50 protein-coding genes and 1 pseudogene are annotated in these 56,890 nt (G+C 72.8%); 37 read left to right on the top strand and 14 right to left on the bottom strand.

Annotation, left to right across the window (positions count from 1 at the left end; translation table 11 throughout):
• Positions 1-87: 87 nt before the first annotated feature.
• The 17 genes and pseudogenes from mpaB to AQJ64_RS52020 form a co-directional block, all read left to right on the top strand.
• A complete protein-coding gene (mpaB, locus tag AQJ64_RS14900) occupies positions 88-1,149 on the top strand; it encodes a daptide biosynthesis RiPP recognition protein (protein ID WP_063788685.1) in 1,062 nt (353 codons plus the stop codon).
• Between the two features lie 7 nt (positions 1,150-1,156).
• A complete protein-coding gene (mpaM, locus tag AQJ64_RS14895; RefSeq protein ID WP_055632899.1) occupies positions 1,157-1,972 on the top strand; it encodes a daptide-type RiPP biosynthesis methyltransferase in 816 nt (271 codons plus the stop codon).
• Positions 1,969-3,282: a daptide-type RiPP biosynthesis aminotransferase gene (gene mpaD, locus AQJ64_RS14890; RefSeq protein ID WP_055632898.1), complete on the top strand. Its 1,314-nt coding sequence runs from the start codon at positions 1,969-1,971 to the stop codon at positions 3,280-3,282. Before mpaM ends, mpaD begins: the two co-directional genes overlap by 4 nt.
• The gene (gene mpaC, locus AQJ64_RS14885) at positions 3,279-4,532 is read left to right on the top strand and encodes a daptide-type RiPP biosynthesis dehydogenase (RefSeq protein ID WP_055632897.1); all 1,254 of its coding nucleotides are present in this window, start codon (positions 3,279-3,281) and stop codon (positions 4,530-4,532) included. The genes mpaD and mpaC overlap by 4 nt, the downstream gene beginning before the upstream one ends.
• 78 nt (positions 4,533-4,610) lie before the next feature.
• A complete protein-coding gene (locus AQJ64_RS49635) occupies positions 4,611-4,778 on the top strand; it encodes a daptide-type RiPP (RefSeq protein WP_167738971.1) in 168 nt (55 codons plus the stop codon).
• A gap of 153 nt (positions 4,779-4,931) precedes the next feature.
• Positions 4,932-5,096 carry a daptide-type RiPP gene (locus tag AQJ64_RS49630; protein WP_167738970.1) on the top strand — a complete coding sequence of 55 codons (165 nt, stop codon included), beginning with the start codon at positions 4,932-4,934 and terminating at the stop codon, positions 5,094-5,096.
• 104 nt (positions 5,097-5,200) lie between these two features.
• The gene (locus tag AQJ64_RS49040) at positions 5,201-5,395 is read left to right on the top strand and encodes a hypothetical protein (RefSeq protein WP_055632896.1); all 195 of its coding nucleotides are present in this window, start codon (positions 5,201-5,203) and stop codon (positions 5,393-5,395) included.
• A complete protein-coding gene (locus AQJ64_RS14875) occupies positions 5,388-6,122 on the top strand; it encodes an ATP-binding cassette domain-containing protein (protein ID WP_055632895.1) in 735 nt (244 codons plus the stop codon). Before AQJ64_RS49040 ends, AQJ64_RS14875 begins: the two co-directional genes overlap by 8 nt.
• Positions 6,115-6,855 (top strand): ABC transporter permease, encoded by a 741-nt coding sequence (locus tag AQJ64_RS14870; RefSeq protein WP_055632894.1) that lies wholly within the window; start codon positions 6,115-6,117, stop codon positions 6,853-6,855. The genes AQJ64_RS14875 and AQJ64_RS14870 overlap by 8 nt, the downstream gene beginning before the upstream one ends.
• A gap of 14 nt (positions 6,856-6,869) precedes the next feature.
• The gene (mpaP, locus tag AQJ64_RS14865) at positions 6,870-8,513 is read left to right on the top strand and encodes a daptide biosynthesis intramembrane metalloprotease (protein ID WP_055632893.1); all 1,644 of its coding nucleotides are present in this window, start codon (positions 6,870-6,872) and stop codon (positions 8,511-8,513) included.
• A 73-nt stretch (positions 8,514-8,586) separates the two neighbouring features.
• Entirely contained in the window at positions 8,587-11,283 is a 2,697-nt protein-coding gene (lanKC, locus tag AQJ64_RS14860) for a class III lanthionine synthetase LanKC (protein WP_055632892.1), read from the top strand.
• A complete protein-coding gene (locus AQJ64_RS14855; RefSeq protein ID WP_055632891.1) occupies positions 11,280-12,347 on the top strand; it encodes a glycosyltransferase family 2 protein in 1,068 nt (355 codons plus the stop codon). The genes lanKC and AQJ64_RS14855 overlap by 4 nt, the downstream gene beginning before the upstream one ends.
• 88 nt (positions 12,348-12,435) lie before the next feature.
• Positions 12,436-13,095 carry a dTDP-4-dehydrorhamnose 3,5-epimerase gene (gene rfbC / locus AQJ64_RS14850; protein ID WP_079061663.1) on the top strand — a complete coding sequence of 220 codons (660 nt, stop codon included), beginning with the start codon at positions 12,436-12,438 and terminating at the stop codon, positions 13,093-13,095.
• Positions 13,096-13,206: 111 nt separating this feature from the next.
• Positions 13,207-14,274 (top strand): glucose-1-phosphate thymidylyltransferase, encoded by a 1,068-nt coding sequence (locus tag AQJ64_RS14845; protein WP_055632890.1) that lies wholly within the window; start codon positions 13,207-13,209, stop codon positions 14,272-14,274.
• Positions 14,271-15,290 carry a dTDP-glucose 4,6-dehydratase gene (rfbB, locus tag AQJ64_RS14840; protein ID WP_055632889.1) on the top strand — a complete coding sequence of 340 codons (1,020 nt, stop codon included), beginning with the start codon at positions 14,271-14,273 and terminating at the stop codon, positions 15,288-15,290. Before AQJ64_RS14845 ends, rfbB begins: the two co-directional genes overlap by 4 nt.
• Positions 15,287-16,183 carry a dTDP-4-dehydrorhamnose reductase gene (gene rfbD / locus AQJ64_RS14835; protein WP_055632888.1) on the top strand — a complete coding sequence of 299 codons (897 nt, stop codon included), beginning with the start codon at positions 15,287-15,289 and terminating at the stop codon, positions 16,181-16,183. The genes rfbB and rfbD overlap by 4 nt, the downstream gene beginning before the upstream one ends.
• A gap of 22 nt (positions 16,184-16,205) precedes the next feature.
• Positions 16,206-16,508, top strand: a pseudogene (locus AQJ64_RS52020) (transposase family protein); the annotation flags it as partial.
• Between the two features lie 438 nt (positions 16,509-16,946).
• Here AQJ64_RS52020 and AQJ64_RS14825 read toward each other — a convergent pair.
• Complete coding sequence (locus tag AQJ64_RS14825) at positions 16,947-18,497, bottom strand: M23 family metallopeptidase (RefSeq protein WP_055632887.1); 1,551 nt, start codon at positions 18,495-18,497, stop codon at positions 16,947-16,949.
• A gap of 230 nt (positions 18,498-18,727) precedes the next feature.
• Positions 18,728-19,642 (bottom strand): esterase/lipase family protein, encoded by a 915-nt coding sequence (locus AQJ64_RS14820; protein ID WP_055632886.1) that lies wholly within the window; start codon positions 19,640-19,642, stop codon positions 18,728-18,730.
• 362 nt (positions 19,643-20,004) lie between these two features.
• On the opposite strand from AQJ64_RS14820, the gene icmB reads away from it, so the two are divergent.
• Positions 20,005-20,421: a coenzyme B12-dependent isobutyryl CoA mutase small subunit gene (icmB, locus tag AQJ64_RS14815; protein ID WP_055632885.1), complete on the top strand. Its 417-nt coding sequence runs from the start codon at positions 20,005-20,007 to the stop codon at positions 20,419-20,421.
• A 35-nt stretch (positions 20,422-20,456) separates the two neighbouring features.
• On the opposite strand, the gene AQJ64_RS14810 is transcribed toward icmB, so the two are convergent.
• Positions 20,457-22,106, bottom strand: a complete 1,650-nt coding sequence (locus AQJ64_RS14810; protein WP_397800649.1) for a DUF5691 domain-containing protein — start codon at positions 22,104-22,106, stop codon at positions 20,457-20,459.
• A gap of 17 nt (positions 22,107-22,123) precedes the next feature.
• Complete coding sequence (locus AQJ64_RS14805; RefSeq protein ID WP_055639029.1) at positions 22,124-23,485, bottom strand: hypothetical protein; 1,362 nt, start codon at positions 23,483-23,485, stop codon at positions 22,124-22,126.
• A gap of 157 nt (positions 23,486-23,642) precedes the next feature.
• Here AQJ64_RS14805 and AQJ64_RS14800 point away from each other — a divergent pair, with 157 nt between their 5' ends.
• The 7 genes from AQJ64_RS14800 to sucD all read left to right on the top strand — a co-directional run bounded on the left by AQJ64_RS14800 (position 23,643) and on the right by sucD (position 32,825).
• Positions 23,643-24,773 carry an ATP-binding protein gene (locus tag AQJ64_RS14800; RefSeq protein WP_055639028.1) on the top strand — a complete coding sequence of 377 codons (1,131 nt, stop codon included), beginning with the start codon at positions 23,643-23,645 and terminating at the stop codon, positions 24,771-24,773.
• A gap of 209 nt (positions 24,774-24,982) precedes the next feature.
• Positions 24,983-27,529 (top strand): DUF5682 family protein, encoded by a 2,547-nt coding sequence (locus AQJ64_RS14795; RefSeq protein ID WP_079061660.1) that lies wholly within the window; start codon positions 24,983-24,985, stop codon positions 27,527-27,529.
• Positions 27,526-28,698, top strand: a complete 1,173-nt coding sequence (locus AQJ64_RS14790; RefSeq protein WP_055636547.1) for a VWA domain-containing protein — start codon at positions 27,526-27,528, stop codon at positions 28,696-28,698. Before AQJ64_RS14795 ends, AQJ64_RS14790 begins: the two co-directional genes overlap by 4 nt.
• A gap of 125 nt (positions 28,699-28,823) precedes the next feature.
• Positions 28,824-29,690, top strand: coding sequence for a hypothetical protein (locus tag AQJ64_RS14785; protein WP_055636546.1), 867 nt, complete (start codon positions 28,824-28,826; stop codon positions 29,688-29,690).
• 143 nt (positions 29,691-29,833) lie between these two features.
• Complete coding sequence (locus tag AQJ64_RS49035) at positions 29,834-30,274, top strand: hypothetical protein (protein ID WP_055636545.1); 441 nt, start codon at positions 29,834-29,836, stop codon at positions 30,272-30,274.
• Between the two features lie 465 nt (positions 30,275-30,739).
• Positions 30,740-31,918 carry an ADP-forming succinate--CoA ligase subunit beta gene (gene sucC, locus AQJ64_RS14775; RefSeq protein WP_055636544.1) on the top strand — a complete coding sequence of 393 codons (1,179 nt, stop codon included), beginning with the start codon at positions 30,740-30,742 and terminating at the stop codon, positions 31,916-31,918.
• A gap of 22 nt (positions 31,919-31,940) precedes the next feature.
• Positions 31,941-32,825 carry a succinate--CoA ligase subunit alpha gene (sucD, locus tag AQJ64_RS14770; protein ID WP_055636543.1) on the top strand — a complete coding sequence of 295 codons (885 nt, stop codon included), beginning with the start codon at positions 31,941-31,943 and terminating at the stop codon, positions 32,823-32,825.
• A 174-nt stretch (positions 32,826-32,999) separates the two neighbouring features.
• Here the strand turns inward: sucD and AQJ64_RS14765 are convergent, their stop codons facing one another.
• On the bottom strand, positions 33,000-33,878 hold the full coding sequence (locus AQJ64_RS14765; RefSeq protein ID WP_397801301.1) for a SigE family RNA polymerase sigma factor: 879 nt from the start codon (positions 33,876-33,878) through the stop codon (positions 33,000-33,002).
• 57 nt (positions 33,879-33,935) lie between these two features.
• On the opposite strand from AQJ64_RS14765, the gene AQJ64_RS14760 reads away from it, so the two are divergent.
• Complete coding sequence (locus AQJ64_RS14760) at positions 33,936-35,480, top strand: cell division protein PerM (RefSeq protein ID WP_059202686.1); 1,545 nt, start codon at positions 33,936-33,938, stop codon at positions 35,478-35,480.
• A gap of 108 nt (positions 35,481-35,588) precedes the next feature.
• Here the strand turns inward: AQJ64_RS14760 and AQJ64_RS14755 are convergent, their stop codons facing one another.
• A complete protein-coding gene (locus tag AQJ64_RS14755; protein WP_059202685.1) occupies positions 35,589-36,392 on the bottom strand; it encodes a hypothetical protein in 804 nt (267 codons plus the stop codon).
• Between the two features lie 300 nt (positions 36,393-36,692).
• Between AQJ64_RS14755 and purN the strand changes: the two genes are divergently transcribed.
• Positions 36,693-37,325, top strand: a complete 633-nt coding sequence (gene purN, locus AQJ64_RS14750) for a phosphoribosylglycinamide formyltransferase (protein WP_055634915.1) — start codon at positions 36,693-36,695, stop codon at positions 37,323-37,325.
• Positions 37,322-38,899: a bifunctional phosphoribosylaminoimidazolecarboxamide formyltransferase/IMP cyclohydrolase gene (purH, locus tag AQJ64_RS14745; RefSeq protein ID WP_055634914.1), complete on the top strand. Its 1,578-nt coding sequence runs from the start codon at positions 37,322-37,324 to the stop codon at positions 38,897-38,899. The genes purN and purH overlap by 4 nt, the downstream gene beginning before the upstream one ends.
• Positions 38,900-38,969: 70 nt before the next feature.
• On the opposite strand, the gene AQJ64_RS14740 is transcribed toward purH, so the two are convergent.
• On the bottom strand, positions 38,970-39,614 hold the full coding sequence (locus AQJ64_RS14740) for a YML083C domain-containing protein (protein WP_055634913.1): 645 nt from the start codon (positions 39,612-39,614) through the stop codon (positions 38,970-38,972).
• Between the two features lie 224 nt (positions 39,615-39,838).
• Between AQJ64_RS14740 and AQJ64_RS14735 the strand changes: the two genes are divergently transcribed.
• The 6 genes from AQJ64_RS14735 to AQJ64_RS14710 all read left to right on the top strand — a co-directional run bounded on the left by AQJ64_RS14735 (position 39,839) and on the right by AQJ64_RS14710 (position 44,811).
• Positions 39,839-40,693 (top strand): bifunctional methylenetetrahydrofolate dehydrogenase/methenyltetrahydrofolate cyclohydrolase, encoded by an 855-nt coding sequence (locus tag AQJ64_RS14735; RefSeq protein WP_055634912.1) that lies wholly within the window; start codon positions 39,839-39,841, stop codon positions 40,691-40,693.
• Complete coding sequence (locus tag AQJ64_RS14730) at positions 40,683-41,156, top strand: DUF3017 domain-containing protein (RefSeq protein ID WP_055634911.1); 474 nt, start codon at positions 40,683-40,685, stop codon at positions 41,154-41,156. The genes AQJ64_RS14735 and AQJ64_RS14730 overlap by 11 nt, the downstream gene beginning before the upstream one ends.
• A 251-nt stretch (positions 41,157-41,407) precedes the next feature.
• The gene (locus tag AQJ64_RS14725) at positions 41,408-41,857 is read left to right on the top strand and encodes a helix-turn-helix domain-containing protein (RefSeq protein WP_055634910.1); all 450 of its coding nucleotides are present in this window, start codon (positions 41,408-41,410) and stop codon (positions 41,855-41,857) included.
• Positions 41,858-41,974: 117 nt separating this feature from the next.
• Positions 41,975-42,844 (top strand): helix-turn-helix domain-containing protein, encoded by an 870-nt coding sequence (locus AQJ64_RS14720; RefSeq protein WP_055634909.1) that lies wholly within the window; start codon positions 41,975-41,977, stop codon positions 42,842-42,844.
• Between the two features lie 321 nt (positions 42,845-43,165).
• The gene (locus AQJ64_RS14715; RefSeq protein WP_055634908.1) at positions 43,166-44,155 is read left to right on the top strand and encodes a malate dehydrogenase; all 990 of its coding nucleotides are present in this window, start codon (positions 43,166-43,168) and stop codon (positions 44,153-44,155) included.
• A gap of 170 nt (positions 44,156-44,325) precedes the next feature.
• Positions 44,326-44,811, top strand: coding sequence for a carboxymuconolactone decarboxylase family protein (locus AQJ64_RS14710; RefSeq protein WP_055634907.1), 486 nt, complete (start codon positions 44,326-44,328; stop codon positions 44,809-44,811).
• 67 nt (positions 44,812-44,878) lie between these two features.
• Here the strand turns inward: AQJ64_RS14710 and AQJ64_RS14705 are convergent, their stop codons facing one another.
• The 6 genes from AQJ64_RS14705 to AQJ64_RS14680 are packed head-to-tail and all read right to left on the bottom strand — an operon-like array spanning position 44,879 to position 52,995.
• Positions 44,879-45,661, bottom strand: coding sequence for an aminotransferase class IV (locus tag AQJ64_RS14705; RefSeq protein ID WP_059202684.1), 783 nt, complete (start codon positions 45,659-45,661; stop codon positions 44,879-44,881).
• 10 nt (positions 45,662-45,671) lie between these two features.
• Positions 45,672-46,850, bottom strand: a complete 1,179-nt coding sequence (locus AQJ64_RS14700; protein WP_055639080.1) for an FAD-dependent oxidoreductase — start codon at positions 46,848-46,850, stop codon at positions 45,672-45,674.
• A 5-nt stretch (positions 46,851-46,855) separates the two neighbouring features.
• Positions 46,856-48,430: a class I adenylate-forming enzyme family protein gene (locus AQJ64_RS14695; RefSeq protein ID WP_055639079.1), complete on the bottom strand. Its 1,575-nt coding sequence runs from the start codon at positions 48,428-48,430 to the stop codon at positions 46,856-46,858.
• Positions 48,431-48,462: 32 nt separating this feature from the next.
• Entirely contained in the window at positions 48,463-50,223 is a 1,761-nt protein-coding gene (locus AQJ64_RS14690) for a benzoate-CoA ligase family protein (protein WP_244902652.1), read from the bottom strand.
• Complete coding sequence (gene pabB, locus AQJ64_RS14685) at positions 50,220-52,370, bottom strand: aminodeoxychorismate synthase component I (RefSeq protein ID WP_059202683.1); 2,151 nt, start codon at positions 52,368-52,370, stop codon at positions 50,220-50,222. The genes AQJ64_RS14690 and pabB overlap by 4 nt, the downstream gene beginning before the upstream one ends.
• A gap of 28 nt (positions 52,371-52,398) precedes the next feature.
• Positions 52,399-52,995, bottom strand: coding sequence for a putative antibiotic biosynthesis monooxygenase (locus AQJ64_RS14680; RefSeq protein WP_055638699.1), 597 nt, complete (start codon positions 52,993-52,995; stop codon positions 52,399-52,401).
• A gap of 222 nt (positions 52,996-53,217) precedes the next feature.
• On the opposite strand from AQJ64_RS14680, the gene AQJ64_RS14675 reads away from it, so the two are divergent.
• Positions 53,218-54,129, top strand: a complete 912-nt coding sequence (locus AQJ64_RS14675; protein ID WP_079061659.1) for a DUF3050 domain-containing protein — start codon at positions 53,218-53,220, stop codon at positions 54,127-54,129.
• 190 nt (positions 54,130-54,319) lie between these two features.
• Here AQJ64_RS14675 and AQJ64_RS14670 read toward each other — a convergent pair whose 3' ends face one another.
• Complete coding sequence (locus AQJ64_RS14670; protein ID WP_059202682.1) at positions 54,320-55,162, bottom strand: DMT family transporter; 843 nt, start codon at positions 55,160-55,162, stop codon at positions 54,320-54,322.
• 137 nt (positions 55,163-55,299) lie between these two features.
• On the opposite strand from AQJ64_RS14670, the gene AQJ64_RS14665 reads away from it, so the two are divergent.
• Entirely contained in the window at positions 55,300-55,674 is a 375-nt protein-coding gene (locus AQJ64_RS14665) for a hypothetical protein (RefSeq protein WP_059202681.1), read from the top strand.
• Between the two features lie 13 nt (positions 55,675-55,687).
• The gene (locus tag AQJ64_RS14660; protein ID WP_055638750.1) at positions 55,688-56,875 is read left to right on the top strand and encodes a glutathionylspermidine synthase family protein; all 1,188 of its coding nucleotides are present in this window, start codon (positions 55,688-55,690) and stop codon (positions 56,873-56,875) included.
• The last annotated feature ends 15 nt before the right edge of the window (positions 56,876-56,890 follow it).

The raw sequence follows: 56,890 nt of genomic DNA, 5'->3' as shown, positions 1-56,890 counted from the left end.
GACCTTTCTTCAGGTGGGTCTCTTCGTGCTGCGTGTGGCCGGTGTACGTATATGGGAAATCAATCGGGGGATGAAAAAGGGGATGCGATGTCTGTGCTGAAAGAGCGCCTCATGAGCTGGGCGACCGGGCGCACGACGGTGTCCCAGGACGCGGGATACGTCGCCCGCACCGTCGTTCTGGAGGACGCCGCGCACCTGGCGGCCCTGCTGGCATCCGACGCGGTGGACGCCGACACCATGATCTTCGTGCCGGGCGTGGACGGCTCCGCGGGCCCCGCCGGCAGCCCCACCGTCATCGGCTACGAGGGCTCACTCGCCGAACCGGGCACCGAGTTCACCCACGACCCCGGCTTCTACCTCCAGATCCAGGCGTACGGCATCAGCGAGTACATGTCGGTCGTCGGGCCCACCCTCGTACGGGTGGCGGACGCGACGGACTTCGAGTCCTACCTCCTCGACGCCGATCGCGCGCACGACCAGGGCACGTTCGCCGACTTTCTCACCAACCCGGCCATCCAGCTCGCGGACCTGCCCGCGCTCGGGGCCGGCCAGGACGGGGACGGGCCAGGACTGCGGCTGTACGTGGGGCCCTCGGGACAGGTATCGACCTCCCCTGGCGGCAGCCCCCTCGGCAAGGCGGGTGATGGCTTCGGCGGACTCGTCAGGGCATGGGAGCGGAGCAACGCGGAGAGCGGGCGGCCCTGCGGGGTCTGCCTGGGCGCCGTCGTACCGGAGGAGACCCGCGTTGCCGCGCTCGCCGAGCGGCCGTGGCTCGGCCGCTACCTCGCCGCCGTGCACGCCCTGCGGGATCTGCGGGCCCGCGGCATCCTCGGCACCGGCGTCTCCGGCTTCGGTGAGCGCCTCGTGACGGGCCTCGCGGAACACCCCGAGCCCGCCGACGCCCGCGACCCGGACCTCCTTCTGCTGCTCCGCGCGGGCGAGGACGTGTACGCGCACGCCCCACGCCAAGGGCGCACCTTCCGGCTGAGCCGGACGGTCGCCGAGACGGCCGAGTCACTGCTCGTCTGCGGCTCCGTGGACGCGGCGGCGCGGTACGCCGAGCGCGCGCGGCTGGAAGCCGTGCTGCGGCAGTTCGCCGACACCGGGCTCGCGCTCCTGGCGAAGCCGTTCGTGGACGCGGGGAGGTGAGTCGACCATGAAGACGGACGGGACAGCGCTGCCCGGGACCGTGATCCCGGGGCGGGCGGGCGAACTGCTCGCCGAACTCGGCGACCGTGCCGAGGTGTGCAGCCTCTACGACGCGGACGGCTCGTCGATCTACCACGAGCTCTCCCAGCAGGACCACCACGAGGTACGGGAGCTGATCGCCCTGGTGCGGCGCTTCCCCGGCCCCGTGCTGGACCTCGCCGCGGGCTCCGGGCGGCTCACGATGCCCCTGCTCGCGCTCGGCCGTGAGGTCAGCGCGCTCGAACTCTCCGCGAGCATGCTGGACCTGCTGCGCGAGCGGTTGGACAGGGCACCGGCCGCGCTGCGCGAGCGGAGCACGCTCGTGCGGGGCGACATGACCGACTTCGCGCTGGAGCGGGAGTTCGCCTGTGTCGTCCTGGCCACGACGTCCATCTCGCTGCTCGACGAGGCGGGCCGCAAAGGCCTCTACGCCTCGGTGCGCACGCACTTGGCGCTCGGCGGGCGCTTCCTGTTGACGACCGTCGATCTCAACGCATCCCAGAACGCCGAGCTCGAACTCGAGTTCAGCACCGCCGAGGGGAACGACTACCGGATGTTCGAGTACTGGAAGCCCGGCATGGAGGCGCGTACCGTCACCATCTTCCCCGCCCGGTACGGCGCCGGACCGGTCCGCGTGGGGCTGACCAGCATCCGTGTCCTTCCCGCGGACCGACTGGAGGCGGAGCTGAGCACGAGCGGGTTCCGTGTCACCGCCCGCCACGCGCTGCCCTCCGTCGGCGCGCGCCACCACAGCACCCTCCTCGAAGTGGCGGCCGAAGGATGACCACGACAGACTCATGGACGGCAGACGCACGCGCCGGCGCCCTCTGGCCCTCCCTCCTTCCCCCCGAGCAGCACGGCAAGGACGAGCTATGCGCGGTCTCCGCCGAAGGCGTCCGCGTCCGCTTCGCCGACGGCCGTGAACTCCTCTGCGCCTCCAGTGGCTTGTGGAACACCAACCTGGGGTACGGCAACGAGGCCGTGGCCGAAGCGGCCGCCGAGGCGCTGCGCTCCGCCTCGTACCTCAGCACCTTCCGCTACGAGAACGTGTACGCGCGACGAGCCGCCGAGGCCCTCGTACAGGTCGCGGGAGCAGAGCACTACGGGCGGGTCCTCTTCTCGACCTCGGGCGGTGCCGCCAACGACCTCGCGATGAAGGTGGCCAGGCACTGCCTGGCCCTGCGCGGCGAGGCCCGTCGCAAGGTCGTCGTGGGACTGCGCGGCAGCTACCACGGGCTGACCTTCGGGGGGTTCGCCCTCACCGGCGAGGATCTGGGCCAGCAGTTGTACGGCGTCGACCAGCGGCTCGTACGACACGTGCCGCCGAACGACCCGGAGGAGCTGCGCACCCTCCTCGCGCGGCAGGGCGGGCAGATCGCGGCCGTCGTGGTCGAGCCCGTGCTCGGCTCGGGCGCGGTCCCGCTCGACGAGGAGTACGTCGCCACGCTGCTACGGCTGCGCGAGGAGCACGGCTTCCTGCTCATCGCGGACGAAGTGGCGACCGGTTTCGGCCGTACTGGAGACTTCTTCGCCTCGCAGCGCTGGCCCGCGCCGCCCGACCTGCTGATCGCTTCCAAGGGGCTCACCAACGGCGCGAGCGCCGCAGCCGTCGTCCTCACGTCCCGTGCCGTCGCGGACGTCTTCCACGAGGCCGGCGCGGTCCTGAGCCACGGCGAGACGCAGGCCGGGACCCCGGTCACCTGCGCCGCCATCCTCGCGACGCTCGCCGAGATGAGCCGGCTCGACGCGGTGACGCGGGCACGTCGGCTCGGCGACCTGCTCACCCGGGAGCTCGACGCGCTGGCCGCCGGCCATCCCCTCGTCACGGGGAGCACCGGGGTCGGCTGCTTCCGCTCGATCCGCCTGGCGGCGGCCGACGGCAGCGGCGCGCCGTTCCCCCAGAGCGAGGTGCCCGCGCTCGTCGCCGCCGTCCGGCGGGCCGGCGCCATCGTGCACCCCGGCCTGCACGGGGTCCAGCTCGTTCCCGCGCTGACCTACACCGACGCCGAGGTGGCCGAACTCCTCGCCTGTGTGCGGGCCGGGCTCGACCTGCACCTGGCCGCCACCACCGAGCGGGCGGGGGTGGGCGGATGACGGAGCACAGGGAGCAGGCCGCGTCCGCCAATGCAGAAGGCCATGCCACGCTCACCGGTACCGACGAGCTGGCCCGCCGCCTGCGCGAGACCCCCGAGCTCGGCGCCGCCCGGACCGTGCTCCTCGTCGACAGCGGAGTCCACCACACGGAGATCCACCGGCGGGTGACGGACGCGCTCGGCTCGCGCCCGTACGAGTCCCTGACGCTGAGCGGGGCCGGCGATCTGGCCGGCGTGCTCGCGCTGGGGACCCGGCTCGACGGGGCGGGGCTGGTGCTCGCGCTGGGCGGCGGCTCGCTGCTCGACCGGGCCAAGCTCGCGAGCCTGGTCGCTGCGGGGCCTGAGGTGGCGCGCCGCCTGACGGTGCCGCAGCGCACCGGACTCATCGTGCTCACGCGGATACCGCGGCGGCCCATGCCGCTGATCGCCGTACCCACCACCATCGGCACGGGCTCGGAGGCCAGCGCGGTCGCCTGCCTCGCATACGAGCACGCCAAGCGCCTCGTCATGGGGGCGCGGCTGCGGCCCGAGCTGTCGGTACTCGATCCGCTCGCCACCGCGACCCTGCCCCGGCACCTGCTCGTCGAGGGCGTCCTGGAGACGTTCTTCCGTCTTGTCAGCCCGTACATCGGCGACCACGCGGAGCTGCCGGAGCCGGACGCCCGCGTCGAAGCCACCGCCGTACGCCTGTTGCGCCTCGGGTACGAGATCGTGGAGGCGACCCGTGCGGGCGGGCGGGCCACAGACGAGCAGCGTGCGCGGAGCGCGCGGCTCAGCGCCGAGAGCCACACCCAGCACTTCCACGACGGCCGTGACCCGTACGCCGTCAAGGGCTGGCTCATCGCCAACGAGCTCTCCACGGTGCTCGGCCTGCGCAAGATGACGGCCGTCGCCGCACTGCTCCCGCCGCTGTGGCGGGCCATCGACCAGGGTGATGCACGCCTGGGCTCGGGGCGGCGTCTGCGTCGGCTGTGGGCCGTGATCCGTACGGGACTCGGACGGCCACTGCCCGCCGAGCCGGCGACCGGCGTGGCCGCGCTCGTCGACGCGTGGGGAATCGGGCGGCACGTCGTAGCGGACCCCGAGGCGACAGGGGCGATCGCGCACCGCATCGTCCGGGCCTGGGGAGCGGGGCTGCCGATGCTCGGCGGCCTCGGGCACACCGATGTGCTGCGGCTGTTGCGCCGGACCGTGGCGGCGCCGGACCGCCCCGTGCGCCTTGCCGAGGAGTACTTCGCCCCGGCCACCTAGGACTTCCACTACGGCTCGCCCCCAAGGGAGCCGAAGCGGGGGGAAATGAACAATTCCGTTGTTGAAGAAGGAGGGGACATGCAGGGCACGGAGACTCCCAAGCCGCTGCTGGAACTCGGTATGCAGGAGCTGGAGGCCATGGACGCGCCGGGCTGGTGGACCGCCATCGGCGTCAGCGCCGGCGTGGTCGTCAGCGCCTCCGCCGCCTACGGCAGCGCCGCCGCCTCGGTCTCGCTGCTCACCTGAGCCGGCGTCAGGCCGCGTACGTCGGGGAGCCTCACCGAAGCCCCCTGGCCCGCGCCGAGCGGTTTCACCCGAGCCCGTGACGGGCGGGCACCCACACGGAGTGCCCCACCGCACGTGTACATGATCGACTCACGACGAGAGGAGGTGTGACACATGGAGCAGACCAAGGAGATCGCTCCGCTGCTCGAGCTGGGTATGCAGGAGCTGGAGGCCATGGAGGCCCCGGGTTTCTGGACCGGGTTCTCGGTCGGCGTCGCGATCAGCGGCGTGGCCTCGGCGAGCGCCGCGGTCAGCGTGGCCGTCAGCATCGCCACCTGATGACGAGCGGTAACTGAGCCCGGTGCCGTGGCGACGGCCATCATCCGCCACCACGGCACCGGGCCAGTCCGTCAGAACCTAGCACCACGAGGTGGAGGAAGAACATGAACCGCAGGAGCACCGCGGGCATCGCCCTGTCCGTCGCCGGTCTCTGCGCGCTGATCGCGCTGGCCGCCGTGTCGACCGCGTTCGAACTGTCGGGGGCGGTGCGCGTCGGAGTCGTCGTCGTGCTGGTCTGCGCCATCGCCGGGGCGGCGGCCGTGCTCGGGGCCTCGGTGGTCAGGAGCAACCGTGAGTGAGGCGCCCGTCATCGAGTTCCACTGTGTGACCAAGAAGTTCGGCGGCGTCACCGCCGTGGAGGACCTCACCTTCGCCGTCCGGCCCGGCCGGATCGTGGGGCTCCTTGGCCGCAACGGCGCGGGCAAGAGCACCGCACTGCGTGTCCTCCTCGGCCTGGTCCAGCCGACGGCCGGACACGCGAACCTCTTCGGGCACGCGTACCAGGACCTGCCGGACGCCCCCCGACGGATCGGGGTCAGCATGGACACGATCGGCCCGACCCCGGGCACGACGGGCCGCCGCGACCTGCGGATCTGGGCGCGAAGCCTCGGCCTGCCCGACAGCCGCGTCGAAGCGGTGCTCGACCAGGTCGGCCTCACCGACAGCGCGGACCGCAAGGTCAAGGGCTACTCCACCGGCATGCGGCAGCGGCTCGCGCTCGCCACCGCGCTGCTCCCCGACCCCGAACTCCTGGTCCTCGACGAGCCGGTGAACGGTCTCGACCCGGACGGCATCCGCTGGCTGCGCGAACTGCTGCGCACCCTCGCGGCGGAAGGAAGGACCGTCCTGCTCTCCAGCCACCTGCTCGCCGAGGTCGAGCAGACCGTCGACGACGTCGTCATCCTCCAGCGCACCCTGCGATACTCGGGCCCGCTGGCACGGCTCACCACCGACGGCGCCGACCGCCTGGAGGACCGGTTCTTCGAACTGGCGGGCGCGAGCGCTCCGGGCGGTTCCCGTGACTGACGCACTGCGCGGTGAATGGCTCAAGGCATGGAGCGGCAAGGCGTGGATCGTCCTCCTCGTCTGCGGCACGTACATGTCGCTCATGACGAGCTTCGGCTACGGCTCCGAGGGCGACAAGGCGCTCGACCAGGGCAGCGGCGATCTCGCCGCCGTGACCGACGACGTCGTGCGCGCCTGGATGATGACCTTCCTCTTCGCTTCTCTGTACGGCGCCATCGTCGTCACGCGCGAGTACGGCTCGGGCTCGATCAGCCGCTCCGTCCTCGTGATGGGACGCGCGCGCCTGTTCGGCGCCAAGCTCGCCGTCGGCGCGCTCATGGGTGCGCTGTCCGGAGTGGTCGCGGTGGTCTTCTCGGTGCTCTCCGCATGGGGCGTACTCACCGTCTACGGACGGGACTTCGCCTGGACGAAGGAGACGACCCTGATCGCGGTGGGCCTCTTCGCATGCAACGTCCTGGCCGCTCCCTGGGGCGTCTTCATCGGCTGGATCATCCGCCATCAGATCGCCTCGGTCGTCACGGTCATGGCGCTGACCCTGCTGGTGGACCCCGGCCTCCAGCGGCTCGCCCCGAAGGCCGCGAGCTATCTGTTCACGATCGCGCTGAGCTCGGTCTACCGGGACGTGGGCCACACACTGCTGTCCCCGCAGACCGCCCTCCTGGTCATCGCGGGCTGGCTCGCCGCCGCCGGCTGCGCCGCATACCGGCTCCTCCGCGTCCGCGACCTCACGTAAGGCAGGCAGACCGCATGTCCTCCAAGACCGAGACGCCCCCCGTACCCCCCGAGCTCCTGGCCCGTCCCCGGCTCGCCGCGGACGTGTCGGTGCACGAACCGGCCGAGGAGGGGGCGCCGTGGCTGATCCAGCAGGGCCAGGCCCGCTACTTCCGGGTCCAGCCGGACCTGGCGCGCCTCGCCCTGGCCCTGAACGGGACCCGCGACCACGCGCTGCTCGCGGAGATCCTCGGGGCACCGTGGACGGTCGACGCGGTCGCGGGGGCTGTGGAGAAGCTCGCCGCCGGGAGACTGCTCGACAACGGGGAGGCCGTCCGCAGGAGCGCCCGCCGCTTCAAGTTCGTCCCGCCCATGACGCTCCAGTTCACGCTCGTACGGCCCGAGCGCATGCTGCGCCGGATCTCACCGCTCGTACGGGCGCTGACGGGGCGGGCCGCAACGGTGGCCGCCGTCGTACTCACGCTGACCGGGCTGCTCGTGCTCGCGGCACAGTCGGCTCGGGTCGGTGCCGTCCTGGGACAGCCGCTCGGGCTCGGCACGTACCTGGCCGTCTTCGCGGGCGTCCTGGCCACGACCGCCGTGCACGAGTTCGGGCACGGCGCCGTCCTCACCCATCACGGAGGACGCCCCGGCCGGATGGGGGTGATGCTCTTCTACCTGTCGCCCGCCTTCTTCTGCGACGTCACCGACGGGTGGCGGCTGCCGCGCAAGGGCCAGCGGGTCGCGGTGGCCCTCGCCGGGATCGCCACGCAGGTGGTCATCGCCGGGGGCGCTGCCGTGGCCTCGCTCTTCTTCTCCGGCGCGGCACGGGACGGGCTGCTCGTCTTCGCCTTCGTCACGTACATCGCGGGCCTGCTCAACCTGATGCCGTTCGTCAAACTCGACGGCTACATCGCGTTGATGAGCCACCTCGACGTCCCGCACCTGCGGGACCGGGCCCTGACCGACGCGCGCCGCGCGGTCGCCGGTGTGCTCTTCGGCGGTCGCCACAGCCGCGAGCTGCCCGAACTCGGCCGCTGGGCCGTGCCGTTCGGCCTCGCGTCCATGGTCTTCCCGCTCTACATGATCGCCACGGCCGTCGGCCTGTGGGGCGACACCCTCCAGCGGGTCGGCGTCGTCGGCGCCTGGCTCATGCTGTGCGGGGTCGGCTTTCTCGGCTACCACCTCGTCCGCGGATTCGCGCGGGTCGTACGGGAAGCGCGTGCCGGGGGCGCGGGCGCGGCCCGTATCGGCGCCGTCGCCGTCCTGCTCACCGGGGCGCTCACCGCCGGGCTCGCGCTCGTCGACGTCCCGTACACGGTGAGCGCGGGGTATGCCGTACGGGACGGAGGGAAGGTCGAACTCCTGCTTCCGCCGTCCGCCGACCGTCTAGTGATCGAAAAGGGTGCGGAGGTACGGCTCTACCGCGTGGGCGTGGCCGCGAAGAGCGAGACCGGGCGCGGTGTGATCGCCGATGACCGGGCCACCGCGACGACGGCTCCGCTCTCCGCCTTCCTGCCGGTGCGGGCCGACATGCTGCCGACCCCCGCCGACGGGTACCTGCTGCGGCTCACGAAGAGCCCCGAGTCCGACCTGGGCGGGGCCGTCGTGGACGGGGGAAGGATGCCCGCCGGGCAGTGGATCTTCACCAAGTACGTGCTGCCGGCCTTCCGCTGGTAACGGGGCCCCGCCCCAGTCGATCGAGTGACAACTCCGCCCCGGCCGTGGCCGGGGCGGCCGCTAGGAGACCCTTATGGACTTCCGGTACCTGACCTTCTGCCGGCCCGGCGAGGTCTTCTACGACGTGCAGGCCCCCGCCGGTGCCGAGGACGACTTCCCCGCCGCGCGCACCCCGCCCCCCGAGGGCTGGACCCGCAGCGCCAACGAGGACTGGGTGATCTTCCGCCCGCCAGGTGTCGAGCTTCCCGAGCAGGGCTGGAAGATCCATGTGACGGCCACCCCGGAGAACGCCGAACGGATCAGCCGCCTCGTGCGCGACTACTGCCTCGAGCACGGCGTGTACTTCAAGTTCATCCGCAGCGCCGCCGTGCTCGTGCGCCGCAACAGCAAGTACGGCGACCGGGGCAGCAGCGGCAAGTTCGTCACGCTCTACCCACTCGACGAAGAGATGCTCGCGCGGCTCCTCGACGCGCTCGACGCCCTTCTCACCGGTGAGACAGGACCGTACATACTGAGTGACCTGCGCTGGCGCTCAGGACCTCTCTACGTGCGCTACGGCGGCTTCGTGGCGCATCTCGCGCGCGACGCGTCCGGCGAACTCGTCCACTGCGTCAAGGACCCGTCCGGCAACTGGGTGCCCGATGTGCGTGGCCCCGGCTTCCGCCCACCCGCCTGGGTGACCCTGCCCGAGTGCCTTAGGGAAGCGCTCGCGGAGCGCAACAGCGGAACACTCACCGACTTTCCGTACCGCCCGGTCAAGGCCCTGCACTTCTCCAACGGCGGCGGCGTCTACCTCGCCACCGACACCCGTACCGGCGCCACCGTTCTGCTCAAGGAGGCCCGTCCGCTCGCCGGTCTCGACGCCGAGGGCGCCGACGCCGTGGCCCGCCTGCGCAACGAGCACTGGGCGCTCCGGCGGCTCGCCGGGCTCGACTGCATGCCCGCGCACGCCGAGTTCCGCAAGGGCCACGAGCACTACTACCTCGCCCGCGAGTACGTCGAGGGCAAGGCGCTCGGCCAGGAGATGCAGGAGCGCAACCCGCTCCTCGCAGCCGAACCCGCCACGCCGGAGGACTTCGCCGCCTACGCCCGCTGGGCACTGGACACCCTCGACAGGATCGAGCGCGGAGTCCGCGAACTGCACGCGCGCGGTGTCGTCTTCGGCGACCTCCACCCCAACAACGTGCTCCTGCGCCCGGACGGCGGCGTCGTCTTCATCGACTTGGAGGCGAGCAGCGAGGCGGTGGCCGCCGCCCCCCAGGCCATGGCGGCGCCCGGCTACCAGGCCCCGGTCGGGTACACCGGAGTGGACGTCGACCGGTACGCCATGGGCTGCCTGCGCCTCGGCGTCTTCCTGCCGCTCACCCAGGCACTGCCGTGGTCGGCGGACAAGGCCGAGCAGTTCCTCGCGTTGATCACTCGCGTCTTCCCCGTACCGGAGGATTTCGCCGGGCGGGTACGGGACGATCTGGCGCCGCCGGCCGGGTCCGCCTCCCATGAGGGCACTGTGCCTCCGGGCGGGGCCGGGCCCGCCGAAACGGACGTTTCCCCCGGTTCGGCCGCGCCCGCCTCCGCCGCCGGCATCTCTGCTCCCGCACCCTCCTGGCCTGCGGCAGGTCCCGACGCCGAAGGCTGGCCCGAGCTGCGGCGGCGCCTCGCCGACGGCATCCTCGCCGCCGCGACACCCGGGCGCGCCGACCGGCTCTACCCCGGTGACATCGAGCAGTTCCACGGCCAGGGCGGTGGCGCGAACCTCGCGTTCGGCGCCGCGGGCGTGGTCTGGGCGCTCTCCCAGGCCGGCGTCGAGGTGCCCGAAGAGCACCTCGACTGGCTTGTCGCCGCGTGCGAGCGCGTCGACGCACCCGGCTTCTACGACGGCCTGTGCGGAATCGCCTTCGCCCTCGACGAGCTCGGCCTCCGCGCGCCCGCAAGGGAACTTCTGGAGCGCGCCGCCGCCCGCTGGACCGCCGTCGACGCCGACCTCGACGACAGTCTCTTCAGCGGCAGAGCCGGGATCGCGCTCACCCTCCTGCACTTCGGGGAGAAGTACAGCGAGCCCGACCGGATCGAACACGCCGCGCGCCTGGCCGACCGCATCACCGGACCCGCCCGGGGCGGCAGGCGCCGCCCCGGCCTGCTCCACGGCGGTTCGGGGCAGGCGCTGTTCCTGCGACGCCTCTTCGAGCACACCGACGAGCCGAAGTACCTCGACCAGGCCGTCGAGGCGCTTCGCGCCGACCTCGCCGAGAGCGGCTGGGCAGCCGACGCGGAGGCCAGGGCGCCGTACGCCGCCTGGTCCGTGCCGGTGATCAGCGGCGGCGCGGGGATGGCGCTCGCCGTCGACGCGGTGCTCGAACACACAGCGGACGCCGAACTCGGCCTGGCACGCGCGACGCTGGGCGAGCGGCTCGCCGCACCCTTCTTCAGCCACGCCGGAGTGTTCACCGGGCGGGCGGGGGCGATGCTGGCGCAGCACAGGCTGCGGCCGGCGGACGGGCCCGGCGAGCCCGGGGCCACCGCGCCTGCCTCCCCGCCCGCGCACCTCGCCGCTCTCGGCCTCCACGCCGTCCCGCACGCCGGGGCCCCCGCCTTCCTCGGCGACCAGTGTCTGCGCCTCTCCACAGACCTCGCCACCGGTACCGCTGGAGTCCTGCTCGCCGTCGACACCGTCCTCACCGGCAAGGACACGGGGCTGCCGTTCCTCACCGGCCGGGGAAGCCGGTTCACCGGCCAGGGGAGCCCAACCGCAGGAAAGGGCGGACCCGCATGACGCCCGCCCCCTGCTTCTCCGTCATCTGTCCCACGTACAACCGCTCACGCGCGATCACCCGCACACTGGACTCCGTCCGCGCGCAGTCCTTCCCCGGCTGGGAGCTGCTCGTCATCTCCGACGGCAGCACCGACGACACGGACGAGTGGGTACGCGCGGCAGCCGCGGAGGAACCGCGCATCCGGTTCGTCCGCGCTCCCCGACACGGTCATCCGAGCGGCCCTCGCATGATCGGACTCGCCGAGGCGCGCGGGGAGTTCGCCGCGTACATCGACCACGACGACGAGTGGCGCGCGGACCATCTGCGGGTACTGCTCGGCGCCTTCGAGGCCGGGGCGGACCTCGTCGCGACCGGCTGCGAGCGCCGGACCGCCACCGGCGAGGTCACCTCACGCTCCGACCTCCTCGAAGTGGTCTGGCACCCCGAGATCCAGTTGCTGGGACCGATGTTCGAGCCCTCACGCGTCGCTCACCGCCGCCCGCTCGCCGAGGAGGCGGGCGGCTGGCGCGCGGGCGACGGGCTCGAGGACTGGGACCTGTGGCTGCGGATGGCCGATCTCGGCCTGCGTTTCACGACGGTCCACGCGCACACCGCGACCCTTCTCGACGACAGTTCCACCCGTAGGCACCGAACCGTGCGGCGCCACCGCCTCCCGCTCGCCGTCTTCGACGATGCACGGCGCGCCCACGCCGCACTGCGCCGCCTGCGAGGTGGCGAGCACGACGAGGAGTTCCGCCACGCCTACCTCGCGGACACCATCGAGTGGTACGAACGCATGGCGACCACCCCGGAGTTCGTCCTTCCCACCGGGTGGCGAGGGGAACTGCGCCCCGAGATCACCCGCCGCGGGACGGCGCCCGGGGAGCTGTGGCCCGACCTGGTTCTGGTGCCCGAACGCGACCGTTTCGTCCTCGCCCAGCTCCTCTGGTGCGCCACCGCCGACCATGCCCGCTACGTCACGTCCCTCTCCGCGCGCGTCCAGCGTCGCCAGCTCACGCTGGCGGCCGAGGTCGCCGGGTTGGAATCCGGCACCTTCGGAAACCGGGCCGGGCGGGTCCTGTGACATGCCGTCGTACGAGTGCACCGCCCGGGAGCGCCCACCCGTCGAAGGGCTCAGCGAAGCGGGACGAGCGAAGGAGAAGGCAACTGCCATGCGGGAACTGCGCATTCCTGGAGCCTGGATCGAGGAGCCCCGGGTGTTCCACGACACCCGGGGGAGCTTCCACGAGTGGTTCAGCGGCCGCGGCTTCAAGACCGCCACCGGCCGCGGGCTGCCGCTGGCCCAGGCCAACCAGTCGGTGTCCCACCGAGGCGTCATCCGGGGCATCCACTTCAGCGATGTCCCGCCGGGGCAGGCGAAGTACGTCACCTGTGTGCGCGGCGCGGTGCTCGACGTGATCGTGGACCTGCGCACCGGCTCCACCACCTTCGGTGAGTGGGAGGCGGTGCCACTCGACGATCGCACGCACCGGGCCGTCTTCCTCTCGGAAGGGCTCGGCCACGGCTTCGCCGCCCTTACCGACGAGGCCACGGTGGTCTACTTCTGCTCCACCGGCTACGCCCCCGAGCGCGAGCACGGCATCCACCCGCTCGACCCGACGCTCGGCATCGCGTGGCCCGGCGGGGCCGGTAGGCCCATGCTGTCGGAGAAGGACGCCCTGGCCCCCTCGCTTGCCGAGGCACGCGATCAAGGGCTGCTCCCCTCGTACGAACGGTGCGTGGAAACCGCCCTCGGCGGCGGGCCGGGCGGGATGCCGGACTCACTCCTCCAGGGCCAGCCTCCGGGTCCGCCGCCGCTCCAGAGGCGGTAGAGAGGTCCAGTACCAGGCCGTCGGGGCGCGCCCAGCCGCGCCCCGGCACCGCAGGACACCCCGGGCGTGCCGGTGTCGCACCGCCCGCCACCGACTGACGGGAAAGAACTCGTGAAAGCTCTTGTACTCGCCGGGGGGGTGGGATCCCGGCTACGGCCGATCACGCACACCTCCGCCAAACAGCTTGTGCCCGTGGCCAACAAACCCGTCCTCTTCTACGGCCTCGAGTCCATCGCGGCAGCGGGTATCGAGGACGTCGCCCTCGTCGTCGGCGACACCGCGGCGGAGATCCGCGGAGCCGTCGGGGACGGCAGTCGGTTCGGGCTGCGGGTCAGCTACATACCGCAGGAACGCCCGCTCGGGCTGGCGCATGCCGTCCTCATCGCGCGGGACTTCCTCGGCAACGACGACTTCGTGATGTACCTGGGTGACAACTTCATCGTCGGCGGTATCAACGCGCTGGTGGACGGCTTCCGGGAGGACCGCCCCGACGCGCAGATCATGCTGACGCCGGTGGACGACCCGTCCTCCTTCGGCGTCGTCGAACTGGGCTCGGACGGCCAAGTGGTGCGTCTGGAGGAGAAGCCGGAGTTCCCCAAGAGCAACCTGGCACTGGTCGGTGTGTATCTGTTCACGCCCGCCGTGCACGAGGCGGTGCGCGCCATCTCGCCGTCCGGGCGCGGCGAGCTGGAGATCACCGACGCGGTCCAGTGGCTGGTCGACGCGGGCCGCGACGTGCGGTCGGTGGAGATCTCCGGCTACTGGAAGGACACCGGAAACGTCGCTGACATGCTGGAGGTCAACCGCACCGTGCTCGAGTCGGTGGCGCCCCGGCTGGAGGGCGAGGTGGACGACGCCAGCGAGATCGTCGGCGCGGTGCGGATCGCGCCGGGTGCCCGGGTGCGCCGCTCCCGAATCGTCGGCCCCGTCGTCATCGACACCGGCACCGAGGTGGCCGACTCCTACGTCGGCCCCTACACCTCCGTCGCCCAGGACTGCCGGATCAGCGGCAGCGAGCTGGAGTTCTCCATCGTGCTGCGCGGGGCGCGGATCGAGGGCACGCGCCGCGTCCAGGCCTCGCTCATCGGCCGAGACGCGCGGGTGGTGTCCGCGCCACGGGTGCCCGACACCCACCGGCTGGTGCTCGGCGACCACAGCAGCGTGGAACTGGCCCCATGACGACCGCCGTCCGCATTCTGGTCACCGGTGGGGCCGGGTTCATCGGCTCTCACTATGTGCGCACCCTGCTGGGACCCGAGGGCGCCGGGGGCGTCCACGTCACCGTCCTCGACAAGCTCACCTACGCGGGCGTCGCAGCCAACCTCGACGCGGTGCGCGGCTCGGACCGGTTCGCCTTCGTGCAGGGGGACATCTGCGATGCCGAGCTGGTGGACAAGCTGGTCGGCCGACACGACCAGATCGTCCACTTCGCCGCCGAGACCCACGTCGACCGGTCGCTGCACGCCGCCGACGCCTTCGTACGCACCAATGTGCACGGCACCCAGACACTCCTGGACACCGCACTGCGGTACCGCCCGGAGGTCTTCGTGCACGTGTCGACGGACGAGGTGTACGGCTCGATCGCCAAGGGTTCCTGGACCGAGGACGCGCCGCTCGCTCCCAACTCGCCCTATGCGGCGACGAAGGCATCCAGCGATCTGCTCGCGCTGGCGTGCCACCGCACCCATGGCGTGGACGTGCGGATCACCCGCTGCTCCAACAACTACGGCCCCCACCACTTCCCGGAGAAACTGATCCCGCTGTTCGTCACCAACCTGCTGGACGGCGCCGAGGTTCCGCTCTACGGGGACGGACTCGATGTGCGGGACTGGCTGCACGTCGACGACCATGTACGCGGCATCGAGCTGGTGCGGACCGGCGGCCGGGCGGGCGAGGTCTACCACATCGGGGGCGGCGCGGAGCTGACCAACCGGGAGCTGACGCGACTGCTGCTGGACGCCGTGGGAGCCGACGCGTCCCTGGTCCGGAACGTCGAGGACCGCAAGGGGCACGACCGCCGGTACTCGTTGGACTGGAGCAAGATCCGTGACGATCTGGAATACCGGCCGCGCCGCGGGTTCGAGGAGGCACTGGTGGAGACGGTCGCCTGGTACCGGGACAACCGCCCGTGGTGGGAGCCGCTCAAGAAGCGGGCCGCGCCCTTGGATTCCCCGGGGCCGGGGGTGCGCGCATGAGGCGCCCGTGGCTGGTGACCGGTGCGGCCGGCATGCTCGCGCGGGACCTGCTGACCGCGCTGGCCGCGACCGGCACCGAGACGGTGGCGCTGGACAAAAGGGATCTCGACATCACCGACCCGCGGGCGGTACGCGCCGCCGTGCACGCGCACCGGCCCAGCACCGTCGTCAACTGCGCGGCCTGGACCTGCGTCGACGACGCGGAGCGGCACGAGCCGGACGCGCTGCGCATCAACGCCGAGGGCCCGCGCCACCTGGCCGAGGCCTGTGCGGACGCAGAATCCCGCCTGCTCCAGCCATCCACCGACTACGTCTTTCCCGGCGACACCGGGACCCCGTACGGCGAGGGGAACCCGCCGGGACCGCGTACCGCCTACGGCCGCACCAAGCTGGCCGGCGAGCGGGCCGTGCTGGCGACGCTGCCCGACCACGGTTACGTGGTGCGGACGGCCTGGCTGTACGGCGCGTACGGGCGGAACTTCGTCAGCACCATGATCGCGTCGGAACGGCGGCGTGACACGCTCGACGTGGTCGACGACCAGCGCGGCCAACCCACCTGGACCGTGGACCTCGCCGCCCAACTGGTACGGCTCGGCCGGGCCGCGGAGCGCGGCGAGGCCCCGCCCGGCGTGTATCACGGCACCAGCACGGGCGAGACAACCTGGTACGGGCTGGCCCGCGAGACCTTCAGGCTGCTGGGCGCCGACCCCGACCGGGTACGCCCCACCACCACCGCGACCCTGGCCCGGCCCGCGCCACGGCCCGCCTGCAGCGTGCTCGGACACGACCGTTGGCGGGCCGCCGGCCTCCGCCCGATCCGGCACTGGCAGGAGGGCCTGGCCTGCGCGCTGCCGAACCTGGCGCCGTCCGGGCGTGCCCCGAGTTCCGTGTGACCTCCCTGCGAGGGGTTGTGGCATGAGCATGCGCAAGCCGTACCCGAGCGATCTCACCGACAAGCAGTGGGAGCTCGTCGAACCCGTGATTTACTTCTACCTCTGGCGCGACGAGGGCACCGACCAGGACCTTCACGACCTGCTGCGCTGGCAACTGCGGGAGAAGCGCAAGCGATTGGCCGACCCGAGCCTGGTGGCCCTGGACACGCAGAGCATCCACGCCGCCGTCGGCGTCCCCGCCACGATGACCGGCAAGGGTGCCGCGAAAAGGGTGCCAGGCAGGAAGAGATGCCTGGCCGTGGACGTACTGGGCCTCGTCATCGCCTGCCGCATGAGCGAGAACCTGCGCATCACCCGCAAGACCCTCCTCACTTTCCCGCTGCCCTCACCCGCCACCGAGCCGGACCACCCCGACAACCCGGACCACCCCGCCTACCAGCACATCCTCACCGCCCTGACCGACGCGGGCCGACCGATGCGCGCCCGCGACCTCTGCCAGGCACTCGACCTGCAGATCCTCCCGAAGAACACCGAGGGCATCCGCTCCAAACTGAAGCGCCTGGTCAGCCGAGGCATCCTCATCGAATCCGGACCCGGCTTGTTCGCCCGCACCGACGCCTGAGGGCCACCTCCCACCCGCGACCAGCGGTCCTTCTCCAACCTCAACCACGAAACGGACAAGAGCTCACGTTCCGCACTCTGAGACCTCGCGCGTGAGCCCCCGCTTCCACAGCGGGGGCTCACGACGGAACAGTCGCAGGTGCTACGTCGGGTCCAGCCCGTGGCTGCGCAGCCACGGCAGCGGGTCTATGGGCGAACCGCCGGCCGGCCGGACCTCGAAGTGCAGGTGCGGGCCGGTGGAGTTGCCCGAGTTCCCGGAGTACGCGATCGGATCGCCGGCCTTCACCGTCGTACCGGAGGCGACGCGGTAGGTGGAGAGATGGCAGTACCAGGTCTCCGTGCCGTCCTTCGCCGTCACGATCAGCATGTTGCCGTAGGCGCTGTTCCACTGCGTCCGTACGGTGCCGTCGGTCGCCGACATCACCGTCGTGCCGTAGGAGACGGGGAAGTCGATGCCGGTGTGCTGGGACATCCAGTTGACGCCGGCCTGGCCGAAGTAGGCGCTGAGTCCGCGCTGGGCGACCGGGAGGGCGTACTTCGGGCGCAGCCGCTCCTTGCGGGCCGCCTCCGCCGCCGCCTTCTTCTTCTCGGCCGCCTGCTGTTCCTTGAGGTCGATGCGTTCCTGCGTCCGGCTGGCCCGGTCGGCGAAGTTGTCGGCCTCGGCGCTGAGGGTCTCGAGCTGGGAGTCCAGCTTGTTGTTGGCGGCGGACGGTTTCACCGCCTGCGCGTCCGAGGCGGTGGCCGTGGTGTCCTTGTCGTCGCCACCGGTCAGGGTGCCCACGGAGGCGGCGGCGATCCCGGCGACACCCATCACACACGCCGAGGGCACGGCCACGGTCAGCAGCGCGGAGCGCTTCGGGGGCGTACGGCGGCGGGAACGGCTCGCGTTGCGGGCGGCCGCGCGGGTGGCGGGCGCCGGCTCGCTCTCCTCCTGGTCGTCCAGGAGGAGCTGCCCGGACACGGCGGGCAGCTCACCGGTGGCGGACAACTCGCGGCCGTCGGAGGTCTGTTCGTCGTGGCCGACCGACTCGAAGGTGGCGGTGGCCTGCTGGTCGAAGGGGACCTCGGCCGGCTGCTCGTACGCGTCGGAGGCGGCGCCGGTCTCGCTGTCGCCGTCGGAGTTCCACTGCGTGGCGTCGTAGGTGCCGGTCTCGAAGGTCTGGGTGCCCCATTCCCAGTGCTGGGTCTGGTCGGCGGGGTTGCCGGACTGGTCCGGCTGGAGCCAGGCGTTCGCGTCCCAGTGGCCGCCGGTGTCGGACACCGAGGTCTGCGGCGGGACGAGCGGGAGCTGCTGGTGGCCGGTCGGCCAGCCGGTCGTGTCGTAGGCGCCCGAGTCGTAGGCGGCGTGGTGCTGGGCCGCGTACGGGTCGTAGTTCAGGACGTGGTGGCCGCTGGTGTCGTGGAGCTGGTGGCCGCCGGTGTCGACCATGGTCGGCTGGGCGCCGACGTTCCACTGCCCGGTGCCGTAGGCGTTGTCGCCGGTGCCGGTACCCGTGCCGGCGTCGGGGAGGCTGCCGAAGAGGGGGTCGGCCGCGTAGTGGCCGGTGTGCTGGGCGCCGGTGTCGTAGCCGTGGTACGAGGTGAAGCCGTCGTACGGGGCTTCCTGGGTGCCGTACGACGCGTAGGGCGCGGAGTCGGCGTCGGAAGCCGGAGCCGGGGTGGTCGTGGTCCCCGACGGGTGACGGTCGTTCACCAACTTCTCTCTCGCCTCGACAACAGGGGCTGCCAGAGCAGTGCGGCGACTGTACCCGGCGGTATGCGGGCGCGACAATCTTCCGCAGGTTTCGTGCGCGAAGGAAAGGGGCAATCGGCCGTGTTTCGGGGGACGGCGGACGCGGGTTTGGCCTTATGTTCGAAGACTGTTCGAGGTGAGGCGGGTCTCGAACGTCTATCGAATCCCTTCGAACGGTTGCCGGGCGGGTCTCACGCCACCGTCAGACCGCCGGTGCGCGTGTCGGCCGTGGCCGTCTCCGGGGTGTCGAGGGCCTGCCGTATGCCGGTCGCGACCGCCGGATGCACGGGCAGGGCGAGATGGCCGATTCCCGTCACCCGGACGTTCTGCGTGAGCAGGTCGGGGTGGTCGATCCGGGCCGTCTCCAGCGGGTCCATCAGGTGGTCGAGGTCGCTCCAGAAGCTGACGAAGTGCGTACGGCAGCCGGGCGCGGGCCGGGACAGCTCCTCGATGACCTCCGAGCCGGGGCGCATCTGGCGCACGATGGGGTGCGCGTTCGCCAGCGGCACCACCGTGGTGCCCGCGTGCGGGGTACCCAGCGTGACCAGCGTGCGGACCCGGACGTCACCGCCCAGCCGCTGCACGTAGTAGCGGGCGATCAGACCGCCCAGGCTGTGGCCGACGACATCGACCCGGGTGCTGCCGGTGCGCTCGCATATCTCCTCTATGTGCCGCCCGAGCAGTTCGGCCGCCGTACGGATGTCGCAGGTCAGGGGCGAGTAGTTCAGCGACTCCACACGGTGCCTGCCGTGCTGGGCGAGGCTGCGGCGCAGCAGGACGAAGACCGAGCGGTTGTCGATGAAACCGTGCAGCAGGACGACCGGGAGCGGGGCCGGGGTGGGCAGCTGCGTGAGGCACTCGGTGCCATTTTCGTTCGATGCGCTGTTCTCTCCGGGCGGAAGCGCGGGGCGACGCCGCTCCTGGGCGATTCCGGAGGGGTAGAGCAGGAGGTGGCCGGCGAGGATCGCGAGGTCCAGGACGGTGGCCTTCAGCAGGGCCGTGGAGAGCCCGGCCAGCCTGCCGGGGATGTTCGGAAGGCTCGGAAGGTCCGGCAGCAGACGCCGGTAGAGCGGAAGAAAGGGCTGCAGCACCCTGGTGACCTGCATCGCCGACCTCCTGTCGGCACACGCCGAGGACGTCTCTGTCCCCCGTGTGCCCTCGTGGAAGTCGCGGCGGAGGAGATCGGCTGCCGGGCGGACGGAGGGGGCCTTGGCCCCGGGCGTCCGTCGCGCCTGGACCGATGCGCCGTACCGCCGCGGCGCGCGGTCTGCGGCGCGGCGGTACGGCGACCTCGTGTGCGGCTCCCGTTACTGTCCCATCATGTGATTTCCCCGTTGGCCCATGCCACGAAACGGCCGGTTGCGGGATGCTGGCGATAACGTTCGTTCACTTCCCCGGGTGTGTGGCACGGGGTGTCCGAGCCGTCGAGAGCGGGCGGAGCGGGCGGAGTCGCTTCTGGGAGGCAGTCATGGGTGTGGCATCCGGCCCGATCCGCGTGGTGGTGGCCAAGCCGGGACTCGACGGCCATGACCGCGGCGCCAAGGTGATCGCCAGGGCGCTGCGCGACGCCGGCATGGAGGTCGTCTACACCGGGCTCCACCAGACCCCCGAGCAGATCGTCGACACGGCGATCCAGGAGGACGCCGACGCGATCGGGCTGTCCATCCTGTCCGGGGCGCACAACACGCTCTTCGCCGCGGTCATCGACCTGCTCCGGGAGCGGGACGCCGCGGACATCCTGGTCTTCGGCGGGGGGATCATCCCCGAGGCGGACATCGCCCCGCTGAAGGAGAAGGGCGTCGCGGAGATCTTCACCCCCGGGACGACCATGGCGGCGATCGTGGAGTGGGTCCGGGAGAACGTGGGGCAGCCGACCGGGGCCTAGGGAACCGTGGGCGACGGGCGGCCGGGCTGCCGCCGTCACGACGGTTCCCCTTCCAGTTCCTGTGCCATCACCGCCCTCAGCCGCAATGTCGTCCCCAGGCGCTGGAACGCCTCCGCCCAGTAGCCCCCCGCCCCGGGGGACGCGTCCTCCGATTCGTCGGGTACGGCGAGAAGGGCGTCGAGCCGGGAGACCTCCGCGGGGTCCAGGCAGCGTTCGGCGAGGCCCATCACCCCACTGAAACTCCACGGGTAACTTCCCGCGTCCCGCGCGATGTTGAGGGCGTCGACCACCGCCCGGCCGAGGGGGGCGGCCCACGGCACCGCACACACGCCGAGCAGTTGGAACGCCTCCGACAGCCCGTGCGCCGCGATGAATCCGGCCACCCACTCCGCCCGCTCGCCCACCGACAGGGTGCCCAGCAGCTTGGCCCGCTCGGCGAGGGAGACCGCGCCCGGGCCACCCGCACCGGGCGCGGACGGCGGTCCGAGCAGCGCCCGCGACCAGGTCGCGTCGCGCTGCCGTACGGCGGCCCGGCACCAGGCCGCGTGCAGCTCGCCCAGCCAGTCGTCGGCCACCGGCAGCGCGACGATCCGGTCCGGGGTACGACCGCCCAGCCGCGCCGGCCACGCGGTGAGCGGGGCCGCCTCCACCAACTGGCCGAGCCACCACGACCGCTCACCCCGGCCGGCCGGGGCCTTGGGGGCGACGCCGTCGCGCTCCATGTCCGCGTCGCACGTGTGGGGCGCCTCGACGACGAGCGTCGGCGTGTCGCCGGTGTGGTCGACGGCCACGCACGCACCGGCCCGGACCGCCATCCGCGCGGCGAGCGCCGAACCGGGCAGCGCCGACAGCAACTCGGCCGCCGTCGCCCGCACATTGCGGCTGCGGTCCGCCAGCGCCGCCTCCAGGAACGGCTCGTCCCGCTCACCGAGGCCGGCGCGCAGCGAGTCGAGGAACATCAGCCGGTCCTCCGCGCGCTCCGTCGGCCAGGTCGACTCCAGCAGCGCGCGGGCCGCGTCGGGGGCGCGGGAGCGCAGGGAGGCGAGGAGGGCGACGCGCTCGGCGAACAGGCCCTCCTGCCAGAGCTTCTCGATCCGCCCGGTCTCCTCCGGGCCCGGCAGGGAGGCGTCCCCGCCCGGTGCGGCGCGCAGCGCGAACCGCCACTCCGGGTTCAGCCGGGCCAGCCACAGGGCGCGCGGGCCCGCGAACCTCAGCGCCGCCGGCCGCAGGTCCGTACGCCCGCGTGCCGCGTCGAGCAGCGCGGGCAGGGCCTCGGCGGGCGGGGCGAACCCGTGCGCGTTCGCCGCCGCCAGCCACTGGGGCAGCAGCTCCACGAGATCCGGTGCCGTGCCCCTGCGCCCGGCTCCGCCGGTGCCGGGGCGGTCGGCGAGCAGCAGGGCGAGTCTGCGGGCCGCGGGAGCGGGCAGCGTGGGGCGCGGGTCGGCGGGGGCCGGTTCCGGCCGGGTCGCGGCCCGGCCCGGACGCAGCCCGGCCCGGCGCCGTACGGTCTCGGCCGCCGCCGCGTCCAGCAGCGCGGACGGCGCCGACCGGCCGGCGGCGGACCCGGGGGGTGTACGGCGATCCGTGCCCAGGAGAGCCGCGGTGACCAGGTCCTCCCAGGTGGGGGCGGTGTCCGTGGGGGGTGTCGGGGTGGGGTGCAGGGGTGTCCCCTCTGTCTCGGCCACGGCCGGATCTGTCCCGGTCACAGCCGGACCGCCTCTCCGGGGCCGGTCGGCCAGGCGGTCAGGGGGGTGAAACCCCGGTGGCCGCACTCGCCGAACACCTTCAGGGGGGCGCCGCCCGAGAGGGCGACCAGCCGCCACAGACCGGGGCGGGCGGCGGCCGCGGGGGTGAGCGGCAGGGCCGTGTCGGCGTCGGCGTCGGCCAGTTGCCAGGAGGCGCCGTCGGGAGTCGGTATGACGTCGTCCAGGGTCACCGGGACGGACTCCTGCCAGGGGTCGTCGCGCAGCGACGCGCCGTAGAGCGCGGCCGCCTCGGTCGTCGTCAGGCCCGGTGGGCGGGCCGTGGTCGGTGCGGGTGGCGCGAACTGTTCGCCCAGCGCCGCCCGTCGCCGTCCGGTGCCCGGGTAGGCGGACAGCTCCGCGTCCAGGGCCAGACCGACCGGCAGGGCGAGGTCGGGGGCGCGGCCGGCGGGGCCGTAGGACAGGAGGAGGGCGGTGCGGCCCGAGGCGGTGCCGTGCAGCCAGATCCGGCGGGTCGTCAGTTTCGGGTCCGGCGTGTCGTGCTGCGCGAGGACCACCCAGTGGTCGCGCAGCGGCGGTCCGGCCGGCCGGGTGGTCAGGCCGACACGGGAGCGGACCGTGGCGGCCAGGGCGTCCGGAAGCCGCTCGCGGTGCAGCCAGCCCTGGTCGAGGAGGTGGAGCAGGGCGCACTCCGCCAGCAGCCGGACCGGCCAGTCGGGGCCGGACCCCGGGATCGACCCCAACTCCCTGACCCGCGCCGCCAGTCCGGGGGCCTGGGCGTCGACCATGCGGGCCGCCGTCTCCTCCCACAGTCCGTAGCCCGCCTGCTCGGCCGTGGCGAGGCCGGAGCGCAGGAGATCGGCCAGCCGCTGCTCCAGCTCCGTCGCCCCAGCGGTGATCCGCTCGGCACGCCGCTCGGCCCTCCGGCGCGCCGCCTCCGGATCGGCCGGTCCGGAGCCGGGACCCGCCGCGCCCACCTCCCCTTCCTCCCCCGTAAGCCCGTGCCGCCGCGCGATCCACTTCTCGGCCCAGTCCGGCGCAGGCCCCACCGGGACGGCCGCCTCCCCGGCCGACCGGAGCAGCAGCAGACCGAGCGCGTGCGCGCACGGGGACTTGCGGCTCGGGCAGCCGCACTCGTACGGGGGCCCGGGGGCGCCGGGCGGGGCCGAGGTGTCGACGACCGTGCGGTACCGCACGCCGCCGCTGCCGCCGCACACCCCCCACACCGTCCCCTCCCGCGACCTGCCCGTCCCGGACCAGGCCCCGGCCACGCCGAGTTTGCTCCCCGCTTTGCGTGACGCGGAGTCAGGCGCCAGTGCCAGCACCCGGTCCGCGGTCCAGCGCACCTCCTGCTGAGTCATGCCACCGACGGTAGGCCCTCCCACTGACAACCGGCCCGGCGAGCGCCCGCCGCACCCCCGCTCCACGGCGTTTCCGCAGGTCGGAACGCATTGTCAGTGGTGTGGTGCACGGTGGACACCAGACCCGAACCGGCCGAGCTGGAGGGGGACCTCAGCCATGTCCGTGTCCGTAGACCCGACGTTCGTGAAACCCGGTCAGACCCAGCCCGCGGAGGCGTTGCGGCCGCATGCCGAACACGCCTTCGCCGATGAACTCGCCGTGCTCGCCGCCCAGGACGACCGGCCGCGCCCGGCCCGGTGGAAGCTGTCGCCGTGGGCCGTCGCCACCTATCTCCTTGGCGGCACCCTGCCCGACGGCACGGCGATCACACCGAAGTACGTGGGCCCGCGCCGCATCGTCGAGGTGGCCGTCAGCACCCTGGCCACCGACCGCGCCCTGCTCCTGCTCGGCGTGCCCGGAACCGCCAAGACCTGGGTGTCCGAGCACCTGGCCGCCGCGGTCAGCGGTGACTCGACCCTGCTGGTGCAGGGCACGGCGGGCACTCCGGAGGAGGCCATCCGCTACGGCTGGAACTACGCGCAGCTGCTGGCGCACGGCCCGAGCCGGGACGCCCTCGTCCCCAGCCCCGTCATGCGCGCCATGGGGGAGGGGGCGACGGTCCGCGTCGAGGAATTGACTCGCGTCCCCGCCGACGTTCAGGACACACTCATCACCATCCTGTCGGAGAAGACGCTGCCGATACCTGAACTGGGGCAGGAGGTTCAGGCGGTTCGCGGCTTCAACCTGATCGCCACTGCCAACGATCGGGACCGCGGGGTCAATGAACTGTCCAGCGCTCTGCGCCGCCGCTTCAACACGGTGGTGCTGCCGCTGCCGGCGAGTGTCGACGCCGAAGTCGACATCGTGGCACGGCGTGTCGACCAGATCGGCCGCTCCCTCGAGCTGCCGGCCGTGCCGCACGGGGTCGACGAGATCCGTCGTGTGGTGACCGTCTTCCGTGAACTGCGCGACGGGATCACCGCCGACGGCCGAACCAAGCTGAAGTCTCCCAGCGGCACGTTGTCCACGGCCGAAGCCATCTCCGTCGTCACCAGCGGTCTCGCCCTGGCCGCGCACTTCGGCGACGGTGTGCTGCGGCCCGGTGACCTCGCCACGGGAATCCTCGGCGCGGTCGTCCGCGACCCGGCCGCCGACCGGGTCGTCTGGCAGGAGTACCTGGAGACGGTGCTCCGCGAACGCGACGGCTGGAGCGACTTCTACCGCGCCTGCAGGGAGGTGAGTGCGTGAACCGGAACGACGAGGACTCGAGATGGCCGCGGCTGCGACCGGCACCGAAGGGGGGTGTGCACATGAACCGCATGAACGACGACAAGGACTCGCGCTGGCCGCGCGCGTGACGACGGACGGAACGACTCGGACGGGGCGACACGGACGGGGCGACACGGATCTGACGACACGGACCTGACGACATGTACGGGATGACAGGGGGGTGAGCGATGACGGGGATCCAGGAGAGCGGGCGGTCGGCCGAGGACGCGCGGTGGCCGCTGCTGCTCGGGGTGCGGCATCACGGACCCGGATCGGCGCGGGCGGTGCGGGCGGCGCTGGAGGCCGCCCGGCCCCGGACCGTGCTGATCGAAGGCCCGCCCGAGGCCGACCCGTTGATCCCCCTCGCCGCCGGGCGGGACATGCGGCCGCCGGTCGCGCTGCTCGCCCACGCCGTCGATGAGCCGGGACGCTCCGCGTTCTGGCCGATGGCCGAGTTCTCCCCCGAGTGGGTGGCGCTGCGCTGGGCGCTGGAGCAGGGCGTTCCGGCCCGCTTCATCGACCTCCCCGCCACCCACACCCTGGCCTGGGAAGGCCGGGCGGAGGCCGGGGACGGACCGGCCGCGGAGGAAGGGAGCGACGCGCCGGGCGGCACACTGCGCGTCGATCCGCTCGGCGCGCTCGCCGAGGCCGCCGGGTACGACGACGCCGAACGCTGGTGGGAGGACGTCGTCGAGCACCGGGGCGCGGGCGGGCGGGACCCGCTCGCGCCCTTCGCCGCCGTCGAGGAGGCGATGACGGCGGTGCGGGAGACGCACGAGGGCGCGGAAGGGGACCGCGACCTCGTACGGGAGGCGCATATGCGGCTCCAGGTGCGGGCGGCACAAAGGGAGTTCGGGGGCGACGCGGTGGCCGTGGTGTGCGGGGCCTGGCATGTGCCGGCCCTGCGCCGCAAGGCCGCCGTCGCCGACGACCGCGCCCTGCTGAAGGGGCTCGCCAAGGTCAGGGCCGAGCTGACCTGGGTGCCGTGGACCCACCGCAGGCTGGCCCGGGACGGGGGATACGGGGCGGGCATCGACTCGCCCGGCTGGTACGCGCATCTGTTCGGTGCGCCGGACCGGCCGGTCGAGCGGTGGCTGACCAAGGTGGCCGGGCTGCTGCGTGCGGAGGACCGGCTCGTGTCCCCGGCGCATGTCATCGAGGCGGTCCGGCTCGCCGGGACGCTCGCCGCGCTGCGCGGCCGGCCGCTGCCCGGCCTGAGCGAGACCACCGACGCGGTACGGGCCGTGCTGGGCGACGGGTCGGACGTACCGCTGGCGCTGGTGCGGGACCGGCTCGTGGTCGGGGACGTGCTAGGGGAGGTGCCGTCCGGCGCGCCGGCGGTACCCCTGCAACGCGACCTCGACCGGGCCCAGCGCCGGCTGCGGCTGAAACCGGAGGCGGCGGAGCGGGAGGTGGAGCTCGATCTGCGCAAGGACACCGACGCCGGACGCAGCGGACTGCTGCACCGGCTGCGGCTGCTGGGCGTGGAATGGGGCGAGCCGGTGGCCTCGCGGGGCAGCACGGGGACCTTCCGGGAGACCTGGCGGCTGCGCTGGGAACCGGAACTGTCCGTGCGGGTCGCCGAGGCCGGCGTGTGGGGGACGACCGTACGCGCCGCGGCGACCGCCAGGGCCGAGGCCGACGCCGTCTGCGCGCGGGACCTCGCCGGGATCACCGCGCTCGCGGAACGCTGTCTGGCGGCCGCTCTCCCCGACGCGTTGTCCGTCGTGATGCGGGTCCTCGCCGACCGGGCGGCGCTCGACACGGATGTCGGCCGGCTCGCCCGGGCGCTGCCCGCCCTGGTCCGCTCCCTGCGCTACGGCGACGTACGCGGTACCGACACCGGCGCGCTGGCGGAGGTCGCCACGGGCCTCGCCGAACGGATCTTCGTCGGCCTGCCCCCGGCCTGCACCGGTCTGGACGCGGACGCGGCGGACGAGATGCGGGGTCATGTGGACGCGGTGCACGGGGCGGTGGGGCTGCTGGCCGAGACGGCGGCACCGCGGGGGAGCACCGACCCGCCCCCCTCGGCGACGGACGGCCCGCTCGCGCGCCACGGTGATCTGCGGGCGCGCTGGCGGGCGGTGCTGCGGACGCTGTCCGGGCGGGACCGGGTCGCGGGCGTCGTACGGGGGCGTGCGGTGCGGCTGTTGCTCGACGACGGGGAGGTGGGCCAGGAGGAGGCGGCCCGGCTCATGGGGCTCGCGCTGTCGCCGGGGACACCCCCCGGGGACGCGGCCGCGTGGATCGAGGGCTTCGTCGGCGGCGGTTCGGGGGGAGGGCTGCTGCTCGTGCACGACGAGCGGCTGCTCGCCCTGGTCGACGGCTGGCTCACGGGGGTGTCGGCGGAGGCGTTCACGGATGTGCTGCCGCTGCTGCGGCGGACGTTCTCGGCGTATGAGCCAGGGGTGCGCCGAACGCTCGGCGAACTGGTCCGGCGGGGACCGGGGGAGCGGGCGGACGCGGTGGGGCCGGGGGCGGGGGCGCCCGGGTTCGCGGCCGGGCTCGACCAGGAGCGGGCCGACGCGGTGCTGCCGGTGGTGCGGCTGCTGCTGGGGCTGGGCGGCACCTCGGACGACACCCCCGATGACCCTTCCGCCGGTACCTCCGACGACAACTCCGCCGGCACCTCCGACGACAACTCCGCCGGTACCTCCGCCGGTACCTCCGACGACAACTCCGCCGGTACCTCCGACGGCAACTCCGATGACAGCTTGGCGGGGGTGGGCAGATGACGGTCGAGGCGAGCGACCCGGCGCAGGAGTGGCCGGAGCGGCTGCGGCGGTGGCGGCTGGTGCTCGGCGGGGACGCGGCCGACGGGACCGGGCAGGAGCTGTCCGGGCGGGACGCCGCGATGGACGGGGCGCTCAGCGCGCTCTACGGGAAGGGGGAGCGGCCAGCGACGGGACGGGACCGTTCGGCGGGGCTCGGGGCGTCGGCGCCGTCCGTGGCGCGCTGGCTCGGGGACATCCGGACGTACTTCCCCACCTCCGTCGTCCAGGTGATGCAGCGCGACGCCATCGACCGGCTCGGGCTGTCGGCGCTGTTGCTGGAGCCGGAGATGCTCGAGGCGGTCGAGGCCGACGTCCATCTCGTCGGCACGCTGCTCTCGCTGAGCCAGGCGATGCCGGAGACGGTGAAGGAGACGGCGCGGGCCGTCGTGCGCAAGGTCGTCGAGGACCTGGAGAAGCGGCTCACCACCCGGACCCGGGCCACCCTCACCGGCGCCCTCGACCGCAGTGCCCGCGTCCACCGGCCACGCCACCACGACATCGACTGGAACCGCACCATCGCCGCCAACCTCAAGCACTACCTTCCCGAGCACGGGACGGTCGTGCCGGAGCGGCTGGTCGGTCACGGGCGGGCGGCACGGGCCGTGAAGAAGGAGGTCGTCCTCTGTGTCGACCAGTCGGGGTCGATGGCGGCCTCGGTGGTCCACGCCTCGGTGTTCGGGGCGGTGCTCGCCTCTCTGCGGTCCCTCGACACCCGGCTCGTCGTCTTCGACACGGCGGTCGTCGACCTCACCGACCGGCTGGCCGATCCGGTCGACGTCCTCTTCGGCACCCGCCTCGGCGGTGGTACGGACATCAACCGGGCGCTCGCGTACTGCCAGTCGCGGATCACCCGGCCCGCCGAGACGGTCGTCGTGCTGATCAGCGACCTGTACGAGGGCGGCATACGCGACGAGATGCTGAAGCGGGTCGCGGCGATGAAGGCGTCGGGCGTGCAGTTCGTGGCGCTGCTCGCGCTGTCGGACGAGGGGGCTCCGGCCTACGACCGGGAGCACGCGGCCGCGCTCGCGGCGCTGGGCGCGCCGGCGTTCGCCTGCACCCCCGACCTGTTCCCGGAGGTGATGGCGGCGGCGATCGAGAAGCGTCCGCTTCCCGTGCCGGACACCGTGTGACTTCCGCGTCCGCAAAAGCGACATGGATGACATGACTGTCCATCGGTAACAGCGGAGTTGTGTCACCACGGCACTTGCGTGCAAGGATCGGAGCACATTCCCCTCGCACGGGAGGACCCCCCTTCTTGACCTCACCCACCGTTCTGCCCGGTGTCGTTCAGCGCGTGCTGCGCGAGGCGGCCGGGCGGCGTGCGCTGCGTCTGGCGCTGTTGGTGGGCGGGTTGATCGCGCTGGGCTTCCTCTGCGGAGGGCAGGCGCAGGCGGCGGAGGGGACGCCGACGGCCGTGACGGAGGTGACGGCCGCGCTTTCGGGGCCGGTCCGGACCTCTGCTCCGGTACCGGCCACGGACCCGGTACCAGTGCCGGTTGCGGTTCCGGTGATGCACGTCGAGCGGGTCCTGCGGCCGGTTCGTGAGGTCGTGACGGCGGTGACCGAGCAGGTGGCGCAGGCCTCCGCGGAGCTGCCCCTCCCGACGGATCTGCCGGCGCTTCCCGATCTGCCGCTTCCCGAACTGCCGGATCTGACGGAGCTGCCGGACGTCTCCGAGCCGCCCTCGCTCCCGGTGCAGAACCTTCCGGTGCCGGTCACCCAGGCGCCCGCGCCGGACTCCCCGGTGGCCTCGTCGCCCGACGGGCACCGGTCCCGGCACGTTGCCCCGCAGCACGAGGCGGCCGACGCGGCCACGGTGTCGTACGGACCCGTACTCCGCGCCGTTCTCGGCGATGCGGCCGGGCCGCGAGCGGCCTCGCACCACGACCCGGCGCCCGCCCGCGCCGGGCAGGTTCCCGCGCACCGGGCTCCGGGCGGTGAGCCCAGCGGTCTGCTGGGCGGTTCGTCCGCTCTCGACGGCGGGGTGTCGCGGCACGGCGACGCGCAGGCCGTGACGGTGTCCCACCGGATGCCGGTGCTGCTGGTGTCCGGCGGTGTCGTGCGGTCGGAGGCGGCCGAGACCCGGGACGTACACCGGGACATTCCGGTCTTCCCCGGCTAGGACCGGGCAGCCCTTCCCTCGTCGCAGACCTGCCGCGCGGGGGTGGAACAGGTCTGCCCACCGCCCGGAGTTCCCCTGCTCCGGCGCGGAACATCCTTCAGCCTTCCGAAGTCTCGGAACCCCCCAAAGGATCTGACGTACGCATGGAACACAACATTCGCCGTTTTCCCTCCGCCGACGACATGACCTCGACGGTCACGGACACCGCCACCGTCACCCACATCAGGTCCAAGGCCGCGGCCAGGGCGAAGAACGGTGCCGTCCAGGTCATCCTGGGCGCCCGGGCGGCCCGAGCGGACCAGGCGCTGCGGGCGGCCGGCCGGGAGCCCGTGGGCAGGACCGGGGCCGCCGCCCCGGCCCACGCCCCGGCCCACGCCGCGCCCCTCACCGGCCCTGACGCCGGCACCCGCGCGGTCACCGAAGCGCAGAGGCCCGTCCTCCCGGCCGCACCCCACACCGACGACCGAACCGCCGTTGCCGCCGTTGCCGCCGTTCCCGGAACGGTCACCCCGCTCGTCGGTGCCGTCGAGCGGTGCGCGCACGGGTTGACCGGGCAGGCGGGCGATCCGGCTCACGGCGTCTGAGCGGAGCGCGCCTTCCCGGTGCTCCCCGTGCTCTTCGCTCCTTGTGCTCCTCGCTTCCCGTGTTCTTCGTGAGGTGACGGGCCCGGATGGCCGAAAGCCGTCGGACTGTCCGGCCGGAGCCTCGCGGAGGGGGCTGAGGGGTCCCCATCGGGGTGGGGATCGCTCGCCCGCGGCCCTTTGAGGGGCTGGTCAAGGGGCCTCACCGGGTCGACCCCAACCCGGTGAGGTCCCGCACGCGCGACACTGCGTGCCAGTGAGCGCGACATCATGTGACAGGTATCACCGCTCAGGTGTGACCCTCGATTTAGGGGCCTCCTGGAAGCAGCGATAACCTGCGAGACGGACATGCCGCGCGCTCGGACACCGTGTGCGCCTCCCCTGTGACACATGCGGACGTCACGTTGCCCATCGCGGCACGCCCACGCATCCAACGAACCGCGAGATCACTGATAGGGACGGAAGCGCGTGGACCTGTTCGAGTACCAGGCGAGGGACCTCTTCGCCAAGCACGATGTACCGGTGCTGGCCGGTGAAGTCATCGACACGCCTGAGGCGGCCCGCGCAGCCACCGAGCGTCTCGGTGGCAAGTCCGTCGTCAAGGCCCAGGTGAAGGTCGGCGGCCGTGGCAAGGCCGGCGGCGTCAAGCTCGCCGCCTCCGCCGACGAGGCGGTCGAGCACGCGACCAACATCCTCGGCATGGACATCAAGGGCCACACGGTCCACAAGGTGATGATCGCCGAGACGGCTCCGGAGATCGTGGAGGAGTACTACGTCTCCTTCCTCCTCGACCGTGCCAACCGCACCTTCCTCTCCATCGCGTCCGTCGAGGGCGGCATGGAGATCGAGGAGGTGGCGGCCACCCGTCCGGACGCCGTCGCCAAGACGCCGATCGACGCCAACGAGGGCGTCACCCCGGAGAAGGCCCGCGAGATCGTCGCGGCCGCCAAGTTCCCGGCCGAGGTCGCCGACAAGGTCGCCGACGTCCTGGTCACGCTGTGGAAGACCTTCGTCGCCGAGGACGCGCTCCTCGTCGAGGTCAACCCGCTGGCCAAGGTCGCCTCCGGTGACGTCATCGCCCTGGACGGCAAGGTCTCCCTGGACGAGAACGCCGAGTTCCGTCAGCCCGAGCACGAGGCGCTCCAGGACAAGGACTCCGCGAACCCGCTGGAGGCCGCAGCCAAGGAGAAGAACCTCAACTACGTCAAGCTCGACGGCGAGGTCGGCATCATCGGCAACGGCGCGGGTCTCGTCATGAGCACCCTCGACGTGGTCGCGTACGCCGGTGAGAACCACGGTGGCGTCAAGCCCGCCAACTTCCTCGACATCGGCGGTGGCGCCTCCGCGGCCGTCATGGCGAACGGCCTGGAGATCATCCTCGGCGACCCGGACGTCAAGTCCGTCTTCGTCAACGTCTTCGGCGGCATCACCGCGTGCGACGAGGTCGCCAACGGCATCGTCCAGGCGCTGAAGCTCCTGGAGGACCGCGGCGAGGACGTCACCAAGCCGCTCGTCGTGCGTCTGGACGGCAACAACGCCGAGCTGGGTCGTCAGATCCTCTCCGACGCCAACCACCCGCTGGTCCAGCGTGTGGACACCATGGACGGCGCGGCCGACAAGGCCGCCGAGCTCGCGGCTGCGAAGTAAGGGAAGAGGGACTCAGACAGCCATGGCTATCTTCCTCAACAAGGACTCCAAGGTCATCGTCCAGGGCATGACCGGTGCCACGGGCATGAAGCACACCAAGCTCATGCTGGCCGACGGCACGAACATCGTCGGTGGCGTGAACCCGCGTAAGGCCGGCACGTCCGTCGACATCGACGGCAACGACATCCCGGTCTTCGGCACGGTCGCCGAGGCGATCGAGAAGACGGGCGCCAACGTGTCCGTCCTCTTCGTGCCGCCGGCCTTCGCCAAGGCCGCCGTCGTCGAGGCCATCGACGCCGAGATCCCGCTCGCGGTCGTCATCACCGAGGGCATCGCGGTGCACGACTCCGCCGCCTTCTACGCGTACGCGGTCTCCCAGGGCAACAAGACCCGCATCATCGGCCCGAACTGCCCCGGTCTCATCACCCCGGGCCAGTCGAACGCCGGCATCATCCCGGGCGACATCACCAAGCCGGGCCGTATCGGCCTGGTCTCGAAGTCCGGCACGCTGACGTACCAGATGATGTACGAGCTCCGTGACATCGGCTTCTCGTCGGCGGTGGGCATCGGTGGCGACCCCGTCATCGGCACGACCCACATCGACGCGCTCGCCGCGTTCGAGGCCGACCCCGACACCGACCTGATCGTGATGATCGGTGAGATCGGCGGCGACGCCGAGGAGCGGGCCGCGGCCTTCATCAAGGACAACGTGAAGAAGCCGGTCGTCGGCTACGTCGCGGGCTTCACCGCGCCCGAGGGCAAGACCATGGGCCACGCCGGCGCCATCGTCTCCGGGTCCTCCGGTACGGCCGCCGCGAAGAAGGAGGCCCTCGAGGCCGCCGGCGTCAAGGTGGGCAAGACGCCCACCGAGACGGCGAAGCTGGCGCGCGAGATCCTCGCCGGCTGAACAGGCGCACTGCGGCACAGGCGCACTGCGGCACAGGCGCACTGCGGCACAGCCGCCCAGCCGCCAGCCGCATGGCTGCCTGAGTGCTTGTGGGCCCGTTCCCCCGGGGTTGGGGGACGGGTCCACGGCGTTTCCCGGGCCGTCAGCGCCTCGGCGCCTCAGCGATTCAGCGCCTCAGCGGGGTTGGGGGGCGAGGCGCTGGGGGCCGTTCGCCGGGTTCGAACGGAGCTTCTTCCGCAGCGCCGTCTGCTTCTTCGACAGGGTGCCCGGAGCCGCCTCCGGTGGGACTCCCTGGACCGTCCTGCCCGAGGGGACCGGGGGGTCGTACCGCGTGGGGGCCGTGCGCACGGTCAGGGCCGTCGCGCCGATGATCGTCACCGTGAAGGCGATCGCCGCCCGGGTCCAGAAGCGGGCGCGGGCCTCGCCGCCCGCCCGGACGGTCGCGGGGCGGGCCGGGCGCAGACGTTCCACCGAGGCCAGCTCGGCGAGGCGCTCGTGCAGCGCGGCCGGATCGGCCAGCTGGGGCAGCGACGCGGCGAGGGTCTCCCGCGCGTGCAGCAGGCGGTGCGCGGTCGCCGGTGTGCTCGCCTCCGTCTCCGCCGCCGTCTCCGGCAGATCGAGGCCTACACCGTCGTAGAGGAGGAGCGTACGGCGCTGCGACGGCGGGAGCGCGAGGAGTACGGCGAGCAGGGCGCGGTCGGCGGCGTCGGCGGGCGGGGGTTCGGGGTGCCGGAAGCGGGGGCGGAAGCGGTGCCAGGGGGAGAGCGCGTACTCGTGCGCGGCGGCCCGGACCCAGCTCGCCGGGTCACGGTCGACGGCCACCTCGGGCCAGCGCTGCCAGGCGAGTTGGAAGGCCCGTTCGACGGATTCACGGGCGAGCTCGCGGCGGCCGCAGAGGAGATAGGTCTGGCGTACGAGGGCGGGGGCGCAGAACGCGTACAGCGCGTCGAAGGCCTGAGCGGGCGTCAGCTGCGTCGGCTTCTTCACGCGTACGCCTCCGGCTCGGGGCGGCGCCGGGAGCTGCTTCGCATGAAAAAGAACATAAACGTATATTGAGTGACACGGCGATGGTTCGCCTGTTACGCCGGGAAAGCGCGTGTCGTTGGGACCATGGCGGGCGTGACGCCGTCTTCGCTCTCCTCCCGTATGCGTGATCGCTCGCCGGGGTTCGTGGCCTCCGTGCTCGGCGGGGTGCTGGCCGCCGGGCTGGGGCTCGCGGTGTTCGCCGTGCTGGTGATGGTGCTGTGGATCAGTTCGCCGTACCCGGACAGCGGGCCGGGCGGGGCGCTGCATGTCGCCGCCGCGCTGTGGCTGTTGGCGCACGGGGCGGAGCTGGCGCGCACCGACACGCTGTCCGGGGTGCCGGCGCCGGTCGGGGTGACGCCGTTGCTGCTGCTGGTGCTGCCGGTGTGGTTGCTGTACCGGGCCGCTCGGGACGCGGTCGAGGGCGAGGGCGGGGGTGCGGGGGGAGACGGGGGCGGGAGCGAGGGTGAGGAGGGTGGTGAGCCGGTCGGTGCGCGTACCGCCTGGGCGGGGGTCGTGGCCGGGTATCTGGGGGTGGCGGTCGGGGTGGCCTGGTATGCGGCCGGGGGTGCGCTGCGGCCCTCCTGGGGGTGGACCGTGGTGGGTGTGCCGGCGGTGGCCGTGGTCGCGGCGGGGGTGGGGGTGTGGTCGGCGTGCGGGCGGCCTCTGGAGCCGTTCGGGCGGATGGTGCCCCGGCGGGAGGGGGCACAGTGGGGTGCGGTGGCCGCGCGGGCGGCCGGGGCCGGGGCCGTGGCCTTGGTGGGCGGCGGGGCGTTGCTGGTGGCGGTGTCGTCGGTGTGGCACGCGGGCGCCGCGCGGGGGGCGTTTCTGCAGCTGACGGAGGGGTGGTCGGGGCGGTTCGCGGTGTTGCTGCTGTGTCTGGCGCTGGTGCCGAACGCGGCGGTGTGGGGGACGGCGTATGCGGTGGGGCCCGGTTATGTGCTGGGCGTGGGGCATGTGGTGACACCGCTGGGGTCCGATCCGGCGCCCTTGCTGCCGCCGTTTCCGCTGCTGGCGGCGGTGCCGGAGGCGGGGACCGGGACGGTGTGGAACTGGGCGGCCGGGGTGGTGCCGGTGGTGGCCGGGGTGGTGGTGGGGGTGTTCGTGGGGAGCGCGGGGGCCGGGTCCAGCGGTGGGGTGGCTCAGGCGCCGGTGGAGGCGTGGTCGCGGTGGCGGACCGTGGGGGGTGTGGCCCTGGCGGGGGTGGGGTGCGGGGTGGTGCTGGGCGTGCTCGGGGGGCTGGCCGGTGGGCCGTTGGGGGTGGGGGCGATGGCTCGGTTCGGGCCGGTGGGGTGGCAGGTGGGGGGAGCGGTGGTGGTGTGGGTGGTGGGGGTGGGGGTGCCGGTGGGGTTGTGGGCGCGGAGGTGGCGGGGGCGGGGGGTCAGGGAGTTCTCCTGGACGGGGGCGGGGGTTGTGGTCGGGCGCGAGGGGGAGGCCGAGGTGGAGGAAGGGGTGAGGGCGGAGTCGGGGGCGGAGTGCGGGGCTGAGCCCTACGACTTCGACGCGGTGGAGCGCGGGGCGGAGGGAGACCAGGGAGCGCCGTCGGGAGAACCGCGGTGGCATGGAAAGGAAGCCCGGGAGGCACGGTGGGCTGCGCTGCGGGACGCGGCGGGCGGGGAGGAGTCCGGCTGAGGCCGCCCTGCCCTGTGCCCCCGCCGGGCTGGACCGACCGCGCCGCTCGGCTGGAACGACCGGGCCGCCGGGCTGGACCGACCGGGCCGGCGCCGAGAGGTGCCGCCCCTACGTGTTCGCGCCCAGGATGCTCTTCAGTTCCTTCGGGAGGAGGTTGCTGCAGGACTGTCTGGCCTCGTTGGTGAGGGCGTCCTTGGTGCAGGTGTAGTAGTCGCGGTAGACGAGTTGCGCGGTGAAGGTCACGGCGACCAGGGCGAGGGCGAGGGAGGCGGTGACCAGGCCGCTGATGGCGGCTGTCGTCTGGGGGCGGCCCGTGGGGGCGGCCGGGGTGTCGGGGTCGGGGGTGCGGGGCTTGGTGCGCAGGGCGCTGATGCCCCAGTTCAGGGCGAGGGCGCCGAGCAGCAGGGCCACGTACGGCCAGCCGAAGAGGGCGAAGAAGAAGGCCCACATACCGGACAGCAGCGCGTAACGGGCGCGGCGCTGGGCGGGGTCGGTGGGGTCCCAGCGGGGGTTGGGCGGGGGGTTCGGGCCCTCCGGGCCGCCGCCGCCCGGGCGCTCGCCGAAGCCGCCGCCGTTGGAGCGGCCGGGCTGCTGGTCGCTCCAGTGGCCGCCCCAGGGGGAGCGGCCGCCGTCGGGGGAGTCGCCCCCGCCGGGCGGCGGGCCCCAGGGGGCGGGGCTCTCGCCGCCGCCGTTCGCCGGGCGGCGGGGCTGCCAGGGGCGGTCGGGGGTGCCCTCGGGGGGAGGAGCGAAGGGGTTGTCCTCGTCTCCGTGAGGCGCGCCTTCCCGGGGGCTGTCTCCCTGGGGCTGGTCGGACTCGGGAGGCGATGACGGGCGCTCGCGCAGCAGGGCGCCGCGCTCTCCCGGCACGGGCTGCGGGGGGAGCGGGTGGAGTCGCAGGCTGCGGTCCGGCATCAAGTGTGCGTCTTCCCCTAGGTGATACGGCGGTCCAGCTTCGGTTTCGGTGAGCTCTCGGAGTGGGAACGCACCGCACGGGCACCGCGTTCCCGATCCCGCTCCTCGCAGACGCTACCTTCCGGCCACGCCCCCGTCCCGTGGGGGCCGCCTCGTGTGCCGGTATCGTTGCTGACGGTCGGCTGCTTCGTAGGCTTCCCCGTATCCGGGGGCGCGATGCATTCGTACGAACGTACAAGTCGCAAGTCGCATGTCGTCGCCGGCCGTGCGCAGCTGCTTCCCCGAGAAAGGGCTCTCCCCGTGGCCGCCAAGCCGTCCGTGGCCAAGCGCCTCGTCGTGCTGGTCTCCGGATCCGGTACGAATCTGCAGGCACTCCTCGACGAGATCGCCGCCACCGGCGCCGAGGCCTACGGGGCCGAGATCGTCGCCGTGGGAGCCGACCGGGACGGGATCGAGGGGCTCGCCCGCGCCGAGCGCGCCGGCATCCCCACCTTCGTGACGAAGGTCAGGGACCACGGCAGCCGGGAGGAGTGGGACGCCGCCCTCACCGGGGCCGTCGCCGCCCACGAGCCCGACCTCGTCGTCTCCGCCGGCTTCATGAAGATCGTGGGGAAGGAGTTCCTGGCCCGGTACGGGGGGCGGTTCGTCAACACGCACCCCGCGCTGCTGCCCAGCTTCCCCGGCGCGCACGGTGTGCGTGACGCGCTGGCGTACGGGGCCCGGGTCACGGGCTGCACCGTCCACTTCGTCGACGACGGTGTCGACACCGGACCGATCATCGCCCAGGGCGTGGTCGAGGTCCGGGACGAGGACGACGAGAGCGCTCTGCACGAGCGCATCAAGGACGTCGAGCGAAGGCTGCTCGTCGAGGTCGTGGGGCGGCTCGCCCGCAACGGCTATCGCATTGAGGGACGAAAGGTAGTTATCCAGTGACCGCCCAGACCACCGAGAGCAGCTCCCAGCGGGCGATCCGGCGCGCGCTCGTCAGCGTGTACGACAAGACCGGACTCGAGGAGCTGGCCCGTGGGCTGCACGAGGCCGGTGTCGAGCTGGTCTCGACCGGGTCCACCGCCTCCCGGATCGCCGCCGCCGGCGTCCCCGTCACCAAGGTCGAGGAGCTGACCGGCTTCCCCGAGTGCCTGGACGGCCGCGTCAAGACGCTGCACCCCAGGGTCCACGCGGGCATCCTCGCCGACCTGCGCCTCGACAGCCACCGTGAGCAGCTCACCGAGCTGGGTGTCGAGCCGTTCGACCTGGTCGTCGTCAACCTCTACCCGTTCCGCGAGACCGTCGCCTCCGGCGCCTCCGACGACGAGTGCGTGGAGCAGATCGACATCGGCGGCCCCTCGATGGTCCGTGCCGCGGCCAAGAACCACCCGTCGGTCGCCGTCGTCACCAGCCCCGCCCGCTACGGCGACGTCCTCGCCGCGGTGCAGGGCGGCGGCTTCGACCTCGCCGCCCGCAAGCGGCTCGCCGCCGAGGCCTTCCAGCACACCGCCGCCTACGACGTGGCGGTCGCCTCCTGGTTCGCCTCCTCCTACGCCCCCGTCGACGAGTCGCAGTTCCCCGACTTCCTCGGCGCCACCTGGGAGCGGGAGAACACCCTCCGCTACGGCGAGAACCCGCACCAGCCCGCCGCGCTCTACGTCGACGGCAGCGGCGCCGGCCTCGCCCGGGCCGAGCAGCTGCACGGCAAGGAGATGTCGTACAACAACTACACGGACACCGACGCCGCGCGCCGGGCCGCGTACGACCACGACGAGCCGTGCGTCGCGATCATCAAGCACGCCAACCCCTGCGGCATCGCGATCGGCGCGGATGTCGCCGAGGCGCACCGCAAGGCGCACGCCTGTGACCCGCTGTCGGCCTTCGGCGGGGTCATCGCCGTCAACCGGCCCGTCAGCAAGGAGATGGCCGAGCAGGTCGCCGAGATCTTCACCGAGGTCATCGTCGCGCCCGACTACGAGGAGGGGGCCCTGGAGGCCCTCGCCAGGAAGAAGAACATCCGGGTGCTGAAGGCGCCGGGCGCCCCGGCCGCCCCGGTCGAGGTCAAGCCCGTCGACGGCGGCGTCCTGCTCCAGGTCACCGACCGCCTCCAGGCCGACGGCGACGACCCGGCCCACTGGACCCTGGCGACCGGCGAGGCCCTCGGCGCCGAGGAGCTGGCCGAGCTGGCCTTCGCCTGGCGGGCCTGCCGGGCCGTGAAGTCCAACGCCATCCTGCTCGCCAAGGACGGTGCCTCCGTCGGCGTCGGCATGGGCCAGGTCAACCGGGTCGACTCCTGCAAGCTCGCCGTCGAGCGGGCCGGCGAGGAGCGGGCGCGCGGGGCGTACGTCGCCTCGGACGCGTTCTTCCCGTTCCCGGACAACATCGACGTCCTGGGCGCCGCCGGGGTCAAGGCCATCGTGCAGCCCGGCGGTTCGGTCCGTGACGAGCTGGTGGTCGAGGCCGCGCAGAAGGCGGGCATCACCATGTACTTCACCGGGACGCGGCACTTCTTCCACTGACCGGCGGGTACGCGGAGGCGGGCGGTCCGGCGTGGTGCCGGGCCGCCCGCCCCGCGTCCGGCGGGTCGACTCAGTACCGCGGACGGTTGAACCAGTCGCCGCCCTTGATCATGCCCACCAGGATCGTGATGCCGAAGGCGAGCGAGATGATGCCGCCGAGGGCGCCCGCGGCGGCCGTCTCCGAGACGCCCTGCCCGATGTTGACGAGGCTGCCCAGGATCATCAGCGACGCGTAGATCATCGTGCCGATGCGGATGCCGCCGCGGCCGTTGCGCATCTTCACGCCCAGGAAGACCGACAGGCTGCCGAGCGCCAGCATCAGCAGCGCGACCGCGGCGACCACCCCGGCCACCATGCCCGTGTCGGCGTCCGAACTGCCCGCCACCGCGACGAGGATGCCGAAGATCACGGCGGCCAGGAACTGGAAGCCGGCCAGGATGAACAGCAGCACCCGGGCGGTCATGACGATCCCCGGCATCTGCATCGGCATCTGCATGGGGTAGCCGTAGCCCTGCGGCACCGGCGGCGCCTGCGGGTAGCCCTGGCCGGGCTGGGGAGCGGTCGGGTAGCCCTGGCCGGGCTGGGGAGCGGTCGGGTAGCCGTAACCGGGCTGGGGAGCGGTGGGGTAGGACGGGTAGCCTGGCTGCTGCGGCGGCTGGCCGGGCTGCGGCTGCTGGGGCGGGCCGTAGGGGTTGTTCGGGTCGCCGAAACTCATGGCGCTTCTTCCTCCGTCGGTCGTCGAGTGCAGGGGACGGCGGGCGGCGCACTGCGGAGGAAGATCAGAGATGCGGTGCGTCCCCCCGGTACTGCCCGCGGCACTGTGACCTCAATCGTTCTGCAATGGCCGGTTTCTTGTCCAGTTCCCCGTCCGGCTCCCTGCCCCGTGGCGTTCCGGGGCCGGATTGGAACCGGGAGCCCGTCATCCGCGAGGATGGGGTCATGACCGCCCAGATTCTCGATGGCAAGGCCACCGCGGCCGAGATCAAGTCAGAGCTGGCCGCCCGTGTGGCGGCGCTGAAGGAGAAGGGCGTGACGCCCGGCCTCGGCACGATCCTCGTCGGGGACGACCCCGGCAGCCAGAAGTACGTCGCCGGCAAGCACCGCGACTGCGCAGAGGTCGGTATCGCCTCCATCCAGCGCGAACTGCCCGCCACGGCCACGCAGGAGGAGATCGAGGCGGTCGTCCGCGAACTCAACGACGACCCCGCCTGCACCGGTTACATCGTCCAGCTGCCGCTGCCCAGGGGCATCGACGAGAACCGCATCCTGGAGCTGATGGACCCGGCCAAGGACGCCGACGGCCTGCACCCCATGAACCTCGGCCGGCTCGTCCTGAACGAGCCCGCCCCGCTGCCCTGCACCCCGAACGGCGTGCTCACCCTGCTGCGCCGCTACGGCGTCGAGATCAAGGGCGCCGAGGTCGTGGTCGTCGGCCGCGGTGTCACCATCGGCCGCCCGATGCCGCTGCTGCTCACCCGCCGCAGCGAGAACGCGACCGTGACCCAGTGCCACACCGGCACCCGCGACCTCTCCGCGCACCTCAAGCGCGCGGACATCGTCGTCGCCGCCGCCGGCAGCGCCCATCTGATCCGCGCCGAGGACATCAAGCCGGGCGCGGCCGTCCTCGACGTCGGTGTCTCGCGCGATGCCGAGGGCAAGATCAAGGGCGACGTCCACCCCGACGTCCGCGAGGTCGCCGCCTGGATCTCGCCCAACCCCGGCGGCGTCGGCCCGATGACCCGTGCCCAGCTGCTCGTCAACGTGGTCGAGGCGGCGGAGCGCAGTGCCGGCTGAGGACACCCCCGGCGAGGCCGAGGACATCGAGGTGCGGGACCCCGTCAGCGCGCCGGACGCGGACGGCGTGGCGCGTCGGCACACCCGGCGCTTCCCGCTGTTCACCAAGGACACCGCGCGCCCCGAGGGCGCGGGGCGGGCCGCGGCCGGCGATGCGCTGGCCGCACGGCAGTGGCCGATCATCGCCGTACTGGCCCTGGTCGCCGTCGGGCTGCTGGTGACCGCGCTCGACCAGTTCCGGGCGGGCACGATCGTGATCGGCGTCGGGCTGCTGACCGGGGCGGTGCTGCGGTGGCTGCTGCCGGGGGTGGGGATGCTGGCGGTGCGGTCGCGGTTCACCGACATCGCCACGTACGGGGTGCTGGGGGCGGTGATCGTGCTGCTGGCGTTGATGGCTCAGCCGGATCCCTGGCTCCAGATCCCCTTCTTGAAGGACACACTGCACTTCACCGTCAGCAGCTGACGGGTAGCGGCCGACCGGTGGCAGCCCCGGTCGTCCCGGAGGCTCACGCGGCCCGTCCTCTCCCCCGAGAAGGACGGGCCGTCGTTCGGTTCCACGCTGCCCCAGCGTGAAGTGGCTGTTCAACAGGGTGCCGTGGGCTGTGGCACGGAGGTGACCGTTCCGTGGCTCGGCCGCGCCCGGCCGTCGGGGGCGGGAACCGGGCGGGTGTCCGGTGTCGTCCCGTCCATGGGATCGACGAGGAGGTGGGCGGGATGGGTGCCTGGCAGCCGCTGCCGGACGGGCTGCCGCCGGAGGTACGGCACTTCGTGGAGCTGTTGCGGCAGCTCAAGGACGGCACCGGCCTGAGCCTCGCCTCGCTCGGTGCCCGCACCGCGTACAGCAAGTCCTCCTGGCAGCGCTATCTCAACGCCGTCCAGCCACCGCCCCGGCAGGCCGTCGCCGCGCTGTGCCAGGTCGCCGGGCTGACCGGCGCGGACGCCGAACGGCACGTCGTGCGCTGGGAACTGGCCGTGGAGGCCTGGCCGCGCCCGGCCCCGGCGAACCCCGGCGAGGCGTACGAGGACGACCCCACCGTCCCCTGGTGGGAACGGCTGGACGAACCCGAGCCGGCCCGCCCCGCCGGACGGCTCCTCCTCCTCGCGGTCCTGCTGCTGCTCGCCCTGCTGCTGACCGTGGTCGGCGGAGCCATGGCCTTCGGCTGAGGACCGTTCCGTGCGGCCCTCGTGCCGATACGTCGGCCGTTCGGGTTTGTGTCCCGAATCGTCTGGACATCGGGGCTAACGTGGCCGAAGCGGGACCGGGCGGAGGGAGGGGGCTCCATGGCTCGTTGGCGGGACCTGCCGGACGAACTCGATCCACAGGTGAGGGAGTTCGCCGAGCTGCTGCGCCGGGTGGTGGACCGTGCCGGGCTGAGCCTCGGGGCGGTCGCGGACCGGACCGGGTACAGCAGGACCTCCTGGGAGAAGTACCTCGACGGCCGGCTGCTCGCCCCCAAGGGAGCGGTCGTCGCCCTGGCCGAGGTCACCGGCACCTCGTCGGCCGACCTCATGACGGTCCGGGAGCCGGCCGAACAGGCCTGGAGCCGTTCGCAGCTGCGGCAGGAACGCACCGTGGACGACTCGCGGATCGTCCGGGCCCGGGCCGTGCCGGGGGAGTTCGGGCCGGCCCGCTCCGCCGGGGGAGCGCGGCGGGGGGCCCGTGGGCGGCGGCCGGCGCTGTACCTCGCCGCGGTGGTGGGCGTGCTGGTCCTCGCCGTGGGCGCGTTCCTGCTGACCGACGCCGTGGTCCCGGGGCGGACGGCGGGCGCCTCCGGCTCGCCCTCGCCGTCGGCCCCGACGAGCACGGCCCTGCCTCCGGGGGTCCGGTGCGCGGGCGCCGGCTGCACCGGCGAGGACGCCGAGCGGATGGGGTGCAGCGGTGACCTGGTGACCACGGCGAGCAGCGCGGTGGTCGGGCCGGCCGTGGTCGAGGTCCGCTACAGCGAGACGTGCGGGGCGGCCTGGGGCCGGATCATCCGGGCGGTGCCGGGGGACGTGGTCCGGGTGATCGTCGGCTCGCACCAGGAGACCGGGACCATCACCGGCACCGGTGAGACGATCGCGTACACCCCGATGATCGCCGTACGCGGCCCCGACCGGGCGAAGGCCTGCGCGGTGCTGGCCTCGGGTGCGCAGGGGTGCACGCCGTAGGGAGACTCCGCCGGGAAAAAGTTCCCGCACAGGAATACCCGCCTCCACCCTGGGCACGCGAACGGTACCCCCACGGGAGTCCGGCGCGACCCGGTACCCCCACCGGCGGCCGCCCGGTTCCACCTCTCCCGGACCGGCGGCCGCCTTTTCCCGTGCCGCGGGCGGGTCTGTGGGCCGGGCCACACCGCCCCGGCGGTCCGGGATCCCGGATGCGCGATAGCCTGACCGCTGGATGGATCTCTTGATACCAAGAGATCGATCATTTGTACGTCCCATCCGGGGCAGGGACGCCCCACCGACAGCTGTCATACGGAGAACGCCATGACCCGCACTCCCGTGAACGTCACCGTCACCGGCGCGGCCGGCCAGATCGGTTACGCCCTGCTCTTCCGCATCGCCTCCGGCCAGCTGCTCGGCGCGGACGTGCCGGTCAAGCTGCGCCTCCTGGAGATCACCCCCGCGCTCAAGGCCGCCGAGGGCACCGCCATGGAGCTCGACGACTGCGCCTTCCCGCTGCTTCAGGGCATCGACATCACCGACGACCCGAACGTCGCGTTCGACGGTGCCAACGTCGCCCTTCTCGTCGGTGCCCGCCCCCGCACCGCGGGCATGGAGCGCGGTGACCTGCTCTCCGCCAACGGCGGCATCTTCAAGCCGCAGGGCAAGGCCATCAACGACCACGCCGCGGACGACATCAAGGTCCTCGTCGTCGGCAACCCGGCCAACACCAACGCCCTGATCGCCCAGGCCGCCGCCCCGGACGTACCGGCCGAGCGCTTCACCGCGATGACCCGCCTCGACCACAACCGCGCGCTGACCCAGCTCGCGAAGAAGACGGGCTCGACGGTCGCCGACATCAAGCGGCTGACCATCTGGGGCAACCACTCCGCCACCCAGTACCCGGACATCTTCCACGCCACGGTCGCCGGCAAGAACGCCGCCGAGGTCGTCAGCGACGAGAAGTGGCTCGCCGAGGACTTCATCCCGACCGTCGCCAAGCGCGGTGCGGCCATCATCGAGGCCCGTGGCGCCTCCTCGGCCGCCTCCGCCGCCAACGCCGCGATCGACCACGTGTACACCTGGGTCAACGGCACCGCCGAGGGCGACTGGACCTCCATGGGCATCCCGTCCGACGGCTCCTACGGCGTCCCGGAGGGCCTGATCTCCTCCTTCCCGGTCACCACCAAGGACGGCGTGTACGAGATCGTCCAGGGCCTGGACATCAACGAGTTCTCCCGTGCGCGCATCGACGCGTCGGTGAAGGAGCTGGAGGAGGAGCGCGAGGCGGTTCGCGGCCTCGGCCTCATCTGAGCGGTTCTGTGACGGCCACGGGCCCCGTTCCGGTTCTCGGAGCGGGGCCCGTCGGCGTGCCGGGGGTCAGCGGCCGTTGTTCGACCAGGCCCGCGGTGAGCAGCAGGGCGCCGGCCATCGCCCTTCGCAAAGCGGCTCCGGAATGCGAATTCGCGGATATAGTCGACCCCATGAGCAACCGTGACCAGATATCCCGTGTGGCCCTGAAGAAAATCACTCCCGACGTCTCCTCGGCGATGGGTTCCCTGCATGCCGCCGCCGTCGCCGCGGCACAGGACGCGAAAGTCGAGCCGGAAATCCTGGAACTGCTCAGGATCCGCGCCTCACAGCTCAACGGCTGCGCCTTCTGCCTCGACATGCACACCAAGGACGCCCGTGCCGCCGACGAGACCGAGCAGCGGATCTACGCCCTGAGCGCCTGGCGGGAGACCCCCTTCTTCACCGAACGGGAGCGCGCCGCACTGGCGTTGACCGAGGCCGTGACCTTCGTCGCCGACGGGCACGTGCCGGAGGACGTCTACGCCGAGGCGGCCGCGGTCTTCGACGAGGCGCAGATCGCGGCGCTGATCTGGGCGGCCACCGTCATCAATGCGTACAACCGCATCGCGATCGCCACGCGGATGGTCCCGGGGGCTTATCAGCCCGCGAAGAAGTAATGACCGAAAAAGGCACACGGAATTCGGGCATCGGCTTCTCGCGTCGATGCCCGATGTTTTTCTGAATTCATTCGCCCGGTAGCGGCTCCGCCAGCCCCTCCAGCCATTCCCGCCATTCCGCCGCGCGCGGCGCGGGACCGGCCCCGATATCCGCCCCCACCCAGCCCGTCACCGGGCGGAGTCCGTGCAGGGCGTTCACGGTCCACACCTCGCGGCCGTCCAGCTCGGCCACCGTCCGCTCCCGCCGGTCGACGCGGATGCCCTCGCGCACGGCCCGCTCCAGAATCAGCGCGGTCGTCACCGAGGCCAGCAGCGGCAGCCGGGACGGGGGCAGGCACAGGGTGTCGTCCTCCCACCACAGCACCCCGGCCGTCGGCGATTCCAGTACCGCCCCGGACGGCCCGACCAGCACCGCCTCCTGGGCGCCGGCCCCGGTCGCCCGCGCCCGCACCTCGGCCAGTACGTCGAGGTCGGGACCCTTGCGCCGGGGCGCGGTGCGCGGGTCCGGCCGGCCCACGGCCCACAGCCGGATCTCCGTGCCCAGCGGCGGGGCGTGCCGCAGCCGCAGCCGCAACTCCAGGGACCCGGCCGTGAGTTCCACCCGGGGGAACCATGTGCCGGTGCGCGGCAGCGCGGCGGTCACGTCCTGCCAGAACTCCATCAGCCGGCGCGGCCCCGGCCCGCCGCACTCCCCGCAGGCCCCGAGGAAACGCTCCCGGTGACGGTCGTACGCGCGTACCCGGCCGTCCCGTACCAGCCACGAGTCCGCGGCGAGCAGCGGGCCCTCGGCCGCCGGGACCGGTGTCAGCCCGCCGCCGGGCGACCAGCTCAGCAGTCCTGGCGCGCTCATCCCGTCCTCCTCAGTACTTGCCGCCCGCCACTGCGGGCGCCCCGTGCCGGGGACCGTACGGGGCGTGCTCCAGCCATGATCCGCACGAGGGCAGCACGGGCGCGAGCGCCGCCGCCGCGCGCTGCCGCAGCCGTACGATCCGCCGGTGCGGACGCAGATGGCCGAGCGCGATCCCGGCCGCCTCGCTGTTGAACAGCCCGGCGGCCCGCCGTACGTCCGCGAAGCCGTCCACGGCCTCGGCGGTCCCGGCGGCGATCGCCTCCGCCGCGGCCGCCGCGTCGGCGATCCCGCTGTTCATACCGCGTGCCCCGAACGGCGGGAACAGATGCGCCGCCTCCCCGGCCAGCAGCACCCGCCGGTGCGGGTCGGTGAAGGAGGCCGCGACCTTGCGCAGGAAGCGGTACGTCGACACCCACAGGATCCGCCCGTCGTACCCGTCGCCCACGACCGAGGGGAGCCAGCGGCGAACGGCGTCCTCCGTGCCGTACGCCTCCTCCCGGTCGTCGTCGAAGCACTGGAGGTCCACCTGGAAGCCGCCGGTGAAGGGCACCCGCATCACACTGCGGCCGCCGACCCCCGGATGCTCGTAGTGGAAGACCCGCTCCAGCGGCAGCTCGGCGCCCGGCACGTCCGCGACGTCGACCACCACGTGGAAGCCCTCGCCCCGGGTGCCCTCCATCGCGATGCCCAGCTCACGCCGGACCGCCGAGCGCGCCCCGTCGGCGGCGACGGCGTACCCGGCGTTCCACGCGCGCCCGTCCTCGCCGGTCAGCGTCACCCCCTCGTCACAGGTGCGGACGCCGGTGACCCGCGCCCCCCAGACGAACTCCACGCCCGCCCGCGCGCACGCCCCGCGCAGGAAGCGCTCGGTGTCCACCTGGCGCAGGCTGGTGAACGGGGGCGGCCCGGACGGGGGCGGGAAGGTGCGGGAGTACACCTCGCGCCCCCGGTACAGGGTGCGCCGGGTGTGCCAGGTACGGCCGTACCCCGTGATCTCGGCGGCCAGGCCCGGGGACATCCCGTCGAGCAGCCGCAGGGTCTCCCGGTGCACGAACAGGGCCCGGCTGCCCGGCCGTTCGCGGTCCTCGGGGTCCGCCTCCAGCACGGTGACGGGCAGCCCGCGCGCGCGCAGGCCCAGCGCGGCCGAGAGGCCGACCGGACCCGCGCCCACCACGACCACCGGCTCCAGCGCGGTCACGCACGCACCGTCTGGCGCGCCTCGGCCAGGATGCGGGTGATCTCCAGCCGCTTCACCTTCCAGGTGGCCGTCATCGGCAGTTCCTCGAACCGCCACTGCCTCGGCTCGGCCATCTTCGGCAGATCGGCCGTGGCCTCCCGCCAGCGCTCCGGGTCGAGCGGCCGTTCCCCGCGAACGCACACCACCGGCACCGGCTCACGGTCCGCGCCCGGCACGATGACCACCTCACGCAGCTCCTCCAGGCGGTCCATCAGAGTGTCCTCGACCTCGAGATTGCTGTGCACGGCGTCGATCTGGTCGACTTCGCGGTCCATCAGGTACAGCGCGCCCAGCCGGCTGCGGTAGCCCATGTCGCCCATCTGCCACCAGCCGTCGCTGAGCTGACGGTCGTACTGCTCCTGCATGCCCAGATAGGTGAGGATGCGGCCCCGGGTGCGGGCCTCGATCCGGCCGGGCGTGCCGGGCCGCAGCCGCTCGCCGTCCGGGCCGGTCACCCGGACCCGGGTGAAGCCGGGGATGCCGGTGCCGACCCGGCGGCCGTCCGCGCGGGCCACCGAACGCCGGGTGAACCACTGGAACGCCACCGGGCCGCTCTCGCTCTGCCCGTAGAGCTGGATCAGCCAGGGCGAACGGCGCTTCGAGGCGTCGAGGAGCCGCCGTACCGTGCGCGGATGGATCGCGTCGAACGTCGAGCCGTACGACTTCACCCGCGACAGCGGGGCGCCCGGCGCGTCGGCCAGCTCCTCCCACAGCACGAACGTGTTGGGGTGCGTCTCGACGATCCCGGGGCGGTGGCGGACCAGCAGCGGGCCCACGGACGCCGGGTCCGGGTCGGTGATCAGCAGCAACGGGCTGCCGAAGTGCAGCAGGACGCCGAGCAGATGGTAGAAGCGCGAGTGCACGAACGACATGTGCAGCGCCGCCACCTCGCCCCGGGTGGGCCAGCCCATCGCCTTCTGCGGCACGAGCCGGTTCCACATGGTGTTCGCGCAGTGCACGGCGAGCTTGGGCACGCCGGTGGTGCCCGAGCTGTGGGTGATGAGCGCGGGCTCCCGCGGGTGCAGACGCACCGGCCGGGGGGTCGGCGCGCCCGCGTACTTCTGGAGCGACTCCGCGCCGGGCGCGTCGGCCACGGTCAGTGTGCGCCGGACCAGGGCGTCGAGGTCCTGGCCCTGCAGCGGGCCGTCCAGCTTCGCCCCGTCGGTGAGCAGCCACGGCCGCTGGAGACGGGCGAGCAGCTTGCCCACCACGTCACCCGTCAGCCCCGGCGACAGCAGCACCGGCACCGCGCCGATCCGGGACACCGCACAGGTCAGCAGCACGATGTCGACGTTGTCCGTCTTGTGGACGACGACCTGTTCGGAGGGCCGCACGCCCGCCGCCCACAGCCGGCCCGACAACTCCTCCACCACCTCGGCCAGGATCGGGTAGCTGAGGGCCGTGCCGAGGTCGGGGTGGGTGTCCAGCGGGCGGTCCAGGGTGACGAACACGGCGCCGTGCCGCTCGGCCGCCCGGCGCAGCATCGGGCCCAGGTAGAACCCGCGGTCGGCGAGAACGGGCTGCTGAGACATGTGACGGTTCCTCTCTGCGGTGGTCGGCACGGTCACCAGGCCCCCTGACGGACCAGATGGCGGCGGAGCTTGCCGGTGGGGGTGCGGGGGAGGGAGGGGACGAGGCTGACGCTGCGGGGGACCTTGAAGGCGGCGAGCCGTTCCCGGGCCAGCCGCAGCAGGTCCTCCTGGAGGCCCTGGGGCGCCGGGGTCCTCGCCGGTACGACGAAGGCGCGCAGCCTGCCCGCCCCGCTCGCGTCGGTGACGGCCGCGACCGCGACCTCCTTCACCGCCGGATGGGTGCGCAGCACGGCCTCCACCTCCAGCGGGGAGACGGTGATGCCGCCGACCATCTCCATGTCGTCGGCGCGGCCCAGGTGGGTGTACGTCCCGTCCGGTTCGCGGCGCGCCCGGTCGTGCGTGTTGAGCCAGCCGTCGACGAGCGTGCGGGCGCTCTCCTCGGGCCGGTTGAGATAGCCGGGGGTGACCGTCGGCCCGTGGACCCACAGTTCGCCCTCCGCGCCGTCCGGCACCGGGCGTCCGGCCTTGTCGCGCAGTTCCACCTCGAAGCCGGGCACGGGACGGCCGACGGTGCCCGGGTGGTGGTGGCCGAGGCTGTTGGCGCAGAAGGCGTGTCCGGCCTCGGTGGAGCCGATCTGCTCCAGGACCGGCGCGCCGAGCAGTTCGGCGACGCGCCCGCCGAGCCCGTCCGGCATGCCCTCGCCGGCCGACACGGCGGCCCGTACGGAGGCGAAGCAGGCCTCGTGGCCGCTGCCCCGGTCGGCGACCAGCGCCGCGTACGCGGACGGCACGGAGTAGAGCAGTGTCACCCGGTGGCGGGCGACCAGCTCGTCCACGGCGGCCGGGCCGGGGCGGCGGTCCACCAGGACGGCCGAGGAGCCGGAGAACAGGGGGAAGACGAACGCGTTGCCGAAGCCGTAGGCGAAGAACAGCTTCGAGACCGACAGGGTGACGTCGTCCGGCGTGATGCCCAGCAGCGGCCGGCCGATGAGTTCGTGGTAGGCCACCGGGTCGGCGTGCGTGTGCACGACCCCCTTGGGCCGGCCGGTCGTGCCGGACGTGTACTGGAGATAGAGGGGACTGCCGGGACCGACGGGCCGGGCGTCGGCGGGCTCCGCCGTGGCGGCGAGCGCGAGCAGCTGGTCGGCGCCGAGGCAGGCCCGCCCGGCGAACCGGTCGTCCTCCAGCCCCGGCCCCGTCACGCACAGCACCGCACCGGTGTCCGTGGCCATGAACGCGTGGTCGGCGGCGGGGAGTTCGGGGTTGACCAGGACGGCCACCGCGCCGAGCCGGGCGACGCCGAGGAAGGCCGCCACCCAGGCGATCGAGTCGGGCAGCGCGAGCAGCACCCGGTCCCCGGGCCGCACGCCCTCCGCGGCGAGCACCCCGGCCGCCCGCGCCCCGAGGCCGTGCACCTCGCCGTGGGTCCAGGTCCGGTGCCCCTGATGAAACGCGGCCCGCCCGCCCCACCCCTCCCGCTCGACGAGCCGGACGAGCCGGACGGTGAGGTTGGCGTCGAGGTCGGTGGCTGGGCCGGCGGCGAGGCCGGCGGCGAGGGACGACGCGGTGCCGGCGGCTTCGGAGAGCCGGGGCGCGGCGGGCTCGGCGGGTGCGGCGGTGACGGCTTCCGGCGGCGCGGTGCCGACCGGGCCGGGCCGCGTGGTGTCGGCGCCCACGCGCGGCGCGGCGCCGACGGCCGTGGCCGGGGCGGTGCCGGTCGGTGTTCGGCGCGGGGCGGCGGTGTCTGCGGATGCCGCCGGGCGGGGGGCCGGGCCGAGCCGGGGAGTGGTCATCGGGCGCCCTCTTCCAGGGCGTCCGAGGCGGTCAGCTGTGCGGCGCCCCTGTACGCCCGCATCTGGGCGGCCGTCTTCAGCAGCATCTCGTCGTACTCGGCGACCGGGTCGGAGTCGAGGACGATCGCGCCGCCCGCTCCCAGGTGCATCCGGCCGTCGGCGAGCACGGCGGTGCGGATGACGATGTTGAGGTCGGCGCCGCCGCTGCACCCCAGGTAGCCGAGGGCGCCGGAGTACACGCCCCGCGCCTCGGTCTCGAGGCCGTCGATGATCTCCATCGTGCGCAGCTTCGGCGCGCCGGTCATCGAGCCGCCGGGGAAGCAGGCGCGGACGCAGTCGACGGCGTCCGTGCCCTCGCGCAGCCGGCCCTCGACGGTGGAGACGAGCTGGTGCACGGTCGCGTACGTCTCGACGGCCATCAGCCGGGGCACCCGTACCGTCCCGGTCCGGCAGACCCGGCCCAGGTCGTTGCGGAGCAGGTCGACGATCATCAGGTTCTCCGCGCGGGTCTTGGCGTCCGCCGCCAGCGCGTCCCGGAGCCGGGCGTCGGCCAGCGGATCGGCGCCGCGCGGCGCGGTGCCCTTGATCGGCTTGGTCTCGGCGACGCCGTCCCGGGTGATGCGCAGGAACCGCTCCGGCGAGGCGCCGGCCACGTCGAGGTCGCCGAACCGCAGGAAGGCCGCGTACGGCGCCGGGTTGACGCGCCGCAGCTCCCGGTAGAAGGCGTACGCCTCGGGCGGGGCGGGCAGCCGGGCCGCGTCGGTGAGACAGATCTCGTAGCTGGTGCCGGCCCGCAGCTCCCGCCGGCAGGCCTCGATGTCGGAGAGGTACGTCGTCCGGTCGCGCGTCAGCCAGGGTTCGGCGGCGCCGAGGTCGGGCTCGGCCGGGGCGGGTGGCGGCGGCCGGTGGCCGTCGGGGGCGACGAAGGTGAGCTGGGCGACCGTGTGCTCCAGCCAGTCGGCGGCCTCGCGGGCGGCCTGCGGGGTGTCCTCGGCGAGGCAGACCGCGTAGGTGAAGTCCTCCTCGTGGTCCACCGCGATCAGCCGGTCGGCGAACAGCCAGGCCGCGTCCGGGGTCTCGGCGCGATGGCGGTTGGGGGAGCCGCAGTCGGCCTTGGTCTCGTAGCCGAAGTAGCCGACGTATCCGCCGGTGAAGTCGAAGGGGAGTCCGGTGGCGTCGACCCGGCGGTTGGCCACCTGCCGCTTGAGGTAGTCGAAGACGCTGGCGGTGACCTTGCGCGGGGGGCGTCCGGCCCGCTCGATCTCGCACCGGCCGGCCTCGACGTCGTACCGGACGAACTCGGCGAGCGGACCGCTGTCGTCGCCGAGGAAGGAGAAGCGCGAAAGGCCCTGCTCGACGCGGGAGCTGTCCAGCCAGAACGACCGCGCCGATCCGGCGAACAGCCGGGTGAAGACGGCCTCGGTGTCGACCGCTCCGGCGATCCGGCGGGTGTGCAGCCGGTAGGCGGGGAGGTTGCCCTGCCGGGGACGGGGGATGGCCGGCCCGGCGATCGTGGCCGGGGGGACGGCGGTGTTCTTGGTGCGGGGGCGGCGGGCCCGCACGGCGGTGAGGTTGCGGAAGTTCACCAGCATGCGGTGGCCGTACTCGGTGAGCACCGACTCCGGGTGGAACTGCACGCCCCACAGCGGCCGTTCGCGGTGCCGGATGCCCATGAGGACGCCGTCCTCGGCCCAGGCGGTGGCCTCCAGGGTGTCGGGCAGCGGCTCGGGCACGGCGAGGGAGTGGTAGCGGACCGCGGTGAAGTGCTGGGGCAGCCCCTGGAACAGGTCCCGGCCGTCGTGCCGCACCTGGGTCAGATGCCCGTGCCGGGGCTGCGGGGCGGGCGCCACCCGGCCCTGCTCCCCGAGCGCGATGCCCTGGTGACCGAGGCAGACGCCGAGCACGGGCACGGTCGCCTCGGCGATCACCCGGGCGCTGATGCCGAAGTCACGGGCTGTTCCCGGATGCCCCGGACCGGGCGAGACCACGACGTTGTCGAAACCGCCGAGAACGTCTAATACGTCGATCCCGTCGGCACCGCCGGCGTCATTGTGGATCACCACCGGCTCCTCGCCGTTGACCTCGGCGATCAGCTGGAACAGGTTGTACGTGTACGAGTCGTAATTGTCGATGAGCAGGGTCTTCACCCGCCCACCTCCTTCGTCGTTCACGAACCTATACGGTCCGTCGTTTGTGCCGCCCACGCAGCGCCTGGAGCGGTGGGTACAGCCATTTCTTGAAGAAACGCTGAAGGCGCGGCATGAGAATCCAGGTGACGAGAGCCGTCACACACAGGCAGAGCAAGAGCGTGCGAATGAACGGATTGAGGCCGCCGAGATAGGGCAGCACGATCAGATTGAACAGAAGCACCGGCGGGAACACCGCACTCATATTCACGAACCACAGTTTCCATTTCGCCGGCGGGGCCGGCGGAGCAGGTGGGGCCGGCGGTGGAGGCGGGGGGCCCTGGGTGTCGAACCACTGCTTCGACCCCTGCACGCTCCGGCGGCCCGCCCGTTCGGCGATGCCTTGGGTGCGGACGTCCCACTGGACCCGGTCGGGTGAGACCTCCCAGGCCAGAGCCGTTTCCTCGGTGGCGAAGCGATAGACGACATGCCACTCCGCCTCCTGATCGACAAGGACGCCACCCCCGAGGAAACCCGGCTGCCGGGCGCTCGCGCCCAGCATGGCCCACCCCCAGGTATGGAAGTCGGCCTCACGGCCCGGCACCACGTGATAGGCCACGGTCACGGTGACGGGATTACTGCTCACGGGGTGCAGTACGCACCCCGGATCCCTCGCGTTCAAAGATTCAATGATTTTTTTGTGGGGGACCTGTGACTGTCCGAATCACGGCTCTTTGACGGTGTTTCAGACCCCTTGATGTCATCTGTCGGGCGATACCGCGAGTAACTTCCGCCGAATTCAAGAAAGTGCTTGCCGTCGTCGCTCGGATGGTTGGACGATCGCGGTCCGAGATCGAAGGAGATCTTCATGTCCAGGTACGACTGGAAACTGACCGCCGGGGGACAAGAGGGAATCGAACGGGCTCGTTCCGTGCTGGAATCCGCCCGGAAAGAAGTAACGGTCCACCCTATTTACCAGCGGATATCCGGGCAGGAACACCTCAGGACGTTCATGGCCCACCACGTCTTCGCGGTGTGGGACTTCATGTCCCTGCTCAAGTCGCTCCAGCGCGAGCTGACCTGCGTCGACGTGCCCTGGGTGCCGCGCGGCTCGGCGGTGGCCCGCCGGCTCATCAACGACATCGTGCTGGTCGAGGAGAGCGACGAGCTGAACGGCGGCTTCACCAGCCACTACGAGCTGTACCGGGCCGCCATGACCGAGGCCGGGGCCGACACCACCCGCGTCGACACCTTCCTCGGCCTCATCGGCGAGGGGCACGACCTGCCGGCGGCCCTGCGCGTCGCCCGGGTGCCCGCCGCGGCGGCGGAGTTCGTCACGACGACCTTCGACATCATCGCCCACCGCCCGCTGCACTGCCGGGCCGCCGTCTTCGCCTTCTCCCGCGAGGACCTGATCCCCGACATGTTCGACCAGGTCGTCAGGGAGGAGGGCACGGACCGCTTCCCCCTCTTCCGCGACTACCTCGCCCGCCACATCGAGGTCGACGGCGAGGAGCACACCCCCATGGCCCTCCAGATGGTCAGCGACCTCTGCGGCACCGACGACACCCGCTGGCAGGAGGCCGTGGAGACCGTCACCGTCGCCCTTCAGGCCAGGTCCCGCCTGTGGGACGGCATCACCGAGGCGATGGGCGGACCGCCGCCCCCTCCCCATCCAGCGGCTTCAGCTGCAACGCCGACGAGAACGCGAGCATCAGCGTCGCGGCAGGACAGGGCGGGATCCCCCGCCCCCGGCGAACAGCCGGTGCCGCAGGGGTGACAGCGGCCGCCGGCCGTTCGAGCGCCCGTGAACCCCAACCCGCCTGGGTTGGCATCCCCCTCTGAGGCCGGGCGTGCGGTCGCGGGTGGAGGAGGCGCCCGGCGCGCCTTGAGCACCGACGGGCCCACCGCGGGGATCGCGGTGCCGTCGGTGATGTCCCGCACGATCTCGGCGTCGTTCGGTCCCATGGCTACCACCTGGGAACCTCCTGGGCCTGGGCCTCCTCCGGGGCTTCGCCGAAGCGGGCCAGCGCCAGGGTCCCCGCCACCGCGACCAGGAACCCCAGCACGGCGAGCCACGCCAGCCCCTCCCGGGTGCGGTCGCCCAGCCACACCACCCCCACCAGCGCGGGGCCGATCGTCTCCCCGATCACCATCCCGGCGGTCGCCGTCGTCGGGGAGCCCCGCTGGAGGGCGGAGGTGAGCGACAGGAACGCGGCGCCACCGCCCGCCAGCAGCGCGTACACCGCCGGATCGGTGACGAGGTCCGCGGGGGACAGCGAGTCGATCAGCCGCACCGACACCTCGACGACCCCGAACCCGAACCCGGCCCCCACGCCCAGCACCAGCGCCCGCCCCCGCTCCGGCAGCCGCCCCGCGGACACTCCCAGCAGCAGCACCCCCACCGCCGTGCCGAGCATGACCCACGCCAGCGCCGCCGGCCCGCTCTCCCCGCCCTCCGTGCCCGAGGCGAGCCCCAGCATGGCGAGCCCGGCGCACACCACGGCCACCGCACCCCACTCGCCCCGGCTCAGCCGCACCCGCAGCAGCCGGGCCGCCACCACCGCCGTCACCGCGAGGCTCGACGCCAGCGCCGCCGCCACCGCGTAGATCGGGATCGAGCGGAGCGCGGCGACCTGGAGGACGAAGCCCAGCCCGTCCAGCCCCAGCCCCGCCATGTACCGCCACTGCCGCAGCGCCCGCAGCAGCAGCGCCGCCTCACCGCCGCCCCCACCGGACGCGGCGCGCGCGGCCATCGCCTGCAACACCGTCGCCGTACCGAAGCAGACCGCCGCGCCGAGCGCGCACACCATTCCCCACAGCACGATCGGACTGTAGGCGAGCGGCGTCCGACGGGGGGCCGGTGTGCACCCGCTCTCACCGATCTTTAGGCTGGCGGCCGGAAATCGCCGTAGGGGCGGGGCAAAGACAGCGACGGGGAGACGGGGACATGGCGGAATCACGCAGGCGCCTGCGGTCCAGCACGGTCGTACTCGGCGGTATGGGGGTGGTCGCCGCCGCCCTCACCTCCTGCGGCTCCGACCCGGACCGCCGCTGCGTCGACCGCGACAGCTACGACTCGCTCTACGGCTACAAGGTCGTCGCCGACCAGAACTGCAAGTCCACCACCTCCGGCTCCACCTCCACCGGCAGGAGCCAGGGCAAGAGGACCGGTTCCGCAACGGCCACGAAGACGGACGCCGACTGGTACTACGACGCGGACGTCGACGGCGGCTGGGCGGACTACGGCACCTTCAGCAAGAGCGAGGCCGTCGACCGGGGCGGCTTCGGCTGCTCCGGCTCCGGCGGCAGCAGCGGCGGCTGAGCGGCCGTACGCCATGCAGCGCCACACCATCGAGCCCCGCCCCGGCTGGCAGAGGACGGTCGAGGAGCAGGGCCTCGTCTATCCGCTCACCCGCCACCCCGACGGCGGTCTGCGCCCCTACTGGGACGAGAGCGCGTACTACGCCTTCACCCTCGACGAGGTCGAGGCCCTGGAGGAGACCGTCGAGGAACTGCACCGGATGTGCCTGGCGGCGGCGGACCACCTGGTCACCGCCGGCCGCCTCGCCGACCTCGGCATCACCGACCCGCGGATCGCGGCCGCGGTCACCGAGGCCTGGCGCCGGCGTGCCGAACTCCCGTCCGTCTACGGCCGTTTCGACCTGCGCTACGACGGCACGGGCCCGGCGAAGCTCCTGGAGTACAACGCCGACACCCCGACCTCCCTCGTGGAGGCGGCCTCCCCGCAGTGGTTCTGGATGGAGGAGCGCTTCCCCGGCGCCGACCAGTGGAACTCCCTGCACGAACGCCTGGTCGCGGCCTGGCGGAAACAGGCCCCGCTCCTGCCGCCCGGCAGCCCGCTGTACTTCGCGCACTCCACCGCCGACGAACTCGGCGAGGACCTGATGACGGTCGCCTACCTGAAGGAGACCGCCGAACAGGCGGGCCTCGACACGGCGTTCATCCCCGTCGAGGACATCGGCTTCGACCGGCTCTCCGGCCGCTTCGTCGACCACCGGCTCCGCTTCATCCGCAGCTGCTTCAAGCTCTACCCCTGGGAGTGGCTCACCACCGACCGCTTCGCCGGCCATGTCCTCGACACCCTCGACAACGGCGGCGGCACCGGCAGCACGATGTGGATCGAGCCCGCCTGGAAGATGCTCCTGAGCAACAAGGCCCTGCTCGCCGTCCTGTGGGAGCTGTACCCGGACCACCCGAACCTCCTCCCCGCCCATCTCGACGGCCCCCGCGAGCTGGCCGCCACCACCGGCTACGTGGCCAAGCCCCTGCTGGGCCGGGAGGGCGCCGGCGTCACGATCCACGAGAAGGGCGCCGCCCCCGTCGTCCGCACCGACGAACCCTGCTGCTACCAGCAGCTCGCCCCGCTCCCCGCCTTCGACGGCAACCACGTCGTCCTCGGGGCCTGGGTCGTGGCGGAGGAGTCGGCGGGCCTCGGCATCCGCGAGTCCTCGGGCCTGATCACGGACGAGTACGCCCGCTTCGTCCCGCACGTGATCCTCTAGTGCCGCGGCAGGCAA

The sequence above is a fragment of the Streptomyces griseoruber genome (assembly GCF_001514205.1).
GTDB lineage: Bacteria > Actinomycetota > Actinomycetes > Streptomycetales > Streptomycetaceae > Streptomyces > Streptomyces griseoruber.
This window is presented reverse-complemented; position numbering and strand designations above follow the sequence as displayed.

Excerpts from the sequence above, each read along its gene's own strand:
- AQJ64_RS14725 (WP_055634910.1), top strand. The coding sequence starts at position 41,408 with ATGGGTGCCTGGCAGCCGCTGCCGGACGGGCTGCCGCCGGAGGTACGG.
- AQJ64_RS14660 (WP_055638750.1), top strand. The coding sequence starts at position 55,688 with ATGCAGCGCCACACCATCGAGCCCCGCCCCGGCTGGCAGAGGACGGTC.
- AQJ64_RS49635 (WP_167738971.1), top strand. The coding sequence starts at position 4,611 with ATGCAGGGCACGGAGACTCCCAAGCCGCTGCTGGAACTCGGTATGCAG.
- sucD (WP_055636543.1), top strand. The coding sequence starts at position 31,941 with ATGGCTATCTTCCTCAACAAGGACTCCAAGGTCATCGTCCAGGGCATG.
- AQJ64_RS14735 (WP_055634912.1), top strand. The coding sequence starts at position 39,839 with ATGACCGCCCAGATTCTCGATGGCAAGGCCACCGCGGCCGAGATCAAG.
- mpaP (WP_055632893.1), top strand. The coding sequence starts at position 6,870 with ATGTCCTCCAAGACCGAGACGCCCCCCGTACCCCCCGAGCTCCTGGCC.
- AQJ64_RS14715 (WP_055634908.1), top strand. The coding sequence starts at position 43,166 with ATGACCCGCACTCCCGTGAACGTCACCGTCACCGGCGCGGCCGGCCAG.
- AQJ64_RS14800 (WP_055639028.1), top strand. The coding sequence starts at position 23,643 with ATGTCCGTGTCCGTAGACCCGACGTTCGTGAAACCCGGTCAGACCCAG.
- AQJ64_RS14720 (WP_055634909.1), top strand. The coding sequence starts at position 41,975 with ATGGCTCGTTGGCGGGACCTGCCGGACGAACTCGATCCACAGGTGAGG.
- AQJ64_RS14805 (WP_055639029.1), bottom strand. The coding sequence starts at position 23,485 with ATGACTCAGCAGGAGGTGCGCTGGACCGCGGACCGGGTGCTGGCACTG.
- AQJ64_RS14690 (WP_244902652.1), bottom strand. The coding sequence starts at position 50,223 with ATGACCACTCCCCGGCTCGGCCCGGCCCCCCGCCCGGCGGCATCCGCA.
- mpaC (WP_055632897.1), top strand. The coding sequence starts at position 3,279 with ATGACGGAGCACAGGGAGCAGGCCGCGTCCGCCAATGCAGAAGGCCAT.
- AQJ64_RS14670 (WP_059202682.1), bottom strand. The coding sequence starts at position 55,162 with ATGGTGTGCGCGCTCGGCGCGGCGGTCTGCTTCGGTACGGCGACGGTG.
- AQJ64_RS14760 (WP_059202686.1), top strand. The coding sequence starts at position 33,936 with ATGGCGGGCGTGACGCCGTCTTCGCTCTCCTCCCGTATGCGTGATCGC.
- rfbD (WP_055632888.1), top strand. The coding sequence starts at position 15,287 with ATGAGGCGCCCGTGGCTGGTGACCGGTGCGGCCGGCATGCTCGCGCGG.
- AQJ64_RS14790 (WP_055636547.1), top strand. The coding sequence starts at position 27,526 with ATGACGGTCGAGGCGAGCGACCCGGCGCAGGAGTGGCCGGAGCGGCTG.
- AQJ64_RS49040 (WP_055632896.1), top strand. The coding sequence starts at position 5,201 with ATGAACCGCAGGAGCACCGCGGGCATCGCCCTGTCCGTCGCCGGTCTC.
- AQJ64_RS14740 (WP_055634913.1), bottom strand. The coding sequence starts at position 39,614 with ATGAGTTTCGGCGACCCGAACAACCCCTACGGCCCGCCCCAGCAGCCG.
- AQJ64_RS14705 (WP_059202684.1), bottom strand. The coding sequence starts at position 45,661 with ATGAGCGCGCCAGGACTGCTGAGCTGGTCGCCCGGCGGCGGGCTGACA.
- icmB (WP_055632885.1), top strand. The coding sequence starts at position 20,005 with ATGGGTGTGGCATCCGGCCCGATCCGCGTGGTGGTGGCCAAGCCGGGA.
- AQJ64_RS14695 (WP_055639079.1), bottom strand. The coding sequence starts at position 48,430 with ATGTCTCAGCAGCCCGTTCTCGCCGACCGCGGGTTCTACCTGGGCCCG.
- rfbC (WP_079061663.1), top strand. The coding sequence starts at position 12,436 with ATGCGGGAACTGCGCATTCCTGGAGCCTGGATCGAGGAGCCCCGGGTG.
- AQJ64_RS14665 (WP_059202681.1), top strand. The coding sequence starts at position 55,300 with ATGGCGGAATCACGCAGGCGCCTGCGGTCCAGCACGGTCGTACTCGGC.
- AQJ64_RS14855 (WP_055632891.1), top strand. The coding sequence starts at position 11,280 with ATGACGCCCGCCCCCTGCTTCTCCGTCATCTGTCCCACGTACAACCGC.
- AQJ64_RS14820 (WP_055632886.1), bottom strand. The coding sequence starts at position 19,642 with ATGCAGGTCACCAGGGTGCTGCAGCCCTTTCTTCCGCTCTACCGGCGT.
- AQJ64_RS14795 (WP_079061660.1), top strand. The coding sequence starts at position 24,983 with ATGACGGGGATCCAGGAGAGCGGGCGGTCGGCCGAGGACGCGCGGTGG.
- AQJ64_RS49630 (WP_167738970.1), top strand. The coding sequence starts at position 4,932 with ATGGAGCAGACCAAGGAGATCGCTCCGCTGCTCGAGCTGGGTATGCAG.
- AQJ64_RS14675 (WP_079061659.1), top strand. The coding sequence starts at position 53,218 with ATGTCCAGGTACGACTGGAAACTGACCGCCGGGGGACAAGAGGGAATC.
- AQJ64_RS14710 (WP_055634907.1), top strand. The coding sequence starts at position 44,326 with ATGAGCAACCGTGACCAGATATCCCGTGTGGCCCTGAAGAAAATCACT.
- mpaD (WP_055632898.1), top strand. The coding sequence starts at position 1,969 with ATGACCACGACAGACTCATGGACGGCAGACGCACGCGCCGGCGCCCTC.
- AQJ64_RS14755 (WP_059202685.1), bottom strand. The coding sequence starts at position 36,392 with ATGCCGGACCGCAGCCTGCGACTCCACCCGCTCCCCCCGCAGCCCGTG.
- mpaB (WP_063788685.1), top strand. The coding sequence starts at position 88 with ATGTCTGTGCTGAAAGAGCGCCTCATGAGCTGGGCGACCGGGCGCACG.
- lanKC (WP_055632892.1), top strand. The coding sequence starts at position 8,587 with ATGGACTTCCGGTACCTGACCTTCTGCCGGCCCGGCGAGGTCTTCTAC.
- rfbB (WP_055632889.1), top strand. The coding sequence starts at position 14,271 with ATGACGACCGCCGTCCGCATTCTGGTCACCGGTGGGGCCGGGTTCATC.
- AQJ64_RS49035 (WP_055636545.1), top strand. The coding sequence starts at position 29,834 with ATGGAACACAACATTCGCCGTTTTCCCTCCGCCGACGACATGACCTCG.
- mpaM (WP_055632899.1), top strand. The coding sequence starts at position 1,157 with ATGAAGACGGACGGGACAGCGCTGCCCGGGACCGTGATCCCGGGGCGG.